A 55,924-nucleotide genomic window follows, 5' to 3' on the forward strand; every position below is an offset into this window, starting at 1 on the left:
GCTGCCATTGCACTGGCATTGGTAGACGCGGGCATGCACGTCACCATTACCGGACGCCGTCTGGATGTCCTGGAACTGCTGGCTGCAAGACATCCCGGAAAGATGCAGGCGGTGGTGATGGATGTTGCAGATGCGACATCGGTTGCAAAGGCGTTTACACAAGCCAAGACACAGTTCGGACCGGTACAAATTCTGGTGAACAACGCAGGCCAGGCCCACAGCGCACCGTTTATCAAGACCGACGCCGCACTGTGGCAGCAAATGCTTTCGGTCAACCTGACAGGCACGTTCCACTGTACCCAGGCGGCTTTGCCCGACATGGTGGTAGCCAAGTGGGGGCGCATCATCAATGTGGCCAGTACGGCGGGGCTGGTGGGCTACGCCTATGTTGCTGCCTATGTCGCTGCCAAGCATGGTGTAGTGGGACTTACACGGTCACTGGCACTGGAATATGCGAAGAAAGGCATCACGGTAAACGCAGTGTGCCCTGGCTACACCGAAACCGACATCCTGCGCGAGAGCATTGCCAATGTGGTCGTCAAGACGGGGCGCACAGAAGAAGAAGCGCGCGCCGAGTTTTCCTCCGGTAACCCACAAGGACGCATCGTGCAGCCCGAGGAAGTGGCCGATGCCGTGCGCTGGTTGTGCGGTAAAGCGGCAGCCTCGGTGACGGGGCAGTCCATCGCCGTGAGCGGCGGTGAAGTCATGAATTGAGGCAGTGATGAAAAAAGATCCCAGCCTGGACTTGCTCAACGCCGCCGATGAATTGGGCTATGAGGCACGCAGTGCCACGGGTGACCATGCGGCCCTCAAACTGTGGTTGCGCATGCTTTCGTGTACCAACCAGATCGAGGCGGAAATCCGACGCCGTTTGCGCGTGCAGTTTGACACCAGCTTGCCGCGCTTTGACTACATGGCCCAGCTTTACCGCGAACCCGAGGGGCTGCGCATGAAGGACCTCTCCAGTCACCTCATGGTGACGGGCGCGAACGTGACAGGAATTACTGACGAACTGGAGCGGGATGGTCTGGTAACACGGTCCAGCAGCCCGACCGACCGCCGCTCCTGGATCGTCCGTCTGACTCCCAAGGGACGCAAGCTTTTCGAAACCATGGCCCAAGAGCATGAACAGTGGATTCTTGAACTCTTTTCCTGCCTCAATGGGGCTTCGTTGGCGCAAGTGCACCAGCAACTGGGTGCCTTGCGCGTGCACGTTGTGGACAAACAATCGGCCGCACTTCAGTAACTCCATCTCTTTGAATTGAAAGCCCCCCAAGCATGACAACCCATACATCTACCGTGATTGATCCTGCATTGTTGGCAGGCAACCGCAAGACCTTGGCAGGTTACCAAGCGCAGCATTTTCAGTGGGAATGCCGTGATGGCGTGGCAACCATCACGCTGAACCGGCCTGAGCGCAAAAATCCGCTGACATTTGCGTCTTACTCTGAGCTGCGTGACCTGTTTTCTCAGCTCCGGTTTGCTAAAGATGTGCACGTTGTTGTATTGCATGGCGCGGGTAACAATTTCTGCTCTGGTGGCGATGTGCATGAAATCATCGGGCCACTGATGCAGTTGGCAATGCCCGAACTGCTGATGTTCACACGCATGACAGGTGATCTGGTGAAAACCATGCGTGCGTGCCCTCAACCCATCATCGCTGCCATCGACGGCATTTGCGCGGGTGCGGGTGCCATCATGGCGATGGCCTCTGACCTGCGCATGGGAACGGTACGCAGCAAGACTGCATTTCTGTTCAACCGCGTGGGCTTGGCAGGGTGCGACATGGGCGCTTGCGCCATGCTGCCGCGCATCATTGGACAAGGCCGTGCCAGTGACTGGTTGTACAGCGGCCGCTCCATCGGTGGTGAAGAGGCTGAACGCAGCGGCTTCCTGAATCGATTGGTCGACCCAGAGAAATTACTCGCAGAAGCACAGGCGTGGGCACATGACCTCGCATCAGGCCCGACTTTTGCTAACGGTATTACCAAGACCATGTTGCACCAAGAGTGGAACATGTCCATAGATCAAGCGATGGAGTCCGAAGCGCAAGCCCAGGCGATTTGCATGATGACCGAAGATTTCAACCGTGCTTACCAGGCCTTCGTGGCCAAGCAAAAGCCCGTGTTTCAAGGCAATTAAGGAATTCTCAATGAGCGACACCCACTACCTGCAATGGCCATTCTTTGAGGCGCCCCATGCGCAACTGGCGCATGCGCTGGATACCTGGGCTGCTGAGCACATTGCACAAAGTCACAGCGCAGATGTGGATGCAGAATGCCGCGCACTGGTGCGCTTGCTGGGGCAGGGCGGCTGGCTGAAACATGCAGTCGGTGGTGTGGCCTACGGTGGTGCGCACGACGCCATTGATACACGCTCTATTTGTTTGATCCGTGAAACACTGGCACGCCATTCGGGCTTGGCCGACTTTGCGTTTGCCATGCAGGGCCTGGGCTCAGGCGCGATCAGTCTGGCGGGCACCGATGCACAGAAGAACGCTTACCTGCCGCGCGTGGCGGCCGGCGAAGCGATTGCCGCCTTTGCGCTGTCTGAACCAGACGCCGGCTCTGACGTGGCGGCTATGCAGTGCAGTGCACGCATTGAGGGCGATTTCGCCGTCCTTAACGGCACCAAGACCTGGATATCCAACGGCGGCATTGCAGATTTCTATGTGGTGTTTGCACGCAGTGGTGAAGCCGAAGGTGCGCGCGGCATCAGCGCATTTATTGTGGACGCGACCACACCTGGCTTTAGCGTGCCAGAACGTATTGATGTGATCGCACCCCATCCATTGGGCACTCTGCGTTTTGACAATTGCCGCATTCCGTTGACACAACGCATTGGTGCAGCCGGTGAAGGCTTCAAGGTTGCCATGCGTACGCTGGATGTATTCCGCACCTCGGTGGCCGCCGCCGCACTGGGCTTTTCTCGCCGTGCACTGGATGAGGCGTTGCAGCGTGCCACGACACGCAAGATGTTCAAACAAACCCTGGCCGATTTTCAATTAACCCAAGCAAAGCTGGCACAGATGGCCATCACCATCGACAGCTCTGCGCTGCTGGTCTACCGCGCCGCTTGGCAGCGCGACCAGGGACAGAACGTCACCAAAGAAGCCGCGATGGCCAAGATGGTCAGCACCGAAGGCGCGCAGCAGGTCATCGACGCTGCAGTACAGATGTGGGGCGGCATGGGTGTGGTCAGTGAAGTACCCGTGGAGCGTCTCTACCGCGAGATTCGGGCCCTGCGCATCTACGAGGGCGCGACTGAAGTGCAGCAATTGATCATTGCGCGCGAGCTGCTCAAGGACGTAGGTCACACCGCGCCGAAATAGACCGGACGCACACAGAGACACCGGAGACGCACCATGCCTACTGCCCACATCGACACATTCGCCCGTGACAACCTGCCGCAGCAGGAACAACAACCGGACTTCCTGTTTACGCTGCCCGAGTTGCAGTTCCCTGAACAACTGAATTGCGCTACCGAACTGCTGGACAAGCACGTTCAGGAAGGCAGCGGAGATCGCCTGTGTGTACGCGGCCCCAAAGACAACTGGACCTATCGCGATCTGTTGGAGCGCGCCAATCGCATTGCAAATGTGCTGGTGCACGACATGGGACTGGTGCCAGGCAACCGCGTGCTGTTGCATGCACCCAATACTCCCATGATGGTGGCGTGCTGGTTCGGCATTGTCAAAGCTGGCGGCATCGTGGTGGCCACCATGCCTTTACTGCGCGCCAAGGAACTCAAGCCGATTCTGGAAATTGGCGCCATCAGCCACGCGTTGTGCGACGCCGGCCTTGCTGAAGAGTTGCGGGGCGCTGCGCAGGCGGTGCCGGGGCTGCACCACATCCGCCACTTCAACAGCACAGAGGCTGACGCGCTGGATGCCATCATGCAAGACCAGTCGGCAACGTTCGACAACGTCAACACAGCGCTCGACGACACCTGTTTGATCGGTTTTACCAGTGGAACCACGGGTGTTCCCAAAGCCACCATGCACTTCCATCGTGATGTCATGGCGATCTGCGCCTGTTGGCCCCGCTCCGTGCTCAAGGCCAATGCAGATGACGTGTTCATCGGCAGCCCTCCGCTGGGGTTCACCTTTGGCCTGGGTGGCCTGGTGCTGTTTCCCATGTCCATCGGCGCGTCCACGGTGCTGTTGGACAAGGCGGGCCCTTCGCAATTGCTGGACGGAATCCGGGACTACGGGGCCACCGTGGTGTTTACGGCTCCCACGTCTTACCGAACCCTGGCTGCGCGTGGTGATGAAATACGCGCAACCGCACTGCGTAAATGTGTGTCGGCCGGCGAAGCGTTGCCTGCATCGACCCGCGCGCTGTGGCGCGAGGCGACCGGCATCGAGCTGATCGACGGCATTGGTGCCACTGAAATGCTGCACATTTTCATCTCTTCGGACGAACATGAAGCACGACCGAGTGCTACCGGCAAAGTGGTTCCAGGCTATGAGGCGCGCATCATTGACGACAACGGCCAACCCGTGCCTCCTGGCACCGTGGGCAAGCTGGCTGTGCGCGGCCCCACGGGCTGCCGCTACCTGAACGATGAGCGCCAGCAAACCTATGTAAAAAATGGCTGGAACGTTACCGGCGATGCCTACCTGATGGATGCAGATGGCTATTTTTTCTACCAGTCCCGCACTGATGACATGATCATTTCTGCCGGTTACAACATCGCCTCGCCCGAGGTGGAAGAAGGCCTGATGCTGCACCCGGCAGTGGCGGAATGCGCGGTGATTGGTGTGCCCGATGCGGAGCGCGGCCAAATTGTCAAGGCCTATGTAGTGTTGCGCGCTGGTGAGACGAGCAATGCTGACATGGCCAAGGTGCTCCAGGACTTTGTCAAACAAACCATCGCACCCTACAAGTACCCACGTGCTATCGAATTCTTGGACAAATTGCCACGTACCCAGTCTGGCAAATTGCAGCGTTTCAGGCTGCGTGACTCTTGAGTTCAGAATACGAAGCGCTTTGCACCCATTTCCCCCCAACGAAAGGACGATTCCCATGTTTCTCATTTCTCTACGCAAAACCCTGGTCGCGGCCTGCGCAAGCACTGCCTTGCTCGCGATGGCGCAGTCGACCGACCCCGTCAAGGTGGGCTTGTTGAGCACACTTTCCGGTCCAGGTGCCGGTCTCGGTGTGGATATCCGCGACGGTTTCCAGTTGGCGATCAAACTGGGAGGCAACAAGCTGGGGGGACGCCCTGTGGAAGTGGTCGTCGCGGACGACCAAGCCAGCCCGGATGTAGGACGTCAGACAGCAGATCGACTGGTCAAACGCGACAAAGTCGATTTCATGACGGGTATTGTTTTTTCGAACGTCATGCTGGCTGTGGGCGCACCGACTTTCGCGTCACAAACGTTCTATGTGAGCGCCAATGCCGGCCCTTCGCAGTACGCGGGCGAACAATGCAGCCCCTACTTTTTCAGCGCTTCCTACCAAAATGACAACATGCACGAAGCAGCCGGTCAAGTCGTGCAAGAGAAAGGCTTCAAGCGCGTGGCGGTGATTGCCCCCAACTACCCCGCCGGCAAGGATGCCATCGCAGGATTCAAGCGTTTCTACAAGGGTGAGATCGCTTCCGAAGCGCTGCCGGCGCTGAACCAGCTCAACTTCGGTACCGAGCTGTCGCAACTGCGTGCCTCCAAGGCTGATGCGGTCTACATCTTCCTGCCCGGCGGCATGGGCATCAATTTCATCAAGCAGTTTGTGGCTGCCGGTTTGTCCAAGGACATGACACTGTTTGGCCCAGGCTTCTCCGGTGATGAAGACGTGATCAAGGCAGTAGGCGACTCCATGCTGGGCATGTTCAACACCAGCCAATGGGGACACGACATGGCCAACCCGGCCAACAAGAAATTCGTTGCCGAATTCGAAAAGGAATATGGCCGCCTGCCTACGCTGTACGCTGCACAAGGCTATGACGCAGCCCAGTTGATCAACGCCGCCGTGCGCGACACCAAAGGCAAGCTGGAAGACAAGGTCGCCGTGCGCAAGGCTTTGGAAGCTGCCAAGTTCGACTCGGTGCGTGGTGCATTCAAGTTCAATAACAACCACTTCCCGATCCAGGACTACTACCTGCGTGTTGTAACCAAAGATGCCAAGGGCCGCGTAACCAACCGCCTGCTGGGCACGGTGCTCAAGAAGCATGCGGATGCCTACGCCGGCCAGTGCAAGATGCCGGCCTGATAACGCAGTACCCAACGGAACTCCACCATGGATCCCATTTTGTTGCTGGAGCAGGCCTTCAACGGTCTGCAGTTTGGGCTGATGTTGTTCTTGCTGGCGGCGGGGTTGACCCTGGTCTTCGGCATCATGGACATGATCAACCTGGCCCATGGCTCGCTGTACATGGTGGGGGCCTATTTGATCGCCGCCATTACCGCGGCGACGGGCAGCTACTGGTGGGGTCTGTGCTTTGGGGTGTTGGGAGCAGCGGTGTTCGGGGCGCTGCTGGAGGTGAGCATCCTGCGTCACTTCTACCAGCGCGACCATCTCTCGCAGGTACTGGGTACCTTTGCCATTTTGATGATGTGCAATGAGGGTGTGCGCTTGATCTGGGGCGCACAACCCGTGCCATTGAGTACGCCAGACAGTCTGGCAGGTCCGGTGGAGTTGTTCCCAGGATTCTTCTATTCTTCGTTCAGCCTGTTCATCATCGGTGTGGGTCTGCTGGTGGCCTTGCTGATGTACTTGCTGATTACGCGCACGCGTCTGGGCATGCAGATCCGCGCCGGTGCGGCCAACCGTGAAATGGCCATGGCCATGGGGGTCAATGTGCAGCGGCTGTTCACTGCCGTGTTTGCCGTGGGCGCAGCCCTGTGTGGCATTGCGGGCGGCATGCTGGGACCGATATTGGCGGTGCAGGTGGGCATGGGCGAGAGCATTCTGATTGTCGCTTTTGTGGTCATTGTGATTGGCGGCATTGGCTCCATCCGCGGTGCGTTCCTGGGGGCGCTGATTGTGGGCGTGATGGACACCGCTGGTCGCACTTTCATGCCTATGTTGTTTGCGCACCTGATGTCACCGGAGGCAGCTGCCAATGCAGCGCCCGCTGTGGCCTCTATCCTGATTTACCTGTTGATGGCAACGGTCTTGTTCTTCAAGCCGCGCGGCCTGTTCCCTACCCATGGCTGATGCAATGACAAACGCCAAGCATTCTTCTCCCAGCATTCTTGACCACTCACTGCATTGGCGCTGGGCCGTGCCACTGCTGATTGCTCTGGCGGCTTTACCGTTGATCGCAGTAGCGCTTGGCGGAGATTTCTACATTACCCTGGCCAGCCGCATCCTGATCTTTGCACTGGCAGCGACCAGTCTTAACTTCATTCTGGGTTTTGGCGGCATGGTGAGTTTTGGCCACGCAGCCTTTATCGGTCTCGGTGCCTACACTGTAGCGATCGCGATGCAGGAAGGCATGGTCAATGCCTGGATCGCCTGGCCACTGGCCATGGTCGTGAGTGGCGTCTTTGCACTGGTAATCGGTGCCATCAGCCTACGCACGCAAGGTGTGTACTTCATCATGATCACGCTGGCTTTTGCGCAGATGCTGTATTTCCTGGTGGTGTCACTCAAGGCCTACGGCGGAGATGACGGGCTGAGCATGGCGGGGCGATCTTTTGTGGCACCCGGTTTGGACCTCGCCCGGGACCGCGATTTCTATTACGTCACGCTGGCCTTGGTAAGTGCATCGGTATGGGGCGTGGCCCGTCTGCTCAATGCCCGCTTTGGCCATACATTGCAAGCCATTCGCGAGAACGAAGTGCGCATGATTGCCATTGGTTTTCCGGTGTACCGCTTCAAGCTGGTCGCCTTTACGCTGGCCGGCGCGCTGGCCGGTTTGGCCGGGGCTCTGATGGCCAATCTGGGTGGATTCGTGAGCCCCTCGCTGATGCAGTGGAGCCAGTCCGGCATGCTGATGATCATGGTCATCCTGGGCGGCGTGGGTTATCTGTATGGCGGTCTGTTGGGCGCAGTCTTTTTCCTGTTGCTCGAGGAACTGCTGAGCCACTACACGATCCACTGGCAACTGGGTCTGGGCGCGGTTCTGCTGCTGGTCGTGCTGGTAGCGCCCAACGGCTTGGCCAGTCTGGTCGCACGCAAGAAGGGAGCTGCCCATGGCTGAAATCATTCTGCATATCGACCAGTTGGTCAAACGTTTTGGCGGTTTGGTTGCCACCAACCACGCCGATCTGAAAGTGGAGCGCGGTAGCATCCACGCGCTGATCGGCCCCAATGGTGCGGGCAAGACCACGCTGATCCACCAGATTTCTGGTGCGCTGCAGCCCGACGAAGGTGCCGTGCATTTCATGGGCCAGAACATCACGCAGGTGCCCATGCACCAGCGTGCGTTGCGTGGCCTGGTGCGCTCCTACCAGATCACCAGTATTTTCAAGAAGCTTTCGGTGCTGGACAACATTGCCCTGTCGGTACAAGCCCGCAGCGGCAGCAGCATGCGCTTCTGGCAAGCCGCCCGCTCAGAATCGGGCCGCTATGCCGAGGCCGCGGCCGTGGCCGAACGCATCGGTCTGGGCCAAAAGTTGCATACGCTGTCGGGCGCGCTGTCGCATGGCCAGCAGCGCCAACTGGAGCTGGGCCTGGCACTGGCGCTCAAGCCGCAACTGCTATTGCTCGACGAGCCCATGGCTGGCATGGGACCAGACGAATCCGAAAATATGGTTGCGCTGCTGCAAAGCCTGCGCAGCGAAGTCACCATCTTGCTGGTGGAACACGACATGGATGCCGTGTTCCGTTTGGCCGACCGCATTTCCACACTGGTATTTGGCAAGGTCATTGCCAGCGGCACGGCGCAGGAAATCAAGGACAACCCCGAAGTCAAACAGGCCTATCTGGGCGATGAGATGGGCGTGGACGCCGTAGCGCACTAGGAAATAGCGTGGACACATTACTGGAAATCGACGATCTGCAAACTGCCTATGGCACCAGCCAGATCCTGTTTGGTGTGGGCTTTGCCATGCGCGCAGGCGAAGTCGCCACACTGTTGGGCCGCAACGGCATGGGCAAGACCACCACGGTGCGCTCCATCCTGGGTCTGACCAAGGCCACGGGTGGTTCTGTCCGTTTCCTGGGTGAACGCATCGAGGCGGCGAATGCCGATCGCATTGCCCGCATGGGCATGGCCGTGGTGCCTGAGGGGCGCATGATTTTTGCAACGCTATCGGTGCAGGAAAACCTGCTGGCTTTTGCGGGCAACCGCTGTGCCAGCCGGGAACCCTGGACGCTGGAACGGGTGTACCACCTGTTTCCACGGCTCAAGGAGCGTGCGCGCAACATGGGTAACCAGCTCTCGGGCGGTGAACAGCAGATGCTCGCCATTGGCCGTGCGCTCATGACCAATCCGCACCTGTTGATCCTGGACGAGGCCACCGAGGGCTTGGCACCGCTGATCCGGGAAGACATCTGGCACTGCCTGACCACACTGAAACAGGCTGGTCAGAGCATTCTGGTGATCGACAAGTATGTGCAACGGCTGGTTGGTCTGGCAGACCACCACACCATCCTGGAGCGGGGAAGGGTAGTCTGGAAGGGGGACTCTCCCCAACTGGCGGCCCAGCCCGACATCTGGCACCGCTATATCGGGGTCTGACGTGCTGAAGTCGATAGACACTCCCATGGCGGAGCAGACAATGCCAAGCGCCGTTTTTTCCGTGCAACGCGTAGTGCGCTTCTCGGATTGCGACCCGGCGGGCATAGTGTTTTACCCTCAGTACTTCGTCATGCTCAATGGCTTGGTGGAAGACTGGTTTACGCAAGCCCTGCAAGTGAACTACGCAAACCTTCTGGGTGTGCGCAGGGTGGGGCTGCCCACCGTCTCACTGCAATGCGACTTCAAGGCCCCCAGCCGCATGGGTGAAACCATCACGCTGCAATTGCGCTTGTCGCGCCAGGGAAAACGTTCGCTCACCCTGGACATTCAGTGCATTGGCCTGGAGTCCCCGGATGTCGTGCGCTGGCGCGCACAAGTGGTCATCGTGACCACTTCATTGGAGCACGATGGCTCCATCACCATTCCCGCCGATATCGTGCAAGGCATTGCACAGTGGCAAAATTTTTCAGGAGACAAAAAATGACACGCATCCTTCAACCTGCCCACTGGGCCCGTCCACGTGGTTACTCCAATGGTGTGGTCACACGCGGCCAGCTGGTGTTTGTAGCCGGCATGATCGGTTGGGACGCCCAATGCGTTTTCCATACCGATGACATGGCCGGGCAAGTACGCCAGGCATTGACCAACGTGGTGGAAGTGCTGAACGAAGCTGGTGCCAAACCAGAACACATCACCCGCATGACCTGGTACCTGACAAACAAGCGCGAGTACGTGGCGGCCTATCCCGAAATCGGCAAGGCTTTCCGCGAAATCATTGGTAGCTTCAACGCCACCATGACCGCGGTGCAAGTGACAGAGCTTGTAGAAGACCGCGCCAAGGTAGAGATTGAGGTCACGGCAGTGATCCCCGACTGATCCCCAGAACACTGCGGAGAAAGTCCATGCTCAACGCATACCTTTTTGATGGTGCGCGCACCGCTTTTGGTCGCCACGCCGGTGCTTTGGCGTCTGTGCGTCCCGACGATCTGGCCGCGCACCTGTTGCGCAGCCTGGCCGCGCGTTCGCCCATGGCGCGTGCGGTGGAAGACGTCGTCCTGGGTTGCACCTGCCAGGCTGGCGAAGACAGCCGCAATATCGCCCGCCATGCCGCTTTACTCAGTGGCCTGGGCCAGCAAGTCCCCGGTCAGACCGTTAACCGCCTGTGCGGTAGCGGCCTGGCCGCGGTCATGGACTGCGCACGCGCCATCACCACGGGTGAGGGCGATGTGTATCTGGCCGGTGGCGTGGAGAGCATGAGCCGAGCGCCCTTCGTCATGGCCAAGGCCGAGTCTCCCTACAGCCGTGATTTGCGCGTGGCCGATTCCACGATTGGTGCGCGTTTTCCGAACCCGGCGTTGATCCAGGCGTTTGGCAACCACACCATGCCGGAAACGGCCGATGCTGTGGCTGCAGAGCTGGGCCTTACGCGTGATGACTGCGATGCTTACGCGCTGCAATCACAACAGCGCTTTGCGGCGGCGCAGGCAGCTGGCGTTTTTGCGCAGGAAATTGTGGCCACCGAAGTTCCCCAGGGCCGAAAAGCCCCGCCGCTGGCCTTCGCCCTGGATGAACACCCGCGCGCCGACACCACGCTGGCCTCGCTGCAAAAGCTCAAGCCCCTGTTCGAAGGCGGTGTCACCACCGCTGGCAACGCATCGGGCATTAATGACGGTGCAGCTATGGTGCTGCTGGGCAACCAGGCAGCCGGCGAGCGCCATGGACAGAAGCCACTGGCACGCATTCTGTCGTCCGCAGTCGTTGGCGTAGAGCCGCGACTCATGGGCCTGGGGCCCGTGGGCGCCATCCAGAAAGCACTCGTGCGCGCTGGTATCACGCTGGCGGATGTCGACGTCATTGAAATCAATGAAGCCTTTGCCGCCCAGGTTCTGGGTTGCCTGAAAAGCCTGGGTCTGGACGCCCAGGACTCCCGCGTCAACCCCAACGGGGGCGCCATTGCGGTCGGCCACCCCCTGGGTGCCTCGGGTGCAAGACTGGTACTGACCGCAGCCCATGAACTGCAACGGCGCCAAGGTCGCTACGCCGTGGTGAGCCTGTGCATCGGTGTGGGGCAAGGCATCGCCATGGTGCTGGAACGCACCTGAATCTGACCCATCTATTTCTTAAATTACTTTATCCAAGGACATAACCATGGCTACCAAGAACACTTTCCAATGGGATGACGCATTGCTGCTGGACAGCCAGCTCACAGACGATGAGCGCCAGGTGCGTGACGCGGCCCAGAGCTATTGCCAGGAACGCCTGCTGCCCCGCGTGCAAGACAACTTCCGCCACGAAAAGACCGATGCCAGCATCTTCCGTGAAATGGGCGAACTGGGCCTGCTGGGTGCCACCATCCCCGAGCAGTACGGCGGCGCCGGCCTGAACTACGTGTGTTACGGCCTGGTGGCGCGTGAAGTGGAGCGTGTGGACTCGGGTTACCGCTCCATGATGAGCGTGCAGTCTTCGCTGGTCATGGTGCCCATCAACGAATTCGGTACCGAAGCGCAAAAGCAAAAATACCTGCCCAAGCTTGCCACCGGCGAATGGATCGGCTGCTTTGGCCTGACCGAACCCAACCACGGTTCGGACCCCGGCAGCATGATTACCCGCGCCAAAAAAGTGCCCGGCGGCTACAGCCTGTCCGGCGCCAAGATGTGGATCACCAACAGCCCCATCGCCGACGTGTTCGTGGTCTGGGCCAAGGACGACGGCGGCAAGATCCGCGGCTTCATCCTGGACAAGGGCTCCAAAGGCCTCAGCGCCCCGGCCATCCACGGCAAGGTGGGCCTACGGGCGTCCATCACCGGTGAGATCGTCATGGACGAAGTGTTTTGCCCGGAGGAAAACGCTTTCCCCGAAGTGCGTGGTCTCAAAGGCCCGTTCACTTGCCTGAACAGTGCACGCTACGGCATTGCCTGGGGCGCTCTGGGTGCGGCGGAAGACTGCTACACCCGAGCACGCCAGTACACCATGGACCGCAAGCAGTTCGACAAACCCCTGGCAGCCAACCAGCTGATCCAGAAAAAGCTCGCCGACATGCTGACCGAAATCACGCTGGGCCTGCAAGGATGCCTGCAAGTAGGGCGCCTGAAAGACAGTGGGCAGGCATCTGTAGAGATGACGTCCATCATCAAACGCAACTCCTGCGGCAAGGCGCTGGACATTGCGCGGCTGGCGCGCGACATGATGGGCGGCAACGGTATCAGCGACGAATTTGGCGTAGCCCGCCACTTGGTCAACCTGGAAGTGGTCAACACCTATGAAGGCACGCATGACATCCACGCCTTGATTCTGGGACGCGCGATTACCGGGATTGCCGCTTTCTGATCGGTCCTTGTACGTCAAAAGAAAAAGCCTCTGGATAGTCCAGAGGCTTTTTTTGCTTTTCAGGCTATCGTTTACAGTGGACGTGATTTCAATAGTGAAATAGGGCTGTAGCCCTCGATACGTGTGCGCAGGCAGCTATACATTCAATAGCACGTATTAGTTAACATAATATACATCGTATGAAGTCCCGGTAGTTTTGCCAGCGTTGCGTTATTAAAGGTTTTAGAGCAACGGCCGATACGTTTTGGGTAGTTTTAGCTGTTGCATTTGAGCCTATCACGCTGCCCATGCTCATCACTTTGCCTTCGCGAACGGACCTGTTGGTGGATCACGTTGGACTTCCCAGGTTCTGGGCGGCAGTCTGGTGGATCTTTCACGGCGGCGACTTGGCGCCATCGACGCTGCGCCGAAAACTCAGACATATTGAGTCCATCTATGTGCACACCGAAAGTCTTGGCGGCAACCTTGATGACGCTCTAAGCGCACTGGACTTGGATGCATTGGGTTCCGCGTTGGAATCATTTTTTGTGACCCTCCGGAATGTTGCAGAACCGGTAAATTCCAGCGTTGCCCGCTGGAATACGGTATTTCATTTCGTGAAAAACACTTGCGAACGACTTGAGCGCAATCCCGCTGTCGGCAACAAGATGGCTGACATACGTCAGCGCATGGCCCGTCTGGACAATCTCTATTTGGGTCTGCGCCCGTTCAAAAAGCGTAACCATGCGCAGGTTCGTGCAATTCCGAGGGGGGTGTTGGAAGAGTTTCTTGACGCTGCCACACCTGGTTCAGCGACAAATCCGTTCGAATATGAGCAAACTCAGTGGCGGATCTATGCCGCAGTAGTTCTGATGCTCTTTCAAGGACTCCGTGTTGGAGAACTGGCGCTATTGCCAGCCGACTTCACCAAAACAGAAATTGATGCACGTACGGGCATCCGACGTTGGTTTATGTCAGTCAAAACAGATGATTCTGAGGACGACCCTCGTTACTCCCGACCCAGTATCAAGACGGCGGCATCAATCAGAACCATTCCAATGGCAAGCCAGACTGCAAACGTTTTGCAGACATATTCTGCCAATTACCGTGGCAAACCCAACTACACGCAGTTCTTGGTGAGCATGCGCAAAAAACCAATGTCACCCGAAGGTTTACGCCATGCAATGCACGTACTCTCGGCGGCCTTGACACCAAATACACGCGAACAGCTCTTTAACCAGACTGGCACAAGAAATTTGACTCCACATGCGCTACGTCATACATGCGCAGTGCTTCGTATGAAGCAATGGACGGAGGCTGGTAACTCACCAGCCAAGACCATGATGCTTATGCGTAGCTTCTTTGGATGGTCAAGAGAATCCATGATGCCTTTGCTCTACGCAAAAGCCGCCTTGGACGAAAACCTCAATGAATCTTGGAATGCCCAGCTTGATGACCGATTGAACGTCTTGAGAAATATTCCACTGTGACTACACAAATAGCAATTCACGGTGAAGCTAATGACCCATTTCTTCAGGCTGTGGCGGCGCTTCCACCTTTGCCAAGAACGATTCAATATGAAGACGACTACGATGAGAAAGTACGTTCGATCAAGGTTGCAGAGAGTGAAGAGCGCCTCACAATTCACATCTCCGGCGCTGCTCGCAAGTTGGATTTTTTGCGATACGCCCCTCGAGTTCGGCGGCTTTTACGCACGTATTTACTACTCTCTTTGCAGGAGCTTTCGCCGCAGACGATACATTTGAGATATGCCCAATTTACAGAACTAGCGGCAGAGGATGTTGAGCTAGCGGCGACAACCGAGCCGATCAAACTTCGAGCAATTTGGTCGGTGTTCGTGGGGCGGTACTCTCCATATGTCCTGGACGGACTTCGGGCGTTGCTTGCCTTCTTGTGTCTGGTCCGGTTTCTGGGATGGTCGCCGGCGTATAACGGATTTGTTTCTAGAGTCCTGTTCGTACCTCGGTCAAGCCCCTACCCCACTGTGCGCAATGGGGATGCGTTCCTAACGATTGAGGAAGAGTCAAAGCTAGTCCGTTGGTTTGACGACGCCGCTTTACAGCTTCACTCCTTGCGTTTGGTGGATATTGAAGTAGCTTGTCTCTTGATTAGCTCATATCAATTTGGCATGCGTCCAAAGCAGCTGGGAATTATTCGGATGCGCGATTGTGCTGTACGGACTAGCGTCGAAGATGGCAGTGCCATCGTACATCTGACCTTCAAGATCATCAAGCAGCGAGACCCAACTCTCGCCAAATTACCTCTGGTTCGCAAGGTAAAACGCGAGTGGGCTCCTTTGTTCGCAAGACTTGTGCAGCTAAAAAATGGGGAGGATCGCGACGCTTTTCTTTTCGGGTTTCAAAGTCGAGTGAGTCTCAGCAACGCTTTGATTGGGAAGCTTGCAGAGATACTGCCTGATAGTGAGCGTCGAGTTGCATACGACCTGCGCCACTCAATGGCGCAGCGCTTGGTAGACGCCGGTGCCAGCCATGAGGACTTGGCCGCGGCGTTAGGGCACACACTGTTGGTGACGGGCCTTATTTATTTCAGGCAATCGGCAAATCAAGCAGAATTGGTCAACAAGGCCTTGGGCCTGTCGGAGGTCTACCAAACGGTCGCACGTATTGCAAAAAACAAGTCGATCAACCAGCAAGAATTGGCCCGATTAAAGGGAGATCAACAAGTTGGTGGTGCTCCGCACGGCATACCGATTGCCGGGATAGGAGGGTGTGAATCAGGCCAATCTACTTGCCCCTATAACCCCATAACTGCCTGCTATGGATGCCCAAAATTTATGCCCGTGCAGGATGTTGCTTTGCATCAACAGGTTTTGACCGAGTTTCGGGGAGTGGTCTTGCAATTTAAGGGGGCTGACAGAGGCGATGGATCTTCCCCGGCCTTTTTGCAGCTCCAACGGACAATCTCTGAAATTCAGGCGACTATCGATGAGTTGGAAGGTATGAGAGATGAATGAAAATTTCAAAACTCTTATCGAGAATGCTCGAACACTGGCAGCCGATAAAGGACTGAGTTGGCACATCCCTCTCGATGAAAAAGGCATTGCGCTCAAAGGGCATTCTTGGAATCTGCGACATCTGAGTAAGGATGGAAAACCCACGACATACGTCCTGAGGAAATTCAGTGAGTTTGAAGATGCGCAGGCTGAATTGGTAGCGAGAGGGGTTCTGGACCAAAGCGAGCTCGGCCAACGTCCAGTATCGGCTCATTGGCAAGACCTAATTAAGGCGTTCGTTCTGGATCACGTTGTTGTCCGCAGCAAGAGCTTAGCTTTTGCACAGGCCGCTTCAATGGCTTGGCGGTTCTTGGCTTCGATTGCACGCAAAGAGCCTTGGTTGGTCACTGTTGAGGACGTGCGGTTGGCCTGCGAAGTTTCTGATATTTGCCAGAACACTGATGCACGCACGATCAATATCATGGCGCTCATCCGCAACTATGTGGATGCACAACACCTATTTGATGCATGTCCTTTGACCACGTTAGTAGATCGCCCTCAAATTGGGAAGAACGCGAAGGCAAAGTTTGCGAAAACATCCGCTGCGCTCTCTCAGGAACTGGCTCAACGCAAGACACAGGAGAAATTACCTGAAAGGCGAGCTTTTTGGCAGTTGATGAGCATTGTCTACACGGAGCGACCGAAGTCTATCGTCGATTATTTACGGTTTGCGCTTGTGAAGTTGATGGTGTTGACTGGACTCCGCATTGGAGAGGTCGTTTATATCCCCTTCGATTGGAGGCGTACCAGGGGCTATCGTGATCAAAATGGGCGACCGGCCGGCGAGAGTGGTGGAATTTCTGAAACCCTCATGATCCGGCACTTTGCAGAAAAGCAGGAAGAGCCCTATTTTTTTGAAGAAACGCAGTTCGTACCAGATATCTTTCGAGCAGAAGTGGAAAGTATCCTAGAAGGCGTAGCCCGAATCACCGCCCCGCTGAGAACTACTCTACGGGCACAGTATGAGTCAGGGCGGATATTCCCACAGTATGAGACCGACGAACTTGTGGACGCTGTGGTGATGTATGTCCATCTAACAGGCAACCCCATATGGGTTAGCCCGCCCTACTCCCATGAAATAACTCAGTGCATTGAGCGCTATAGAGCGACCTATGACCCGGCAGAGTTAGCCAAGTTCGCTGACCTTCAGCGAACCGCCTCTCATTTAGCTGCTGCGGTCAGCAGGTATTTTTCACCTGAAAATAGAAGCAAAGGGCTGGTATTGCGCGACAAATATGGCCTTGCAAGTACCGATAAGGGCGTTCGTGGGAAATTTCTTCTTGTGTCGGATGTTGAAGATTTTGTGAAGCGGCATGTCCCGACCAAACGCCCTGACTTGTCGCCTTTACGTCTGAATCAGGGGGGAAGCCTGGCACCGTGGGAAATGATGTTTTTAATGCCCAAGCGTGCGGTGGGTGAAGGACGTGGGCAGTCAGTCATTGACATTGTGAGCACCTTCTCCGTAGGCTTGGCCGATCAAGCGCTACTGGTGACCGCGTTGGGTGGAGTACCAAGTGATCAAAAATATTCGCTCTTTAATGCTTACGGGAATAAAGAAGAAGATCGGTTGCTCACCCTAACTACTCACACTTTTAGGCATTTGCAAACAACCGAGTTGTTCCGTCTAGGTGTAGCTGATTCCATCATCAGTAAGCGCTTCAATCGACGCAGCGTGGCGCAAAGCTATGTTTATGACCACCGCAGTCTTGCGGAAGAGCTGGATGCGATTGAATTGCCGGCTGAATGGTCGTCCCTCCTAGGAGATGGCAAAGCGGCCACGGTGGGGAAAATGATTGCAGCCGGCAAAGCGAACGGGCCTATCGTGCGGGAGTTCAAACGCATACAAGTGGAGGAAGGGGATCAGGCTGCGCTGCAGTTTTTGATGGCAGAAGCTGATGGCTTTCACGCGACTCCTTATGGCACTTGCTTGAATGCATTCACCGTCGATCCTTGCCCCACGAGTCTTGAATGCTTCAATGATTGCCGACATTTGAGCGCCACCGGGCTTCCGGAACATCAGAAAAACTTGGTTGTTTTACGTGGACGACTTCAGGCGGTACTGGAGAATGCACAAGCCAAGCCAGAGGGAACCATCGGTAAAGCCAATCAGATCTCCCACGCTATGAAGCGTTTGCAGGGAGTAGAAAAGTTACTAGCGACGCCAGCAGGCGCTTTGGTTTTTCCAGAAGGTGTCGATTTATCTAAACCAAATAGACCAGGGACGGTGTTGGATGGCACGTAGCACAACGGATCCTCAGCATGCAGAGTTGACCAAGGTTCTCGAATCCATGCTGGAGCGCGACGAAGAAATTACTGCGCGAGCAGTTACCAGGCAGCATAGCTCTCTCAAAAATGCGTCGGACATAACACGGCATGAAGGGCGACGCACAATCCTCAATGCATTTCAGAGCAAACAGGCGGAACTTCGAAAATTTGCCGGTAGGGTTAGAAATAAGGGAACGACCATTGTTGCAAAAAGTCTTCAGGCTGCGGATGAACGTATCCAAGAGTTGGAGACCAATGAACAAGCTCGCATTGCCAGTCATTTGGCCATGATCACTGCGGTTGCCGAGCTGGGTGGCACACAGAAGCTGCAGAAATTCTACAAAGACTATGCCCACATTCGGGATCAGTTGGTAAGACAAGGCGCCCTCCCCGCTCAATTTTCCCAAAGCTGAATTCGGCTCATCTAGACGCAACACATACGTTTGCGTTCCCAAAAAAACGGGCCGCACATGCGACTTTAGCCACGCTCCGTGCAAGCGTTTTACCATCCGCGACCTCAGCGGCGCAGTTGGACGCGGTCGCGCAGGTTGATCGGCGTGAGCATTGAAAATTTCTGCCGGACTGCTTGGTAAACAGGCTCACCCATCTCGCTGGCGATGGTCGCCACCAACACATACGGCAGCGACGGGACATTCTTGTTGACGACCTTCTCTCCGTGCTCGCGCGCCCCGTGTTCCACATCAAAACAGGCATCCAGTAGTTCTGCCGCGGAAAAGCTTTCGGACCTATGCAAAACGGTTTCCCACTTGTGTGCATCGCGGCGCAATTCCTGCTCACTGCCGTGCGTCTGAGATGAAAAGAATGGCTGGGAAGAACCTGCTCCTTGAGGCCGAAACTTGATGGTCAGTCCATGACGGGTGTAGTTGACCGGATCGGCGGGGTCTACTGGGGATGCAAAGCAGAAGGTGGCGGTGATGCGCAAGCGCACTCCCAACGGCACAGCTGGGATTGGCAATTCGATACGCATGATGCCGCCTGCAGTGAAGTATCCTTGGTAAAGGACGGTGGCCTCGCCATCACTGCATGTCAGTAGCTCCTCCGCCGAAGCCGGAAAACGCCCCCAGCCCACGTGGCTAAGCTCATGGCCACCACGCTCCGCACGGTGAATTAAGAGCGAACGCAATGCGGTGGCACTTAACTTGGTCTCGGACATCGCGCAGGCCGCCGCAGCCGTCCGCAATACGAGCGGTGAGGCAAAGCTAGTCCCCTGTACACCACATAGCCCCCCAGAGAGTGGGTTCAGCAACACAAGCGGTTCAGATTCCGTGCCACCAAAGGCTAGCCCATCGGGTTTCACCAAGCCAGGCGAGCGGCCAGGTCCGACGCAGCTATATGCAGCGCGCCCCCACATGAAGCCCGACGAATCTGCGGAACCTATCGCCAGCGCATTCACGGCATCCGCGGGCGGCTGGATACGTCCCATGGGGCCCTGAATTTCTCCATCATTTCCTACCGCCACCGACAAAAGAGTTTTGCCCGAAGCCAGATGGCCATCAAGCATAGATGTCCAAGCATGTGGCTGACCGTCATCGATCGCTATGCGTGGCCCAAGCGAGATATTGGCAAAGTCCACCTCCCCCGTCCGCAGCACGGCGTCGATGCGACGCATGCAATCGTATAGATCAGAATCTGACTCATCAGCGTGGCCCAGTACACGGTGGTGCGCAATGTTGAAATAGGGCCGTTCCAGCTCCGTGGCGCCTTCGGAGACAGCGCCGAAGAGCAATGCCGACGTGACCTCCATACCATGCGAGAGATAGTCCGCGTGGGTATCGGTCAGTTCAGGTGGAACATGTTCGGTGCTCCAGCGGGAAAAATCCTTAGCACCCAACCCTCCGTCAAATACGGCGACGCGTAGATTGGTATCAAGCGCGTCTTCATTGGGTAGCGTCGGCGCTTGAACGGTGAGCTTTTCACGGATGGTCGGGCGATTCAGGCGCAACTTGGGCAATCGCCGAACAGCGCGTAGCGCTGTAAAAGTCGCAAACTCATCTAGCTTGGAGCGAGGTACAACGCCAGGCAAAAATACAAGTCCTGGTACAGCCAAATGCTTGGCCACGAAGATCCTGGCTCCGCACGAAGCAGAAAAGTGTTCTAAATCGTTGAGCAGTTGGATATCCGTGCCGTTCCCGTGCAGAATGATCTCAATGGGAATCTCCGGGTCTTCGCCGTCAAGGCGCAGCAATCGCTCTTGCGGCGTGAGAAAGCGGATGGCCTCCAATTTGCAAAATTCTCGCTGAACGCCTTTGCCGGTTCGCTCCGACATTAGCATTTGGTGGAGAGCCGCAAAGGCTTTGTAGTCGCCGCTGACGTACAGTTCCGCTGTAGGTTGTTCGCCCTTGGGCGCATACTTTCTCGCATCGATCTCAGGTTTCACCAATGCTGGCGTACTCCCAACCGTGCGCAGCCCTGCGCGTCGAAACACGTCACCGGGAATCAGCCATTTTGCCTGGAATGCAGGATGCACCGTAAATACACCGGTCCCCTCTCCGCGCGGCTTGGCCGCATCTGGGAGCTGAGTTACGGCGTCTAAGACCGCATCCAATGCAGGCCGCAGGCGCTCACGGGCCTGTGCGATCGTATATGGGGTTTCTTTGTTGCCACCTCCGCCTGACGGCGTCCGCTCAATGGAACGAGTGAGTAGCTGCCCATTGCCCAGCAGAAGATTAGGTCCCGACATTGACGCTCCTGTGGAATCGGTTTAACGATCGAATAACAGTGGTGTGCGAAATATCCATTACCTCAGCGATCTCACGCGCCGACATTTGGCGGCCGTGGTGTACCAAAACTTGCAGGTCACGGCGCTGGCGCTCGTATTGCGACGCTGATTGCGCAGGCTTCGCCGTCACAGATAGTGCCCACGCGGCAAGTGCCTCGTCAAATGGTTTGTCTTCAAGAATTGTCTGTTTGCGGGCCGACTCCACGGCACGAAAGATTACCGAAAAGGTCTGGCCTTCAGTCACGGCACCAATGCCATCAGCAAGCTCCTCGCCTACCCCGTGGGCGCGCAGCAACTGCGCTCGTTGCGCATGTCCTGGAAGTGAAAAATTCAGGGTGACATCAAATCTGCGCCAAACTGCCGGATCAAGCAATTCACCGTGATTGGTGGCGGCCACTAGAAGCGACAGTGGTGACCAATCATCGATAGTTTGCAAAATTACGGTGACCAAACGTTTGAGTTCACCCACATCGCTGTCGTCGTCCCTGCGTTTAGCGATGGAATCGAACTCGTCCAGCAGCAGCACACAAGGGTGCGTCTGGGCATGATTCAATACCGCCCTCACATTCGCACCGGTTTTGCCCAGATAGCTGCTCATGACGCTGGCCAGATCCAGCGTGACTAGAGGCAAGTCGAGCTGCTTGGCCAACCAGCCCGCAGTCATCGTCTTGCCCACACCTGGTGGTCCACTCATCAGCACGGAGCGCACCGGTGTGTAGCCGGCTTCCATCAGCCGATCGGTCGCTTGGCGCTCACGAATGACTCGCTGGATTTCGGTACGTTCAATAGTGCCCAACAAGGGCTCTTGTCGCGGCGTATCCGCGGGCTCTACACGCACAAGTGGCAACTTGGTATCACCATCAACCGGGGGCGTTCGCATCGTGCTGAGCAATGAGCGAGTGGCGCCTGCGCCGACACACGAGGCAGCCGCTTGTGCCAATTCTGGATCCGTCGCCCTTATGAGGCTAGCAAAGCGGCGTACACGCATTTCCAAAGCAGCCCCGCCCACTTTCACTGCATCCTGGAACAAGCTAATGAGTTCTGCTGTTGCTCTTTGTTCCATCTCTTCACTCACCTATGTGTTAACCAATTTTGAACTGGAACAAATTCTATCACCATGAAATACAAAATGTTCCACAAAATGTAACGACTATATATTTCAGTGCTAAGTGATTGATTTATAAAGAATTGATATGCTTGCGCTGAGGCGTTGCCTGGAACAATTTTCGAATATTCATGGGAATTTACGCCAGAACAGGTACGTCAATCTGCCTTCATCGAGCGCACGTCGGCCCAATTTTGAGAGTCAAGTACGAATTCCGATTAGACGGATGCCTTTGGCGGGGCATGTCCGAACGGTGACGGCTGCTCTGTGCCTCGCTGTTTACGCCCTCTTCACAGGCACTACCTGTCGGCGCGCGTCCAATATTCCTCAGCAGTGCGCAGACCACGGACCAGCTCAATCTGGGCCATCTGGTGCTCAATGGATTTGGGGGCGGTGGCGCCACCGTAACCAGGTGCGCAAGCAAAGAACTGCAGGCCTCGCGGGCTGCGTTTCAGGACAGCAGGAACGCGCACATCGCCAGCCTGTACGTGAAATGAACCGACAGGCAACTTCCGCCGCTGTGTCCATTGCTCCACTGGCACGGAGAAAGACTCTACCGGCTCGATCTGGCCGGGCAGGTACGCCAATAGCGTCATTCCTCCCTACACCTTGATCGGTACATGCACATGCATCACCGCGTCGGGCCAGTACAGTGCAGTAAATTTATCTACGGCATCCATACCCGTGAATGTCGCATGTTCAAGAGAGATGCCGCCCGGCGTTTCTAGATGGGCCAGCCCGGTAAGTGCATTCGTAATCTTGAAGCCCCCTGATGAGACCAACTCAACTTCAACAAATCCGTCCGTTACTTCTGAGATAACCAGCGTTCCGCAAATGGGGCAGAAGCCATTTTCTCTTTCTTTGCCGCCTGGTACACCCATTCCGCGAACGCGGGTTTGCAGACGCACAGCACAGGTCGGGCACTCAATTTGATTCCAGTTCATTATAGATTTCTCATTGTTTTCAATGAATTCAGATTGCGCTAGACGTCAATTCTGAGCCAACAGGTGTTCAATGCGCTTGGGCGGCGAGTGTCCCGGATGATCATCTATAGGCACGGCTAAGTTTTCCGCTTGGAGTGAGAATTCCAGCCAACTTGAGAAGCAAAACTGCCTCTTCCCCCGTCAGCGCTTTAGCGACACGCAATCGGGAGCCACCACGCACCAGGGGCCGCCGCCGTTTAACCGGCAACTTCTTCGCCACAGCAGATTCCGGTTTCAACTGTGTAGTCAGAAGCGAGACTTTTTTGGTAGCTGCAGCCATATTGAGAGTATGGCGTAAATCAAGTTTTAGCGGATCCCCACGCGATACAGTCATTCGCAGGCTACAAATCCTACAGTCCTTTGCTCGTTCCTCTGGGAAGACGCGTGCGAGCGTTGTGAGCGTCCCACTGCTTTGTGAGCGCGGCCAGGAACTTAGGAAAATCCACATTCAACGCCTGCAGCCAGGCATGAAGCTCGACCACGTCTAGCCGTCGGATTCCTGTTTCGCATTTGCTGACAAATGTCTGGGGCTGATCCAACTTGGATGCCAATGCAGCTTGGGACACCTGCAGCGCTTCCCTCGTTTCTCGCAGCAAGGTGATGAATATTTTGTACTGCTCTGAGTGGAAAGAGTCGGGCATTCTGCGGGTCTTTAAAACCCGCAGAATCAATGCCAAAATCGAATATGCGAAAATCGGTTAAGACAAAGAACTCTAGTTGTCCAGCAAATTGACCTTGGCGGAAGAATATGAGATTCCCACTACGTGGCCGTGCACTGCAGGTGGCGCTCAATTTCGGCAATGAGCACGTCATCACGAACCTCAAAGACTTGGGATTCACCCCAGATCGGGCTGCGGACGTGGCCGCAGCCGCCAAGAAGTATGCCGATGAAGAAACGGCTCTTCTGGTCAGGCAGTTAATCCCAAAAAGCGCCTGGCCAGGCGTCGTTGTCGTTCGAAGGCACTTTGTCGCACCACGGGAAGAGACCTGGTTGATGCTGAAGTACGAAAGTGGGAAGGGCTGGAATCTTGACTCAGCCCTGTTTGTCTAGGAGCATTGATAAATTAACCGCAGGTCGAGGCGCAGTGGATAACGGAGCGTTGGTGGGTATTCGCACAAAAGCCACCGCCGATTCGCATTGCAAAACCGCCAGTAATTCGCATCCCACTCACATCACCTATCACCATCGCTGGCACTATGGCAATTGAATTGTGGCCAATTTCCGTTCTGGGCGGCGGACTCAAGGCAATGTCCGCTTTTTCCACCGAAACTACCGCGACGACTGGACCTTGCGCGCAAGTGCGCCTGAGCATTGCAACGGAGAACCAATAACATCCTCCTTTCATTGCTCACAGAAACACCATGGACTTCGTAAAAATCACTCTGCTTTTTATAGCCACGGCCATTGCTGAAATCGTGGGATGCTATCTGCCATGGCTGGTTCTCAAACAGGACAAAACAGCATGGTTGCTCATTCCTGCAGCGCTATCGTTGGGACTATTCGCATGGCTGCTAACGCTCCACCCCAGCGCGGCCGGTAGAACATATGCCGCCTACGGCGGTGTCTACATTGCCGTGGCCCTTGGGTGGCTATACCTGGTGGACGGTGTGTCGCTGACCCGATGGGATATGGCAGGTGCAGGCATCGCGTTGGTCGGAATGGCGGTCATTGTTTTGCAACCGGCCAACCCATAGTAGTTGACCCATTGCCGTCGACGTGGCGGTATCTCAGCAGCAACCCTTAGCCGCGACGGGTTGTGTACCGCTTGAGCCAATGTTCTCCAAGATGTTGCATTGGGGCGCGGGGCCACCAATGCAATTCTCCGTGCAAGATTGGATGAAGCTGGTCAGGTTTTTCTCCAACTGGCGGAGTTCTGAGAGCTTGGCTTGTACGGCGTTGAGATGGGTCTGGGCAATCTCGCGAGTCTCATCGCAAGGGAGCTGCGCATTGGTGGAAAGCAGAACCAGCTCTCTGACTTGCTCGATTGAAAACCCAAATTCCCGGCAGCTCCGTATGACTGCTAGTACCTCTTGCGCCTCAGGTCCATACACCCTGTGCCCACTGGGTCGCCGGTGGGCCTTGGGAATCAGGCCGATTTCCTCGTAGTACCGGATGGCGGACACGTTTACCCCGGTGCTCTGGGCTAACGCACCAATCGTTATGTACTCAGCCATCGGAAGGTCTTTCACCGAAACTCCTTGCATCTCAAGTTACTTGAGGTTCTACATTGCAGTTTAAGGGAATCGTCCCGAGACTTCTATGTGAGGATGAACTATGACTGTGAAAAAAGCAGGGTTGGCCACGTTGGGCGTAGTGGGCGCATGCGCGGCCTGCTGTGCAATTCCGCTGGCGATACCCATCATTGGCACCTTGTCGATTTCCGGCTTGTCGCTTTTGGCCATTGACCAGTTTCTTTTGGGGCCCGCTGGAATCGGCATTGCAGTGGCCACCAGCCTGGGGGGGATTGTTTGGGGCGGTGCTTGGTACGCGGGGCAGAGCCGCAAACGCGCTGATATGGCCAAGCGCAGTGGCGCGTGCTCTATCCCAGACAGTAAGGGCGAAGGTGGCTGCGCTTGCTCCAAGGGCTCGGTATGAAGCGCCGAGAGACTTTGCTGTTGGGGGCCGCTGCACTGGCGGGCTTGGGGCTGCCTGGTTTTGCCGGTGCCACCACCACTGGGCATGAGAAGGCCGCACCGTCCTTTGCGGTAGACGACGCCACTGGCAAACGGCGTACTCTGGAAGAGTTCAAGGGGAAAATAGTGGTGCTGGAATGGACAAGCCCCTCCTGCCCCTTTGTTCGGGCCCAGTACGCCAGTGGAAAAATGCAGGAACTACAAGGATGGGCCAAGGCACAAGGTGTTGTGTGGCTTTCCGTGCTATCCACCAATCCTGGCCGGGGGGACTACCTTGCTCCACAGAAAGCATTGGCATTCAATCAAGGGCGCAAGGCTCAACCAACTGCCTTATTGATGGATTCATCAGGACAAATGGGGCAAGCGTATGGAGCGCGGAATACGCCTCACATGTTTGTCATTAACGGTGCTGGACAGCTTGCTTACTCCGGGGCCATTGACACACAGCCAACGGTCGATGAGTCGGTCGTCCCGAATTCGCGGAACTTGGTACGTGCCGCGCTGGAAGACCTATTGGCCGGCAAAAGTGTCGCTACACCTAGGACAACACCGTATGGCTGTCTAGTGGGGTACTCCTCTTAGCGTGCCGGTCCCGAACGTCCGCTATCAGGCAATCGGCCCGGATTTACCTAATTCCGCTATGGGCCGTCTGGGCTTGCGCTAGGATTGCCCGTGTGGGCCAACTGCAGTCTTTGGCAAATGTCGGCTGCCGGGAACTGAATCAATGGCCCTGGGTCAGGCAGAATAAGTCCTGCAAGACCGTTGGCTGGGAGGTAAAGGGAATCTAGAAAGGCGACTCTATTGCGTGTTCACGATCTACGCAAAACTTGAAGCTACTACAATGTTGACCATGCGCAAATGGCTGGCTGTTTTTTTGCTGATAGTGATACCGATGCAGTTTGCTTTGGCTGCAACGGCTGCGTATTGTCAGCATGAAGCAGGTGTAGCTACCAAGCATCTTGGGCACCATGGTCACAAGCACCAAGCGCAGTCTGCGGAACTCGCCCAATCAGACAAGACCAAATCCAATGGTTTTGATTTGGACTGTGGCAATTGCCATGCGGGGTGTTCCTTGGCAGTTGCTACTGCGGAAGGCAACTCAGTACTTCCCGGTCTTAGTTTCATCGAGCCAAGCACTGATCGTGTCTTGGCCTCACTTCCGCTCAAAGTTCCAGATCGCCCTCAGTGGCTCGCCCGGTCTTAACCGGGGGTTAGCTTTCGATTCGATGGTTGGTCAGTTGCCTGCTGGCACTGGCTAGAGTTCCTCGCAAAGCGCATTCAATACCCCGCCGCGGTGCGTTCTGTCACTGCCGGTTGGCGTACTTCAATCTAGGCACGCCGAATGCATTGGACCAGCTCACAAGGCTGGCATACCAACATTCATGGAATCTTTGCTATGCCTTCATTCGGGCTATTCCGATACCCGCGCCTGGCTTGGCTCATATTTGTCGCGCTATTGATAGCGGCGGACCAACTTGCCAAGGCCTACTTTGCGAGCACCATTCCACTGGGATCTGGGGTCGAGGTCACCAACTGGTTCAACCTTGTTCACATCCTCAACACCGGCGCAGCCTTCTCCATCCTGGCGGATGCCGGTGGCTGGCAACGTTACTTCTTCATCGTCATTGCGAGTCTTGTAGTCCTCGGGGTCACTTTTGCCTCGTTGATGCGTAGAGCAGACCCGTTCGAACGCAAAGTGGGCGCGCTGGTCGTCGCCGGCGGAGGTGGCAATCTCATTGATCGCCTCCAGTCCGGTGCGGTGGTGGATTTTCTGGATGTGCACTGGAGAGGGCTGCACTGGCCAGCATTCAATCTTGCGGATGTCTTTGTTGTGGCAGCAGTATTGGCCTGGCTGCTTTTGAGCCTCAAGGTGCAGTATCAATCGAAATCCAAGCGCCTGTTACAGGAGGCCGAACCATGAAGGCGCCGTGGCGTGTGCTGCTCCTAGCATGGATGGTGTCCGCAATTGCGACCCTAGGTGCACTGTTCATTGGCGAGGTCATGCTGATGACGCCATGCACTCTGTGTTGGTACCAGCGGATTCTTATGTTTCCCATGGCCATCATCCTCGGCATGGGGAGCTTCAGTGACGACCGACGCAGTGCGGTATATGCGATGCCATTCGCTGTCGTAGGCAGCGGCTTTGCTGCCTACCACTGCTTGCTGGTTGCGAACTTAGTACCCAAGACCTGGGTTCCCTGTAGTGCCGGCATTTCCTGCGCCAACCAGGAACTGGCAATCCTGGGTGGCGTCCAGATCCCCTGGCTCTCTCTCTCAGCTTTTCTGACCATTCTGGTTTTGCTCATCCACTATCTCAAAAAATCGTCCAAATGAACTCAAAAAAATTCACCGTCTCCATCTTGCTTGCCGTCGTTCTCGTGTTCTTCGCATTCGGCATGTACTCCTACCAGGAGCGCGTTAAAAACTCACAATCGGATAAGGTCAGTCAGGCTGAGAGTCGTTTGGTCCGGGCGCATTCCCCTGTTTTAGGCCCGGCGAACGCTCCTGTCACGATCGTCGAGTTCTTTGATCCGGCGTGCGAGACCTGCCGCGAGTTCTATCCCATCGTTAAAGGTCTGCTGAAAAAGTACCCCAATGACGTACGTTTGGTGCTGCGCTATGCGCCATTTCATAGAAATTCCGACCTCGTCGCCAATATGTTGGAAGCGTCCAAGGTCCAGGGGAAGTATTGGGCAGTTCTTGATGCTGTTTTGGCGGACCAGCCTCTGTGGGCATCGCATGGTGAACCCAATTTGTACGTGGCATACCAGTCGGCTGTTCGGGCTGGCGTAGACCTCAACAAGGCCTTGTTGGATGCCCAGTCTCCCGCCGTGATCGCCGCGCTCAAACAGGATGTGGAGGATTTGACCGCACTGGAGGTGACCAAGACACCCACGTTCTTTGTCAACGGCAGAGGCTTGCCCAGTTTTGGAGCTTCGCAGCTGGAGTCTTTGGTGGCAGAGGAAGTCGCCAAGATCAAGAAATAACCAGAACAAAGCAACATGCATTCACATATTCCGGCTCAGAGCGTCGATCCTGTTCGTCGTAGATTGATGGCCTCTGCGGCGCTCAGCCTAACCCTGAGCGCTTGCTCGCCCAGTCCCCCCAACTTTGTAAGCACAGACATCACCGGTGCCAACTATGCCAAGGAATTTCGCCTCCTGGACCACGGTGGAAACATGAGAAGCCTGGCAGACTTTCGGGGCAAGATCGTGGTGATTTTCTTTGGGTACACCCAATGCCCCGATGTTTGCCCCACCTCCATGAGCACGATGTCTGGCGTCAAAGAGCTACTGGGTGATCTGGGGAACAAGCTGCAGGTGCTGTTCATCACGGTGGACCCTGAGCGGGACACTCCGCGCTTGCTCAGCGAGTACATGCGGAACTTTGACCCGACGTTTCTGGCATTACGGCCTGAACTGGGTCAACTCAAGGGACTGGCTGAATCTTTCAAGGTGTACTACAGCAAGGTTGCGGGCAAAACGCCCACCTCATACACCATGGACCATTCGGCCGGCAAATACATTTTTGACACCACGGGCAAGGTACGCCTCTTTTCCAGCTACGGAACGGAAGCCAAAGTCATTGCCAGTGATATCAAGAAACTTCTCGCTTACAAGTGATGCCGGAGATGTGGATGGATTCGAAAGAACGACCTCTGGCCGGGCCACTGAACCGAAAACGGCTGCCCCGACTGTCTACGGTCCTGTGCTTGGTCCTGGGCATCAGTGGAGTGGCACATGGGGCTCCCAACCAAAGAGATAGCGCCAAACCTAAGGCAACTGCAAGGGCTCAGCAGCCCGGCGATGGCCTGGCGGAAGCCCGGTTGATTGAGGTGTATCGCCAGATCGGGAATGCCAATACGCAGGGGGCGTTGAAACTGGCGTCCTCCCTGGTGGCGGACTATCCCCATTTCCAACTGGCGCAGTTGGTGCTGGGCGATCTGCTCTCTGCAAGGTCACGCCCCATTCAAGGCATAGGGGATGTGCCGGATGATCTTGCCCAAGCTGGCGCGAAAAATCTGCAAGCACTCCGAGCTGAATCTCAGCTGCGTATCGCGGCTATCAAGGAGCCGCCGCCTGCAGACCGGATTCCTTCTCAGTTCGTCGCGTTGGCAAAGCGCAATAAACACGCGATCGCCGTGGACACGGCAAAAGCGCGTCTGTACCTGTTCGAAAACACCGATGCAGGGCCCAAGCTACTGGCCAACTACTACATATCCGTTGGCAAGGCGGGGGTCGGAAAGAACGTGGAAGGCGATCAACGCACGCCCTTGGGAGCGTACTTCATCACCAGTAACCTGGATCCCACAAGCTTGAAGGACTTGTATGGGTCCGGTGCACTGCCGGTGAACTACCCCAACGTACTGGACCTGCGCCGAGGGAAGACCGGAGGTGGCATTTGGCTGCATGGAACTCCATCTACCCAGTTCACACGGGCTCCCCAGGCCACGGACGGTTGTGTCGCGGTGGCCAATCCCGATCTCATACGCATCATCAATACCGTGGAGATTCGAACCACGCCCGTGTTGATCGGCAGCAACTTTCGCTGGGTCCAACCGTCTCACTTGGGCGCAGAGAAAAAAAACTTCACTGAAACGCTCCAGTCTTGGGCGCAGGCGAAAAGACCCGGGCGTGAGACAGACCTCATGCGGTTTTACGCCAATGACTTCAATTCCGATGGAAAGGACTTGATTCGGTTCAGTTCCTCACTGCGCTCGGAGATAGTGCAACGAGGTGATCGTCCCGTTGAACTCAAAGACGTTTCATTGATTCGCTGGACAGACGACGCGGACACCATGATTGCAACCTTTGATGAATTACCAGCCGGTGAAAGGACCGGGCGCACCGTCCGCCAGTACTGGCAATGGCGGAGCAATGCCTGGAAAATCATCTACGAAGGCGTGATCGGATAACAAATAGATTGACTCCGTAGTTACTACAGGTTGAACAATCGCTGTCGATGATCTCATCAAGACATGAAACGCCCTCACCATGCCAACACCAATGCCAGCCAATCGCAATTTCTACAGCCCAGATGTTTACCAGCGTCTGGTGCAGCGTTACCGAGGTGTTGCTCCAGATCAGGAACGCCAACAATGGCTGCTTTTAGAGGCTGCCCATGTCGTGGGACAAACGCGCTTCGGCCCGCATTTGCAAGTTCATTGTTTGATGCTCTCGCTGGCCTGGGAAAAACGCATGCTGAGGGAGGTTCTGGGGCAGCTTTTTAGAATTGCCTTGGTTCCTTTGGGGCACCTATTGAAGCGCCTGCCATCTGGCAACTCTGGCCGCGCGGATATCAGTGCGTTTAGGGCGATGGCGCCCTCAAACGAGGTACGCCAGGTCATTGCCGAAGCCAAGGCGGCAAAATTTCCCCACTGATGGGCCTGGCATGACGTATGTCAAAGTAGGTACTGATCGATGAAACTGCTTCGAAAAATTGCACTGCTGGTTTTGGTCGAAGCGTGCTTTGTGACGGCAAGGGCTCAAGTCATCGCCACCGAGGCCTGGGTTCGTCCCAGTGATCCAAATGAACGATCCGCACCGGTCTATATGCGTCTCTTGTCTCCCAAAGACACCAAACTCATCTCAGCCCGCTCAACGTCTGCGGAAGCCGTAGAAGTCCATGAAATGGATCTGGACACGGGGGGCAAGGCGATGCACTCAGTGGTAGATCTTCAATTGCAAGCCGGTAAAACACTGGAGCTCAAATCAGACGGCTACCACCTGATGCTGACGGACATCAAGAAACCGATCCGAGCCGGGTTTGAGGTGCAGATCACTCTGATCTTTCAGAATGCGGATGGTGCACGTGAAGTCGTGTACGTGCATGCCCCTGTCTCATCCACCAAACCGAAGTAGCCGTATCAACCAGATTACCAAAGCACGATGCGCAGATACACGTCAAAACAGATGTAATCCCGCCATGTCTTTCGTAGCGTCAATTTCTTCCGCGTAGGTCCTGGGGCCTCTTCGATTTTCTGGTCCCCAACACTATGAGTACCAGCAGAAAGCAGACATGAAGCAATGTGTCTGTAGGCGAATCTGATTGAACGATAGCGACCAGTTGCAGTACGCCAATCAACACCACCAAAAGACGACCACCCATTTGGATGGCAACCTCCCGCCTTGTGGGTTTTGTCCCCGGTGGCAGGTTGTCCAAAACCGTCTTACTTCCTCTTAACATGTGCTTCCAGCTCCGCAAACGTTGGTCGTTCGGTGGAGAACAGAATCTGGCGACCAAACTCTACTGCCGTCGATGGGTTGTAGCCTTGCATGCTGGCCAACAGGATGGTCTTGATGCATTGCAGCTCTTTGCCGCCTTCCTCAACCTTCTGCTCCAACAGGCCTGCCAAGGGCTCGGCGAAGGCATAGGCCAGCAAAATCCCGAGGAATGTCCCTACCAGTGCAGAGCCGATCATGCCTCCTAGCACCGCCGGCGGCTGGCCTACCGAGCCCATGGTGTTCACAACTCCCAACACGGCGGCCACAATCCCGAACGCAGGAAGTCCTCCAGCAATGCGCTGAATGGCTGCAACGGCCGCATGCGCCTCCACATGGTGCGCTTCAATGGCGCCATCCATGATGTTTTCAATCTCGTGGGCGTTCAGGTTGCCCGACACCATCATGCGCAAGTAGTCGGTGACGAACTCCACGACGTGATGGTCGGAGCCCACATTGGGGTATTTCTTGAAGATCTCGGATTGCTCGGGTTCTTCGACGTCTTTTTCGATCGCCATCAAACCTTCTTTGCGCGCCTTTTGCAGAAGGTCGAACAAGAGTGCCATCAACTCCATGTACCGGGCCTTGGTGTATTTGCTGCCTTTGAAGCAAGACGCTAGACCTTTGATGGTGGACTTGATGACCTTCATCTGGTTGTTAGCCACAAACGCACCCACCGTAGCTCCACCAATCGTTATCAACTCAAACGGCAATGCCTTGAGCACAACGCTGATGTTCCCCCCGTGAATAATGAAAACACCAAATACACAGGCAATACATATAAGCCATCCGACGATTACAAACATTTCAAAATCCTAGTCTGGAGCTGGGGTAGCAATGTGGCCGGAATGCCAATTCAGTTTGTCGTTGCAGATGACTCACATCACTTGGGAGCCAATCCACGCCAATTGAAAGTGTGCTTCCGCATGAACGGCACTTTCAGTACAGGAAACCACAGCAGCCCCTACGCCGGGCGGTCCATCTGTGTCAGGAGGAGAACGGAGAGACGGTCACCTAGGTGCTGTCTCGATGGATGAATCAAGCTCCTGGGCCGTCAAGCGGCCACAGGGCATTGATTTCAGGTGAGATGTTTCGGAGGACGAAGCGGCCCCGCTAAAACTGGCGTTTGCAGCTCAACAGCAAGTGCACCAGACGCGAGTTGCGGATGGAACACGGACAAACTCATTGATTCACTGCCGATGACGGCAGCTATATCTGTCACAGCGCCAGCATGGGAATGCGCAACTGCATCCGCCTCCCCATTCTTGTGAACCGTTTGATCAACGTGGTGCTGGTAAAACGCATGCAACTCGCCTTGAGTCTGATGGGTTTCTTCGCGCGCATGCTGCACCAAACTTAGCGAGCTAAGTACTGCCAGTGACTGCCAGAATATGACAGCCATTAGGAAAAGAGCGCGGTATTTCCCGGACATTGGGGAAATTCTAGCTTCAATTCCCCATTCACTAGCACTATGAATTGGCCTGCTTTCCACATTGACCACAGAACCGCGTCCCTGCAGTGAGCGTGGCTGTACATTGGGTACACCGCGCTGGTTGTGTTGAATTTCCACATTGGTGACAGAACTTGGCGTCCATGGCATTCATCGCTCTACATGTCGAGCAGGCAATGCTTCCAGGGCTTGGAGGCTGATTTCCATAGGCATTGCCATGACCACCATGATGTGGTGCGCGGTGTTCATCCCGATGGTGACCATGATGGCCGCCACCATGACCACCTCCGTGGCCACCAAATAGCCGGTCAAAAAGACTCATTGCACTATTTCCTTTTCTGTTTTTGGTACTAACTAGGGCGGTCTTCAAACCTCACTTGCGAAGCAAGCGCAGCCCGTTGCCAACCACCAGCAAGCTCGCCCCCACATCCGCAAAAACGGCCATCCACATCGTGCCCGCGCCAGTGAGGGTCAGGACTAGAAACACAGCCTTGATGCCGAGTGCCAGAACGATGTTCTGTACTAAAAGCGCATGAGTACTACGAGAGAGGCGCACAAAACGGGGAAGTTTGCGCAAGTCATCGTCCATCAAGGCCACGTCAGCGGTTTCAATCGCCGTGCCCGTGCCAGCGGCACCCATGGCAAATCCAATGTCCGCACGGGCCAGCGCTGGGGCGTCGTTGATGCCATCGCCCACCATGCCGACCGCACCGCCTTGACCGATCTTGCTTTCGATCACCTTGAGCTTGTCCTCTGGCAGCAGGTCACCACGCGCCTCGTCGATGCCTACCTGTGCCGCGATGGCTTTTGCGGTATGGGCGTTGTCTCCGGTCAGCATGACTGTCTTGATACCCAAGTCATGCAGTTCAGCGATGGCCTGGCGGCTGCTGTCCTTGACCGTGTCGGCCACGGCAAACATGCCATGCACTTCCCGGTCGTCGGCCAGCAGAATGACAGTCTTGCCTTGCTCCTCCAGAACAGACAAACGGGCCTCCAGTTCGTCGGAGCAGCGGCCTTGCTCGTGGATCAGGCGGTGATTGCCCAAATAAAACAGTTTTCCATCAATGACGCCCTTGGTGCCACGTCCAGGCAGAGCCTCAAAGGCATCGACATTGCGCAGTGCAACGTTGTCGCGCTTGGCCGCCTCTGTCAACGCTTTGGACACGGGGTGATCCGAGCGGCCGGCCAAACTGGCAGCCAGACTGCGCAATTCGGCTTCTTTCATGCCACTTAGCACCACAAAATCCGTCTGCGCAGGCTTGCCGTGCGTGATGGTTCCTGTTTTGTCCAGTGCCAACCACTTCAGCTTGCGTCCCTCTTCCAGGTAGACGCCGCCCTTTACCAGGATGCCTTGGCGCGCAGCCGCCGCCAAGCCACTGACGATGGTCACCGGGGTGGAGATGACCAGGGCACAGGGGCAGGCAATCACCAGCAAAACCAGCGCCTTGTAAACCCAGGTGAACCAATCTGCCCCCATCAGCAGTGGCGGAAGGATGGCGACCGCCAAGGCAATGGCGAATACCACTGGTGTGTAGACACGAGCGAACTGGTCGACAAAGCGCTGGGTAGGTGCACGTGCTCCTTGCGCTTCTTCCACTGCGTGGATGATGCGGGCCAGCGTACTGTCATTGGCGGCGGCAGTCACTGTGTACTCAAACGAACCCGATTCGTTGATCGTGCCGGCAAACACCGGGTCACCCTCGGCTTTTTCTACAGGGAGGCTTTCACCGGTAATGGGGGCTTGGTTGACAGCCGAGCGACCGCTGACGATTTTTCCGTCCAGCGCGATACGCTCGCCGGGCTTGATCCGGACCCGTGTGTCGACGGCGACTGATTTGGCCGCCACATCCTGCCAAGTTCCATCCGCCTGCAATACGGTTGCGCGCTCGGGGGCGAGTTGCATAAGCCCTCGAATGGCGTTGCGGGCACGGTCCAGTGATTTGGCTTCGATCAACTCGGCAATCGTGAATAGCACCATCACCATGGCCGCTTCAGGCCATTGCCCCAAAACAAGTGCGCCCGTCACAGCGATGCTCATCAGAGCATTGATGTTGAGGTTGCCATTGCGAATGGCAATCCAGCCTTTCTTGTAGGTGGTGATTCCGCAGGCAAACACAGCCACAAGAGCCAAAGCGGCCGCCATCCAGGTCGGCAGGCCTGCCCATTCCACGGCCTCCGAGGCTATGGCTGCAACCCCGGCAAGTGCCAACGGCCACCAGGGTTTGGCAGGCTCGGGTGTCGACTCCTCTTGGGAGGACGCGCTGTTGGCTATCTCGGGAGTAAAGCCCAGCGAGCGCACGGCGGCCAGAATAGGTTCAATCTCCTTGGGCGCATGGGTCACCGTCAGCACACGTTGCATCAGGTTGAATTCCATATCCGTCACGCCTTGCATCCCACCTAACTTCTTGCGCAGGAGCCCCTCTTCCGTGGGGCAGTCCATTTGCATGATGCGGATGGGAGTCCGAACACCATCCCCGGTCGTGGTTTGTTTGCCAAGTTGCGCTACAGGCTGAACAACAGGAGCCTCACTGGTACCGCAGCAAGCCGTGGCACTGGAGCTTGCCTTAGGGGCGCCGGATTGTGCCGGCGCACAGCAGGAATCGCTCTCGTGCGCGTGGCTATGTGAATGATCGTGGTCGTGGTCGTGACCATGGGAATCGTGTTTGTGAGCGTCTGACATGGGCTTTTCCAATGAAGTTGCCCAATTACACAACCTGAAGTTACTATAGAGTCAAGACATTTCTGGAGTCGGTCATGAAAATCGGTGAATTAGCCTTGGTAGCGCAGTGCACGGTGGAAACGGTGCGCTATTACGAGAAGGCCGGGCTCCTTCCTGAGCCTGCGCGCACGCCGGGAAATTTCCGGGTGTATGGGCCCGAACACGTTGAACGCCTGCGTTTCATACGCAATTGCCGGGCATTGGACATGAGCCAGGAAGAAATCCATACGTTGCTTGACCTGGCGGACCAACCTGCGGATGGTTGTGGCGCCATCAATGCGGTCTTCGACCAACACATTGCCCACGTCGATGAACGTATTCGAGAACTCACTCATCTCAAAAAGCAATTGGGTGGGCTTCGAGAGCGGTGTGTTTCGGAGCAGGCGGTCGATGCATGCGGAATCATGCAAGGCCTGGCCTCGATGGAGGCGGAAGCCAAGATCGAACGCCACACCCATCTCGGTTGAGCAGATACCCGCTACCGCGGCGAGGACCGCAAATTTGAGGGACTGCTGCTATCCAGTGGCTCGAACCCGCATCAATCGGTAAGCCGCGGGGATGATGAACAGCGACAGCAACGGCGCCGTAATCATCCCTCCCAGCATGGGTGCCGCAATCCGACTCATCACCTCCGAGCCAGTACCGCTGCCCCACACGATGGGAATCAGACCCGCCAGGATCACAGCCACCGTCATGGCCTTGGGGCGCACCCGGAGCACGGCACCTTCGCGAATGGCGTCCAGAACCATGGCAACTCCCGACTCCTCGCCTCGACGCTCCCGTTCCGCCAAAGCTTGCTTGAGGTAGATCAGCATGACCACCCCAAACTCGGCCGCCACACCGGCAAGCGCGATAAACCCGACGCCGGTGGCCACCGACAGGTGGTAACCCATCAGGTACAGGAACCAGACACCTCCCGTCAGCGCAAATGGCAGTGTGGCCATGATCAATGCGGCTTCGTCCAACCGGTTAAAGGTGAGGTATAGCAACACGAAGATGATGAGCAAAGTGGCAGGCACCACCACCTTGAGCCGGGCATTGGCACGCTCTAGGAACTCGAACTGCCCCGAATAAGTGATGCTGACGCCAGGCTCCAGCGTTACTTGCTGACTCACCGCCTGGCGCAAATCATTGGCGACGGACGCCAAATCGCGTCCGCGCACGTCCACATAGACCCAGTTTGAGGGACGCGCATTCTCAGTCTTGAGCATGGGCGGACCGTCAGTGATCCGAACCTTGGCGACTGTGCCCAGGGTGATCTGCTGCCCCGAGGGCGTCAGGATCGGGAGTTGGACCAACTTCTCCGGGGTATCCCTCCACTCCCTGGGGTAGCGCAAATTGATGGGGAAGCGAGCCAAGCCTTCGATCGTCTCCGCCACGTTCTCGCCGCCAACGGCCCCTGACACGAGGGCTTGTACGTCATTGATGTTCAGGCCGTAGCGCCCGGCCGCCACTCGGTCGATCTGAACATCCACGTAACGACCTCCCGTCAAGCGTTCGGCCAAGGCACTTGCCACACCTGGCACGCCCTTGGCCACCTGTTCGATCTGGCTGGCTATGCGGTCGATGGTGGCCAGGTCGGTTCCGTTGACTTTGACGCCAATGGGGCTTTTGACACCGGTGGCGAGCATGTCGATGCGGTTGCGGATCGGTGGGATCCAGATGTTGGACAGTCCAGGTACTTTGACGGCCTGGTCCAGTGCCTCGATCAGTTTCTCCGGCGTCATACCGGTACGCCATTGGTCACGTGGTTTGAGCTGCACTGTGGTCTCGAACATCTCCATAGGCGCCGGGTCAGTGGCGGTCTCAGCACGCCCAGCTTTGCCAAAGACACGCTCCACCTCAGGAACGGTCTTGATCATGCGGTTGGTGATTTGCAGCAGCTCCGAAGCTTTCTGCGCCGACAGCCCTGGCAGCGCCGAAGGCATGTAGAGCAGATCCCCTTCGTCTAGAGGCGGCAGGAATTCTCCACCCAACTGGCTCACAGGCCACAGCGTGGTGGCAGAGACTAAAACTGCAATGATCAACGTAGCCTTGGGGCGTTGCAGCACCCACTCCAGCGCGGGGCGGTACACCGTGATCAAGGCCCGTGTGATCGGGTTGCGCTGTTCATCCGGGATACGCCCACGGATCCAGTACCCCATCAGGATGGGGGTCAACGTCACAGAAAGTCCCGCGGCCGCCGCCATGGCATAGGTTTTGGTGAAGGCCAGAGGGCCAAACAGGCGACCTTCCTGGGCTTCCAGGGTGAACACCGGAATGAAAGACAAGGTGATGATCAGCAGGGAAAAAAACAAAGCCGGCCCGACCTCAACGGCTGCATCGGTGATGACGCTCCACCGTTCCTGGCCTTCCAATATCTGCTCGGGATGGGCATGCTGCCAAGCCTCCAGCTTCTTGTGGGCGTTCTCAATCATGACCACGGCTGCATCCACCATGGCACCAATGGCAATAGCAATGCCGCCCAAGGACATGATGTTGGCATTGATGCCCTGGTAGCGCATCACCACAAAGGCCGCCACGATGCCGAGCGGCAAGGAGATGATGGCGACCAGTGCGGAGCGCAGATGGCCCAGAAACAGCACACACACCAGAGCCACGACCACAAACTCTTCCAGCAGCTTGGCGGAGAGGTTGTCGATGGCCCGTTCGATGAGCGCGCTGCGGTCGTAGGTCGTGACAACCTCCACACCTGGCGGTAGGCTTTTTTGCAAGTCGGCCAACTTGGCTTTGACGGCGCGTATGGTTTCTTGGGCATTCTTGCCGGAACGCAGCAAGACGACGCCACCCGCCACTTCTCCCTCTCCATCAAGCTCAGCCACGCCACGGCGCATTTCGGGCCCGACCTGCACTGTCGCCACGTCTCCCAGCCGAACGGCAACGCTGCCGCGGCTGGACAGCGGGATGGCTCGGAAGTCATCCAAGGTGCGTAGGTAGCCATTGACCCGCACCATGTACTCGGCCTCGGCCAGTTCCAGCACTGAGCCACCCGTTTCCTGGTTGCCATTCATCAGCGCCTGGCGCACCTGCTCATAGGTGATGCCATAACCATTGAGTTTGAGCGGGTCCAGTACAACCTGGTACTGCTTGACCATGCCACCCACGCTGGCCACTTCTGCAACATTGGGCAGGGTCTTCAGTTCGAACTTCAGAAACCAGTCCTGCAGTGCCCGCAGTTGTGACAAGTCATGCCCACCGGTGCGGTCCACCAGCGCGTATTGGTAGATCCAACCTACACCAGTGGCATCGGGCCCCAGGGCGGACTTGGCACCAGCAGGCAATCGTCCCTGTACCTGGTTGAGGTACTCCAGGACGCGAGAGCGCGCCCAATAGAGATCGGTGGAGTCATCAAACAGGATGTAGACGAAGGAGTCTCCAAAGAAGGAAAAACCCCGCACTGTTTTGGCACCCGGCACGGACAGCATGGTGGTGGCCAGCGGGTAGGTGACCTGGTTTTCCACAATCTGCGGGGTCTGACCGGGGTAGCTGGTGCGGATGATGACCTGCACGTCGGACAGGTCCGGCAAGGCATCGATGGGCGTGGACCGTACGGCCCACAAGCCAGCGCCCGCCAGAAACACCGTGGCCAGCAGCACCAAAAAGCGATTGGAGACCGACCAGCGGATGATGCTGGCGATCATGGCTTTGCTCCTTTGAGCGTCACCACCTCGTACTCATCACCGCTGGCCTTGAACTGGAACTGCACGGTGTCTCCAACCTTGAAGCCGGATGACTGCAGATCTTTGGCGCGCTTGAAACCCATGGTCATGGCAGGCCATTTGAGGGCTGGTACGGCTTGGTGCCGCAGTTTGATATTGGACGCATCCAGTTCTTCGATCACGCCACTGGTTTCAAAGACAGCGCCTTTTTCCATGGGGGCTACGGGAGCAGCCATGGATTCAGTTGGTGGGCTTGGCTGCGTCACAATCCCTCGCATGCTGGCCTCCGAGTCCAACAGAAACTGACCGGACGCCACCACTTTTTGACCTGCACTGAGGCCTTGGTGTATGACCAACTGCCCATCGCGCTCAGCACCTATCTGCACATCGACCGGTTTGAACTGGCCGCCATCTTCAGCCAGGTAGACCAAGGCGCGCTTGCCGGTTCGGATCACTGCATCGGAGGGTACCAGTAAGACGGATTCCGAGGGACCGTGCAAAGTGGCCGTGGCAAGCATGCCCGCGCGAAGCCTTTGCCCCGGGTTGGGCAGTTCGACCCTGACGCGCAGGGTTCGGGTGTCCGGGTTGGTTTCTACCAAGACCGATGTCACCCTGCCTTTCAGGACCACCTCTGGAGCGGCAGTGAGTCGGGCTTCCACCACTTGCCCGATTGCCAAGTTGGAGGCCTGGGCCTGCGGCAGGGCCAGCTCCAGCCAGACCGTGCCCAGTCCTGTGATGCGGGCTAGGGTCATGCCGGGGCTCAGGCTCATACCTTGTCGAACCATCAGCTCGGATAGCACGCCCGAGGTGGGCGCTGTGATGGTGGTCACCGCCATGGTGCGATTGCTATCGTTAACACGCTGGATCAGGGTGGGAGGCATACCCAGCAGCGTCAGGCGCTGGCGGGCAGCTTGGGTCAGCGCGGCATCGCCCATGCCCTTGACGGCCAGAAACTCTTGCTGCGCACCTGCCCACTCGGGGTTGAGGACATCGGCCAGAGGGCTGCCCGCTGCGATGACATCACCTGGCGCGCGGGCGTAAACCCGCTCGACAAAACCACTGGTGCGGGCCTGGACAATGCTCACATCTCGCTCGCTGAGCTGCAGGGTTCCAGCGACTTCCACCGTGCTGGACATATCTTGTTGCGTAACGGTGGCCAGGCGCATTCCCAGGCTTTGGCTGGCACGCGTGGAAATCGTCAGCGCGCCAGTGTCAGCAGCGCCTTCGTCCGCATAGCGCGCCACGAGCTGCATGTCCATGAACGGGGATGGCCCAGGCTTGTCGAACTTGGCATCTGGTTTCATGGGGTCGTACCAGTACAGCACTTTGCGTTCAGACTTGGCAGATTCGGTGACCGCAGAAGCCATGCTGGAACTGCGTTTGGTCCACCAAACACCTCCGGCAACACCCAGGCCCAAGATCAGCAGGCCAACTGCGGTGAGGGTCAGATTCTTTTGAAGATTTTGGGCGTTCATTGCGAACCTCCGGCCAATGAGGCATCGTTGGTGAAGTGCAGGCGTGCACTGATCGCTTGGCGTTCTCCCTGCAGGGTCAGAAAGCGCAGTTGGGTTTCCAGGGATTCCCGGCGCGCGGCCAAGTGCTCCAGCAAGGTGCCTTTGCCGGATTGGTACGCAGCGAGGGTCAAGGCGACCTTGTCGCGCATCAGGGGTTGCAGGATGGTCTGGTTGCGGTCTAGCGCGAGGTTCAGTCGCTCCAACTCAGCCCATTGGGTATCGAGTTCCTGCAGGTGTTCGCGCCGCAGAAGCTCCAGTTCGGCATCCAGTCCCAGTAGCTCCAGTTGTTTGGCGGCGATTTGCGGATCCTGGCGTTTGGCAGGCGCAGTGGGCAGGTCAAAAGTTACTTTTACTGAGACCATGTCACCAAACTGCTCCCCACGGCGCTGGTAGGCCAGCTCCACGCCCCAGTCGGACTTTTTAGCGGCCTGTGCCTCCTGCAGTTCAGCATCCAGAACGCGACTGGAGCTGCTGAGCAGGTTGACATCGGGGTGGTCTTGAATTTGGTGAGCCAGAGCCTCACGGTCCAGAGGCCAATTGGGTGGCGCTCCTTCAAGTGCCTCACCTGCGGCAGCTCCAATCCAGCGCTGCAGTGCGGCAATCGCCTGTGCGCGCTGAGCCCGCAGCTCATCTTGTCGCTCCGACAACATGGCCGCCTCCTGCCTGGGCATCAACACATCGGCGATAGAGCCACGCCCGCCGGCCAGTTGTGCCTGAACGGCTGATGCCAGAAGCTTGTTTTGTTTGAAGAGACCGTCGAACAGGGATATTTGCTGCTCCAGGGTATAGCGGCGAATCCAGGCCACGGCAGTTTCCCGGCGCAGAGACAGCTTGGATAGCTGCTGCGCGGATTCGGCCTGCTGGACTCTGGCCTGAGCCACAGCAACGCGGGCGTCCCGCTTGCTGCGATTGGGAATGTCCTGCATGTAGGCGATGCGTTGCATCGTCATGAAATCGCCGGTCAGGCTATAGCGGTCTGGCCCGGCAATGGGAAAATTCTCTACACCAACCGCCAGCTTCGGGTCGGGAAGCTCCCCGGCGGGGATAGCAGCTGCGCGTGCTGAATCCACCCTGGCCTGGGATGCCACCAAAGTTGGCGCTTCTTGGGTGGACAGGGACAACGCCTGCTCAAAAGACAGCGGAGAGGCCCACAGTGGCAGAGCCACGGCAAGCGGACAGACACTCGCAATCAGCGTACGGCTGAGGCGGCGCCCAATGGGGTGAACGGAACAAGGCATATCCCAACTCCTGAAATGCTGCGCTTACGCGCGACCACCTCGCCGCACGTAAGCGGCTAGGTACGAATTCACAGGGGTGGGGTCAGGCTGGCGGGCGCCAGATAGGGATGGTGCGGGGCTCTATGACACGGTCATTGAGACGGGCCAAGAAGCTGTCTTTGCCGAAAGATTCCGGGCTGGCGAAAAAATGGACAGAAAGTCCCAGGCTGCCGATCTTGCAGTCTTGGCCTACCTTGCAGGGCTTGCCCGTTTTTAGCAGGGTTTCCATGTCATTGCAGCAGTCGCCCATCTTCGCAGTGAGGACTTGGTCCATGCCGGTGTTCAACTGCTGTTCTGCCATGGCCGCCATTTCCATGGGGCATGGCGCTTTTGGCACACCCAAGCCCGCATATCCCGCCAATGGGATTGCCAAGCTCAGAAGCACCAGAAGAAGAAAACGTATGAAACGCACGGATCAATTAGACATCAAGTCAACTCAAACTTCTATGAGCACCGATTCATCTGCAAGTTCCCGCAGACGATCAGTGGTAGTGGAACGCCGAGACCTGTAAACACTGCCTCAAGCGGATGTCACGAATCTTTAATATAATATTTCTAGAATTATTGAAGTGATTGCCAATTGCCCCTGGTGACACCCCTCAGATCAATCAATTCAAGGAATACGTATGAAACACCGCGCACTGCTGAATCTCACTGTCTCCGCCCTGGTGATGACCGCTGGCTGGGCCCACAGCGCCCAAGCGGAAACTGTGATGGAGACGATTGCCCACAACCCAAATCTGACCACGGCGGCCAAACTGATCCAGGACGCCGGCTTGGCTGACTCTTTGGGCGGTGCCGGTCCTGTGACCGTGTTCGCTCCCAGCAATGCCGCCTTCAGCGCGATTCCCGCAGGCAAGCTGGCCGAGCTGGCAGGTAACAAGGAAATGCTCAAGGCTGTCCTGAACTACCACGTGGTCGCTGCCAACCTGACTTCCGACGCCATCAACAACGGCCCGCAGAAGACCGCTACCGGTGACAGCATCTCCTTGTACAAGGCTGGCACCTTCTTGACCGTCGAAAGCGCCGTGGTGACCCAGGCTGACCTCAAGGCATCCAACGGCGTGGTGCAAGTCATCGACACGGTCCTCATGCCGCCCAAGAAGTAACCGCTGGGCACTGAGGAACAAGATCAAAAGGAGCACGCCATGGACGCAACGCAAACCGTAAAAGCCTTGGGCTCACTGGCCCATGAAACCCGCCTCGCGGTATTCAGGATGCTGGTGCAGGCCGGGCCGGAAGGCCTGACGCCCAGCGTCATTGCAGAGAAGCTGGACATGGCGGCGCCTCCTTTGTCTTTCCACCTCAAAGATCTGACCCAGTCTGGACTCATCGTTGCCCGCCCCGATGGTCGAAAAATCCACTACAGCGCCAACTTCACCGCCATGACCGAATTGGTCGGCTACCTCACCGAGAACTGCTGCGGCGGAGCTGTGTGCGAGGTGGATGCGGCGGGCGCGACTTGCTGCTAAGCCTGGCAAACCAGGCCTCCAACAAACCCTTTTTCGAGAGAACGTCATGTCCGACAAAACCTACAACGTCTTGTTTCTGTGCACCGGCAACTCCGCCCGCAGCATCCTGGCCGAAGTCCAGCTCAATGCCCTGGGCCGCGGCAAGTTCAAAGCCTTCTCTGCAGGTAGCTACCCCAACGGCATCGTGAACCCGTTCGCCATTGAGTTCCTGGAGAGCAACGGTTTTCCCACCGAGGGCTTGCGCAGCAAGTCCTGGAACGAGTTTGCCGTAGAGACTGCCCCGGTCATGGACTATGTGATCACCGTGTGCGACCAAGCGGCCGGTGAACAATGCCCCTACTGGCCTGGTCAACCCATGTCGGCTCACTGGGGTGTTCCTGACCCTGCGGCCGTCGAGGGGACGGATGACCAGAAGCGCCGCGCCTTCCGCGACACAGCCGCCATCATGCGCAAGCGTATCGACCTATTCACGGCGCTGCCAACGTCTTCTCTGGACCGCATGAGCCTCAAATCCAAACTGGACGAAATCGGCAAAACGGAATGAACTGGCGAAGAGAATTTGTAGCCGAGTTCATCGGCACGGCCATGCTGTTGGCCACGGTGGTGGGCTCCGGCATCATGGGGGAGCGACTGGCGGGCGGCAATGTCGCCGTGGCACTACTAGCCAATACCCTAGCCACGGGCGCGGCGCTGATCGCCTTGATCGCCACCTTTGGACCCACGTCAGGGGCGCACTTCAACCCCTTGGTGACATTCACCGAGGTGGCGTTGAAACGTGCGAGCTGGAGCAAGGCGTCGGTCTACCTGGTCGCCCAGGTGTTGGGGGCCATCGCTGGTGTGATGGCGGCCCACTACATGTTTGAGCTGCCGCTGCTGATGGAGTCCGCCCATGTGCGTACCGGCACCCACCAGTGGTGGAGTGAAATCGTGGCCTCGTTTGGCCTGCTGACCGTCATCCTGAATGTTGCCAAAACCCGTCCCGACTTCGTACCAGTTGCGGTGGGGGCGTACATCACCGCAGCCTACTGGTTCACCGCGTCCACCTCGTTTGCCAACCCGGCCGTCACCATTGCGCGGTCGCTGACCGACACCTTCTCCGGCATTCGCCCGACAGATGTGGCGGGCTTCATCCTGAGCCAGGTGGTGGGCGCCGCCTTGGCCCTTGCGCTCTTCAAATGGTCGGAAGGTGCTGAGCCGACAACAACCAATTCTCCTCGATGAACCTTATGTCCACCATCACGATTTATCACAACCCCGCCTGCGGGACCTCCCGCAACACCCTGGCTCTGATCCGCAACTCCGGTGAAGAGCCCGAAGTCATCGAGTACCTGCAAACCCCACCCAGCAAGGCCACGCTGCAGTCCCTGATCGCCGCCATGGGCATCGCCCCTCGCGCACTCCTCCGAGAAAAAGGCACTCCCTTCGACGAGCTGGGCCTGGCAGATCCCAAGTGGACCGATGACCAATTGGTGGACTTCATGTTGGAGCATCCCATCCTGATCAACCGCCCAGTGGTGGTCACACCCCTAGGCACCCGGCTGTGCCGCCCCAGCGAAGCGGTGCTGGACATACTACCCAACGCACAGCAAGCGGCGTTTACCAAGGAAGACGGCGAGAAGGTGATCGACGACAAGGGCCAACGTGTCTGAAATCTCTTCGCCTTCCAGCAACCTGGACGCTGCGTGCTTCCAGATCCCGAACCAAACGCCGCTGCAGCCGGCCAAGGTGTCCACTCACGCGCCACGCATCTTGATGCTCTATGGCTCGCTGCGCGAGCGTTCGTACAGCAAGCTCCTGACCCTGGAAGCCACCAGGCTGTTGGAGTCCATGGGGGCAGAGGTCAGGATCTTCGATCCCGAAGGCCTGCCGCAACCCGATGGTGCTCCAGAGAGCCACCCCAAGGTGCTGGAACTCCGAGAACTGGCGACCTGGTCCGAAGGCATGGTGTGGACTTCGCCCGAACGCCACGGTGCCATGACCGGCATTATGAAAAGCCAGATCGACTGGATTCCGTTGTCGCAAGGGGCAGTGCGCCCCACCCAAGGCAAGACGCTGGCCGTGATGGAGGTCAGCGGTGGTTCGCAGTCCTTCAATGCCGTCAACCAGATGCGTGTCCTGGGGCGCTGGATGCGCATGATCACCATCCCCAACCAAAGCTCGGTGGCCAAAGCCTTCGCAGAGTTTGACGAAGCGGGGCGCATGAAGCCGTCGGCGTTCTATGACCGCGTGGTGGACGTGATGGAAGAGCTGGTCAAGTTCACGCTGTTGACGCGCGATGTTTCGCCCTACCTGGTGGACCGCTACAGCGAGCGCAAAGAAACGGCTGCGGAACTGTCCAAGCGCGTCAACCAGCGCTCCATTTGAACGTCATGCCTCTGAGCGGCCCCACCACCACGGTACTGAAGCTGGGTACAGCGCAGACGCTGGCGTGGGCCTCCACCTACTACCTGCCCGCCATCCTGGCCGCACCCATAGCCCGCGAATTGGGTGTGAGCGTTGCGACAGTGTTCGCCGCGTTCTCCGCCGGGCTGGTGATCACCGGCATTCTGGGGCCACGCGCCGGGCGTGCAATTGACACTCTGGGCGGTCGTCCCGTTCTGGCATTGAGCAATCTGCTGTTTGCGGTGGGCCTCGCGTTGCTGGGTTTAGCCAATGGACCGTTGAGCCTGTTTGCCGCCTGGATAGTGATTGGCATTGGCATGTCGGGCGGCTTGTATGAAGCGGCCTTCGCCACGCTGGTTCGTATGTATGGACGTGACTCACGCAGCGTGATCACCGGCATCACTTTGCTGGCTGGTTTTGCCAGCACGGTAGGTTGGCCGCTGTCCACCGCGCTGGAGGCCTGGATAGGTTGGCGCGGCACCTGCTTTGCGTGGGCCGGGTTGCACCTGTTGATTGCGCTACCGCTGAACCTTTCATTGCCCAAGTTGGCTGCAGTTGATGCGCCTGAAGTAGACCCATCAAACGACACCAGACCAGAGCAGCAAACCGTCGTCCCGATGAAAAGCGCAGTGCTGCTGGCCTTGGTGTTTGCGATTACCTGGTTTATCAGCACGGCGATGGCGGCCCACTTGCCAATGCTACTGACCACCAGCGGCGTCAGCCTGGGCATGGCAGTCACGGCGGGAGCGCTGATCGGGCCTGCGCAAGTGGCTGGCCGACTGCTGGAGTTTGGAGTGCTGCGTCATATGCACCCATTGCTCAGCGCACGGATTGCGTCTGCAATGCATCCGATAGGCGCCGTGGTACTGGCCATCGTCGGCGCACCTTCGGCCATTCTGTTCGCCATATTTCACGGCGCTGGCAACGGAATATTGACGATCGCCAAAGGCACACTGCCCCTGGTGCTGTTTGGGCCGCAGGGCTATGGCGAACGCCAAGGCCTTCTGATGGTTCCCGCGCGGCTGGCGCAGGCCCTGGCACCCTGGCTGTTTGGCCTGTGCGTGGAGCAGTGGGGCGCAGGTGCGCTGTGGGTGTCAGCAGCGATGGGTACTGTGGCCATGTTCGCACTCTGGATGCTCTCGCAATCGGGTACCACGGCATACAAAGACTAAGAAGTGCGAATGTTTGACCTTGCGCAAACATCTGCAACGCAGAGTGCGTTGGGGTACGTACAAAACCCAGCCCTTCTGCGAACATGCCCAGCATGGATACAAGAAAAGAATTGAACGCGACTCCTCTGGGTTTACTGACCCACCCTACGCGATACCTTTTCTTTACCGGCAAAGGCGGCGTTGGCAAAACCTCGCTGTCCACCGCCTGTGCCATCACCCTGGCCGATGCGGGCCAGCGGGTGCTGCTGGTCAGCACCGACGCGGCCAGCAATCTGGACGAGATGCTGGGCATCACGCTGGCAAACACGCCGGTACCAGTACCCGGTGTGCCCGGCTTGTCGGTGCTCAATATCGACCCCGATACCGCCGCCGAGTCATACCGCTTGCGCGTGCTGGCGCAGCTCGATGCCCGTAGTAGCGAAGAAGACCGCACCCAGGTGCGCGAACAACTCTCTGGCTCGTGTACCACCGAGATTGCGTCGTTTGACGAGTTTGCCAGCCTACTCAGTGGTGAAGCAAAGGACTACGACCACGTGGTGTTCGACACCGCGCCTACCGGCCACACGCTGCGGCTTTTGAGCCTGCCCAAAGCCTGGACCGGTTTTCTGGAAGGTAACGGCCGCGGCGCCTCGTGCCTGGGCCCCTACTCTGGCCTGAAGATGCAGGAGGCCCGCTTTGCGATAGCCTTGAAGACACTGAGCGATGCCGCCCAAACCACAGTGGTGCTCGTCACCCGCCCCGAACAAGGCGCGATGGCTGAAGCAGCGCGCACCTCCTGGGAGCTGCAGCAATTGGGCCTGAGCAACCAGCGCCTGGCCATCAATGGCATCTTCCGTGCCACTGGAACGGGCGATACGGTAGCTCTGGCCTTTGAGGCCACCGGGCAACAGGCTTTGCAGAACATGCCCGCCGCGCTACAGGCACTGCCCCAAGACCGCATTGCGCTGCGTGCATTCGACACGGTAGGTCTGTCTGCGCTGCGCGCCCTGCTGGGCAACTCGGACCCTGTAATTCAGTCCACCGCGCAAGTGTTGGCAAAAGCACCCACGCCCGACTACCCGCAGCTGGGTGCGCTGGTTGATGTGTTGTCGCAAGCGGGGCATGGGCTGATCATGGTCATGGGCAAAGGCGGCGTGGGCAAGACCACGATTGCCGCTGCGCTGGCACTGGGCTTGGTGCAGCGCGGGCATACCGTGCACCTGAGCACTACTGACCCCGCAGCCCACCTTGCCAGCACGCTGGAAGGGCAAGTGCCCGGCTTGCAAGTGGACCGCATTGACCCTAAGGCGGAAACACAAAAGTACATCGAGAAGATGCTCACAGCCAAGTCCCCAGGAATGGACACTGCAAGCATTGCATTGCTGAAAGAAGACTTGAAGTCCCCCTGCACCGAAGAGGTAGCGGTGTTCCATGCGTTCTCGCGCATCGTGTCGGAGGCGCGCAGTGCCTATGTGGTGCTGGACACAGCGCCGACTGGCCACTCGCTGCTGCTGATGGACACAACCGGCGCGTACCACCGTCAGATAGAACGCGAATACAGTGGAAAAACTACCGCGCACCTCGTAACTCCACTAATGCGCCTGCAAGACCCCCAACATACGCAAATCGTGCTGGTGACATTGCCCGAAGTCACGCCGGTGTCGCAAGCTGCAGCGCTGCAGGACGACCTGCGCCGCGCAGGTATTGAACCCTACGCCTGGGTGGTCAACCGCAGCATTGCAGCTGCGGGCACGTCCGACCCGTTGCTTGCGGCTCGCCTTGTCGGCGAACATAAGCAGTTGGAGCGCATCGCCAATGGGTTGTCCAAAATGACGTATATCGTTCCTTGGCTGGCCGAGCCGCCTGTAGGCGTAACAGCGCTGGGATCTATGGTTATGCTATGAAACGCTTAGCATGCTGGGCATATTCATCGGGTGCTACAAACTGATTTAGCTGATTCGTACCCGCCTGGCACGCCAGTCCTGAATGTCAGCTATCTGGCCATGAGTCTGAGGTCACCGACTTCCGCTTTGGGTCGAGAGTGAATGGTCAGCTTGCGCCAACGCCCCAAATAGGGGTGGTGGATTTGAATGCGAATACTCAGTTGGGTGAGACGCTTCTACCAAACGCTATTCGGATACGACCATTCAAAAAGCGACACTAAAAGACCAGCGCAGGTCGATTGCGGTTGCCAAATCCGGCTGAACAAGCGTGATAACCGCACCCGCAGCGATCATGCAATCTGAAGGCAGACAGGTCGCCGTCTGAGACTCATGCATCAGCTTGTTTCGCACTCGCTTTCGCAAGTCGTCTAGTTCAGAAAATAGTTCCGCGCTCATCAGACCGCGGGTTTTCAGCCTTCGAAGTACTGAGCTGATGGATGGTTGGTTGCTGTCAATTGTTTCACCTCCTAGTAATAGCATGTCTTTTACAGCTGCTTCAATGACAAACCACAGAAGTATGAAAGAGCTTCGAAAATCGTTCCTCGTAAAAGCAGACTTGGCCTGAGCAATAAAAGACAGTCGTTTGATGAGCGTGGGATTTGAAATCGCGTGTTCAAATTGAGTTAGACCGGCTTCAATTGCATTTTCGGAAACGACAGTGCAGTTATCCCAACCAGTCCACTCAACGGACGGCATGGTTTTCTCATCTCCGCCTACGAGCCATCCGCTAGCCTGTTGCCTTGCCCTCACCCGAGAAATCTCTCCTATGTGCACGCGTCTAACTGGTCGTCCGCCTTGAATACCCACTCGGCATGTTTTATCGATTGATATCGAAGAGAGTTCAATGTTCCCCGATTGAGTGCACTTATTGGATTCCGACTCCATAAAGACTAGCAATGCATTGATGTAGTCGATGTGTTCCTCCCACCATTGCACAGCTCTATGGGTGTCCGACATGTTCGGCATGCTCGCTGAAAGTTCTTTGACTCTGAGCAGGATCAATCCATCGATGCAAATCAGTGCAGTAAATTGCTCAGACTCCATGCAGATCGCAATCTCTGGAACCATACCGGAAAGGCGCCATCCGTTCTCTTTGTCAAATACGTCGATGCGTTCGCCTACCCAAAAGCCTTTGTCGGTACAGAATCCAACAAAGTCTTCGATTTCCTCGTTTCTAAATTCCAGCATTATTCTCTTCGAGTCAGTGGCGTACGGCCCCTGAGAACGCTAATTTCACAAAAGAACAGCAATGGCAGCTGCAGCCCAATAGTGTCTGTGAAAGAAAAAGGCCCCTTAGGGCCTCTTCTTGGCAAGCACGCAGGTGCTCATCTTGCGAGGTTCTGTTTCCCTTGCTAACCGCAAGACCTGGATTGCTCCAGGCAGCACGTTCGTATTCCACCCGCTCTCGAACCATCTTGTCGCGATTCTAGTTCTGATTGGATCCTACGAGATAGTGAGTTATTTGCGGCTAGGAGCAAGAGGCGGTTGCCATCCCGTCACTGGGCCAACATGCACACTGATTCCGTATGCATATTGGTCTTGGTGGTAGGGTGCACCGCGATACAGGATGACATTCGCAGATTTTTCCAGCTCACGATAAAGTTCATTGCCAGTTCCACAACTGTAGAGAAGCATGACGGTCAAGCGTTCGGTGCCACTTGTGGCGACAACCGTCATGTAAAGCGCTCGCTCATCCGGCTCGCCAACTTCGACACTCCATCCGGCCTCTCGCAATGGGCGAACCAGGTCTCGAATGCAGTCCTCCGACAGGACCGCACTGCGCAATGTGATGCCACCGTCAGTAGGCAATTCCGGTACAAGTCGTCCATGCTTCTGAAAATGCTCTTGTTCATTGAGATTCAGGGCCATCTGCATCTGGCCGCGAAACAACGCCTGCTGCCAAAGCAGCGTGCTGTCCTGGGTCATCTCTGGAAAAAAGAGTGACACCTGATTGGACTCGTCGTGCCACGACTCAATCACACCAAGCGTTGCCAGTGCGACAACAAGCCGTTCGAAATTCGCTGATTGCTGCCAATCCGACGAGGTTCCGTGCGCGAATAAGTGACGATTCAGCCAAGTTGCACCATCGTACTTGTCTGTATTTTGGAAGAATGAGCCCTTCATCCATCTTTTGAATGTCTCAAACGCAAAGACACGTTCATCCTGTCCGAAAAGATAGTCGATGCTCAGGTACTCACGAGGCACCCACATCCCATCGAAATGCAATCGAGCGGCAAGAGCACAAGCTCGGTCAAATACTCGATCGATCTGCTCTGGTAGCGGAAGATCCGACGAGTCGATGCTGATTCTCTTCATGGCACCTTCGACGACCGGTATCAAGGCTGCAATGCTGGACGCTCGATACCCGCTGTAAAAAGCCAAATATGCTTCCCTTGCAAGTGGCGCGTATTCAGCAAGACTCCGTGAGCAAGGTAACAGTTGGGCAATGCATACTGCCTGAAAAGCCAGCGTATAGACCGTCGAAAAATGGTATCCAAACAACTCGACGGCCTGGTCACGCGAGCAATGCTCAGTCTCTTTGAGCAGCGCCTGATATTTCCCACGAGGTACCCATAGAGGTGAAAACCACTCCATTTTCTCCCACAAGGACGCGAGGCGCTCCGCCTTGACTTTAGTATCAAGCCACTTCGGGTCGTCGATATGAGAAATTTTTGGAAAGCATGCCGCGCCGCCTTCGACTCTTAGCACGATAGCTCTAGTGGTTTGAAATAGTCCAACATCGCGCTCAACGGCGTCAACAACGTCAAGCCCCATTTGTTGAGCCCAGAGTACAACGGTCTGCGCATCTAGGTCAGAGAGCTTCGGAAGACCGAGTACTTTTTTCCAAAGACCTGGAAATTGGGTTGGGTGCATCGCTTCAGTCATATCGTCATTTGTAGGATGGCCGCCTATTTGGCAAAGTGCTTTCTTCCGACATTGTTTAGCATAGTCATTCTTGTGAAGGCAACCGATGACCAACGATGAATACGATGAGATGCTCGCTCGACACCAGAGACGGACGCAGGAGATGGCGGTGCAGGAATTGCGCAATGCGTCCACCCTGATCGAGGCATTCAAGGAGTACGCCCATGCCAGAGGAGTGCTGCTCACTGATTCGTCTTTTCACTACTCTCCCCCACTCGGCATAACAGCTTCGGCACCAGGCCTATTGCTTGCACTTACGGATATCAAAGCCGATGGTCGAGACGGGCTATTTTCTTGGGCTGATCTCACACAAGTGCTTCAACCCGAAATTTTCGACAGCGGATGCTTTCGAGGGACTAATTTCGTTGCCATGGCGCATCCCTGTTTTAGAAGACAAATGCATCCAGGAAGCAATTGGGCGCCCAGGTTCATTGACCTTTTTTGGGCATTGAATGGTATTGGACTGGAAAAGTCTATCGCTCTTGACGAAAACAGGGTTCGCATTGACGTAGACGGTCCGATGTATGCGGAGGCTGACACTTGGTATGGGCCGCCGTTCAACAAGGAAATCTCACAGATTGCGTCAGGAAACGTCAAGCTGAGGCCCCCCGCGGACTTGTCCATCACTCGTCTACAGATGTTCTTCTCAAGTGCTTATTGCGTCGACATTAAGTGGTCGGGATCAAGCGTCATCAAGACTTTCCAGGCATTGGAGCTGAAGACAGAAGATGTTCAGATCGCTTTGGGGGACGATCAATACCATCCTGCCCGCTACCTTCATGCGGAGTTCGACACCCAAAGTCGCACCTTTCGCCACTTTGATGGGGCGATACAGTACTTAACCTCAGCAGAGTATCAGGCGCGAAGAGACAATGACTTCAGCATGACCTACAAGACTACCCAGCACGTAAAGCCGAAGTCTAAAAAGCTCTTCAAATTGAATGGAGCGATCGAGGTAGATGACTGGGTTGAGCTCTCATCACACTTCTTTGCAGCTAATCCATTGATGTTCGAGTATTTCAATGGCGCCTATCCAGACCACATTCTGAATATTCTGGAAAAGCTTCGTGCGCTACCTGAGGAGCGCCGTTAGCTAGAAGCCCCGACTGCCATCCATCTGCAGCGGGCTAGCGCATTCGCTTCACGATTGGACGTACGATGAAACGCAACAGCTATTGAGCTGGCTGATCCTATTCTGTGCCTGAAGTCAGGCGGCTGTTGTGAATCAAACACAACAAATGGACGGCTAAATTGATTGCAACAGGCGTATCTGATAAATCGTACAAAAGTATCCCGGCACAGCTAGATTTTCAAATGCAACAGTCAGCCAAAACTACCTAGTCTTTCGCGTAATATGTGCGAGCAAGCCCTAAGGCGTGGCCGGCTTACCACGTGCCTTTGGGGACCCGCGCCCGGATGGCTGCGGACAGTATTTCGACAGCGTCGGGCTTCTGCCCGTTGCGCGCAAAGTCAATTGCCGTGAGTCCCAACGCGTTCTTCAGCATGGGATCTGCGCCGCCTGCCAGCAAAGCTTGCACGGCAGCGCTGGTGCCGTAACCCGCGGCCATCATCAGCGGTGTGCTTTTATTGGGTGATGCCGCGTCGATATAGGCGTGGTTGTTCAGCAGCATCTGGATGATGTCGACGTGCCCGCCTGTGGCTGCGTAATGCAGTGGCGTCCAGCCTGTCTTGTTGACATCGGCATCCCGGGCGATCAGCTTGGCACAGACATCCGGCATACCTTTGATCGCCGCCAGCATCAAGGGGCTTTCGTCCTGGGCTGTGCGCACTTCAACCCGGGTAGCAGGATTCGCAATCAACGTATCAATGACTTTGGCCGACTCTTCGCGCAGGGCCAAAATCAGGCCGAATTGCCCATTCGGATCCAGCGTATTGGGGTCAAAGCCACGCTGCAGCAAGTTGCCAATCGTGCCCGCATTGTCCTGCTTGATGGCCATGAAGAAATCTTCGTAAGAGCCTGCATTGGCGAATGAAAATCCAATTAATACATATAGATAGACTACGTATTTAAAGTACTTTCTCATATTGATACACCCTTAAACAGATCCAGGAAATTCTGGCTGGTCGTCTGCGCAATGGTCTCCACGCTGCAATTCTTCAAGCTGGCCAGCTGTTTTGCCACATACGGCACATACGATGGATTGTTGGTCTTGCCGCGATACGGCATGGGGGCCAGATAAGGGCTGTCGGTCTCGATCAGAAGCCGGTCCATGGGCACAAGCGCCGCCACATCGCGTATTTCCTGGGCACTCTTGAACGTCAAAATGCCGGAAAACGAAATGTAGAAACCGAGCTCCAGCGCGGCCTTGGCCACCATTTCGTTCTCGGTAAAGCAGTGGAACACGCCGCCCGCGCTGCCCGCACTGCCGTCTTCCCCCTCTTCCCGCAGAATCGCCAAAGTGTCATCCGACGCGCTACGGGTGTGGATGACCAGCGGTTTTTGCAGGCGCCGCGCGGCACGGATATGGGTGCGAAAGCGTTCGCGCTGCCACTCCATATCGGCCACAGTGCGCTCGCCCAGACGGTAGTAGTCCAGCCCGGTCTCCCCAATCGCCACCACGCGCGGTAGTGCGCCGCGTTGCAGCAGGTCATCCAATGTGGGTTCGGTGACGCCCTCGTTATCGGGGTGCACGCCGACGCTGGCCCAGAAGTTGTCATAGCCCATGGCGAGCTGGTGCACTTCGGGAAACTCTTCCAACGTGGTGCAAATGCACAGGGCACGGTCGACCTGTGCATCGGCCATGGCCAGGCGGATTTGGGGCAGCGAAGCCGCCAGTTCAGGAAAAGTCAGGTGGCAGTGGGAATCGGTAAACATGCGTCAATCAGGCCAGAGGTGGCCGCCAAGCATGCTGCAAAAGCAGCCGCTCAGATGGTTTGGGTGGGGCGGTCGGATGCCATGTGGGCACCCAGAATTTCTTCGATCTTGAGCTTGAGCGCGTGGGACTTTTCGTCTTTGGGGAACGAAATGCCAACGCCTTGTGTGCGGCCACCGGCTGCTTTGGCCGGGGTCACCCAGGCCACTTTGCCAGCTACCGGGTAGCGTTGCAGATCCTCGGGCAAGGACAGCAGCACATACACATCATCACCCAGCGAATACTCGCGCGAAGTGGGAATAAACACACCGCCCTCGGCAAACAACGGAATGTAGGCTGCGTACAAGGCAGCTTTTTCCTTGATGGACAGCTGGATGACGCTGGGCCTGGGGGTGGATGCGGGCGCGGTACTCATATCACTAATGCTTCGAGTTTAGGGCCGATTGGGCCTGTCCGACAAGCGCTTCTTGCATCAAGCCTGCGTTGAATGGGTGGTCCATGGTGCGCATGGCCCGGGCCAGGTCTTTGCCCCAGGCGCTCAGCGGCGCCACGGGCACCGTAATGCCGGCCAGATCTTCCGCCGCAAAAAAGCGCGGCGCAGCACCCGCCTGGTGCGCCATCAGATCGTGGCAAAGCTTGTGTTGCGCATCCACGATGTCCTGCACGCTCCAGTCTTTCAC

The 55,924-nt window shown here is 56.8% G+C and carries 61 protein-coding genes (2 of these 61 running past the window's edge); 40 read left to right on the forward strand and 21 right to left on the reverse strand.

What is annotated here, in order from left to right; all coding sequences use genetic code 11:
* The 18 genes from RS694_RS10255 to RS694_RS10340 form a co-directional block, all read left to right on the forward strand.
* Positions 1-714: the 3' portion of an SDR family NAD(P)-dependent oxidoreductase gene (locus tag RS694_RS10255; RefSeq protein ID WP_029705663.1), read on the forward strand. The gene continues 51 nt to the left of window position 1, outside the view; the window shows 714 of its 765 coding nt (coding positions 52-765); the start codon falls outside the window, past its left edge; the stop codon is at positions 712-714.
* A 7-nt stretch (positions 715-721) separates the two neighbouring features.
* The gene (locus RS694_RS10260) at positions 722-1,246 is read left to right on the forward strand and encodes a MarR family winged helix-turn-helix transcriptional regulator (RefSeq protein WP_029705664.1); all 525 of its coding nucleotides are present in this window, start codon (positions 722-724) and stop codon (positions 1,244-1,246) included.
* Between the two features lie 32 nt (positions 1,247-1,278).
* Positions 1,279-2,142 carry an enoyl-CoA hydratase family protein gene (locus RS694_RS10265; protein ID WP_029705666.1) on the forward strand — a complete coding sequence of 288 codons (864 nt, stop codon included), beginning with the start codon at positions 1,279-1,281 and terminating at the stop codon, positions 2,140-2,142.
* A 10-nt stretch (positions 2,143-2,152) separates the two neighbouring features.
* Positions 2,153-3,331, forward strand: coding sequence for an acyl-CoA dehydrogenase family protein (locus RS694_RS10270; protein WP_029705668.1), 1,179 nt, complete (start codon positions 2,153-2,155; stop codon positions 3,329-3,331).
* A 33-nt stretch (positions 3,332-3,364) separates the two neighbouring features.
* Entirely contained in the window at positions 3,365-4,972 is a 1,608-nt protein-coding gene (locus RS694_RS10275; protein WP_029705669.1) for an AMP-binding protein, read from the forward strand.
* A gap of 55 nt (positions 4,973-5,027) precedes the next feature.
* Complete coding sequence (locus RS694_RS10280) at positions 5,028-6,212, forward strand: ABC transporter substrate-binding protein (protein WP_029705670.1); 1,185 nt, start codon at positions 5,028-5,030, stop codon at positions 6,210-6,212.
* 27 nt (positions 6,213-6,239) lie between these two features.
* Complete coding sequence (locus tag RS694_RS10285) at positions 6,240-7,160, forward strand: branched-chain amino acid ABC transporter permease (RefSeq protein ID WP_029705671.1); 921 nt, start codon at positions 6,240-6,242, stop codon at positions 7,158-7,160.
* Positions 7,161-7,164: 4 nt separating this feature from the next.
* Positions 7,165-8,148: a branched-chain amino acid ABC transporter permease gene (locus tag RS694_RS10290; RefSeq protein WP_241463824.1), complete on the forward strand. Its 984-nt coding sequence runs from the start codon at positions 7,165-7,167 to the stop codon at positions 8,146-8,148.
* Positions 8,141-8,911, forward strand: coding sequence for an ABC transporter ATP-binding protein (locus RS694_RS10295; RefSeq protein WP_029705675.1), 771 nt, complete (start codon positions 8,141-8,143; stop codon positions 8,909-8,911). The genes RS694_RS10290 and RS694_RS10295 overlap by 8 nt, the downstream gene beginning before the upstream one ends.
* An 8-nt stretch (positions 8,912-8,919) precedes the next feature.
* On the forward strand, positions 8,920-9,630 hold the full coding sequence (locus RS694_RS10300) for an ABC transporter ATP-binding protein (protein WP_029705676.1): 711 nt from the start codon (positions 8,920-8,922) through the stop codon (positions 9,628-9,630).
* A 40-nt stretch (positions 9,631-9,670) separates the two neighbouring features.
* Complete coding sequence (locus tag RS694_RS10305) at positions 9,671-10,114, forward strand: acyl-CoA thioesterase (protein WP_174407677.1); 444 nt, start codon at positions 9,671-9,673, stop codon at positions 10,112-10,114.
* Positions 10,111-10,506 (forward strand): RidA family protein, encoded by a 396-nt coding sequence (locus tag RS694_RS10310; RefSeq protein WP_029705679.1) that lies wholly within the window; start codon positions 10,111-10,113, stop codon positions 10,504-10,506. Before RS694_RS10305 ends, RS694_RS10310 begins: the two co-directional genes overlap by 4 nt.
* A gap of 26 nt (positions 10,507-10,532) precedes the next feature.
* On the forward strand, positions 10,533-11,732 hold the full coding sequence (locus tag RS694_RS10315; RefSeq protein ID WP_029705680.1) for a 3-oxoadipyl-CoA thiolase: 1,200 nt from the start codon (positions 10,533-10,535) through the stop codon (positions 11,730-11,732).
* 46 nt (positions 11,733-11,778) lie between these two features.
* On the forward strand, positions 11,779-12,957 hold the full coding sequence (locus RS694_RS10320; protein ID WP_029705682.1) for an acyl-CoA dehydrogenase: 1,179 nt from the start codon (positions 11,779-11,781) through the stop codon (positions 12,955-12,957).
* A 287-nt stretch (positions 12,958-13,244) separates the two neighbouring features.
* Positions 13,245-14,426: a site-specific integrase gene (locus tag RS694_RS10325; protein WP_029705683.1), complete on the forward strand. Its 1,182-nt coding sequence runs from the start codon at positions 13,245-13,247 to the stop codon at positions 14,424-14,426.
* Positions 14,423-15,931, forward strand: coding sequence for a site-specific integrase (locus tag RS694_RS10330; RefSeq protein WP_037246331.1), 1,509 nt, complete (start codon positions 14,423-14,425; stop codon positions 15,929-15,931). Before RS694_RS10325 ends, RS694_RS10330 begins: the two co-directional genes overlap by 4 nt.
* Entirely contained in the window at positions 15,924-18,212 is a 2,289-nt protein-coding gene (locus tag RS694_RS10335) for a hypothetical protein (RefSeq protein ID WP_029705685.1), read from the forward strand. The genes RS694_RS10330 and RS694_RS10335 overlap by 8 nt, the downstream gene beginning before the upstream one ends.
* A gap of 25 nt (positions 18,213-18,237) precedes the next feature.
* A complete protein-coding gene (locus tag RS694_RS10340; protein WP_081708516.1) occupies positions 18,238-18,648 on the forward strand; it encodes a hypothetical protein in 411 nt (136 codons plus the stop codon).
* A gap of 104 nt (positions 18,649-18,752) precedes the next feature.
* Here the strand turns inward: RS694_RS10340 and RS694_RS10345 are convergent, their stop codons facing one another.
* The 5 genes from RS694_RS10345 to RS694_RS10360 form a co-directional block, all read right to left on the reverse strand.
* Positions 18,753-20,936 (reverse strand): S8 family peptidase, encoded by a 2,184-nt coding sequence (locus tag RS694_RS10345; RefSeq protein WP_029705688.1) that lies wholly within the window; start codon positions 20,934-20,936, stop codon positions 18,753-18,755.
* A complete protein-coding gene (locus tag RS694_RS10350; protein ID WP_241463826.1) occupies positions 20,923-22,038 on the reverse strand; it encodes an ATP-binding protein in 1,116 nt (371 codons plus the stop codon). Before RS694_RS10350 ends, RS694_RS10345 begins: the two co-directional genes overlap by 14 nt.
* 341 nt (positions 22,039-22,379) lie before the next feature.
* Complete coding sequence (locus RS694_RS10355) at positions 22,380-22,676, reverse strand: hypothetical protein (RefSeq protein ID WP_029705690.1); 297 nt, start codon at positions 22,674-22,676, stop codon at positions 22,380-22,382.
* A 6-nt stretch (positions 22,677-22,682) separates the two neighbouring features.
* The gene (locus tag RS694_RS20475; protein ID WP_037246335.1) at positions 22,683-23,024 is read right to left on the reverse strand and encodes a hypothetical protein; all 342 of its coding nucleotides are present in this window, start codon (positions 23,022-23,024) and stop codon (positions 22,683-22,685) included.
* 389 nt (positions 23,025-23,413) lie between these two features.
* Complete coding sequence (locus RS694_RS10360; RefSeq protein ID WP_029705691.1) at positions 23,414-23,704, reverse strand: helix-turn-helix domain-containing protein; 291 nt, start codon at positions 23,702-23,704, stop codon at positions 23,414-23,416.
* A 107-nt stretch (positions 23,705-23,811) separates the two neighbouring features.
* On the opposite strand from RS694_RS10360, the gene RS694_RS10365 reads away from it, so the two are divergent.
* The gene (locus tag RS694_RS10365) at positions 23,812-24,114 is read left to right on the forward strand and encodes a hypothetical protein (RefSeq protein ID WP_029705692.1); all 303 of its coding nucleotides are present in this window, start codon (positions 23,812-23,814) and stop codon (positions 24,112-24,114) included.
* 311 nt (positions 24,115-24,425) lie between these two features.
* Positions 24,426-24,758 (forward strand): YnfA family protein, encoded by a 333-nt coding sequence (locus RS694_RS10370; RefSeq protein ID WP_029705693.1) that lies wholly within the window; start codon positions 24,426-24,428, stop codon positions 24,756-24,758.
* A gap of 33 nt (positions 24,759-24,791) precedes the next feature.
* Here RS694_RS10370 and RS694_RS10375 read toward each other — a convergent pair whose 3' ends face one another.
* Complete coding sequence (locus RS694_RS10375) at positions 24,792-25,268, reverse strand: MerR family transcriptional regulator (RefSeq protein WP_051391646.1); 477 nt, start codon at positions 25,266-25,268, stop codon at positions 24,792-24,794.
* A 70-nt stretch (positions 25,269-25,338) separates the two neighbouring features.
* Here RS694_RS10375 and RS694_RS10380 point away from each other — a divergent pair, with 70 nt between their 5' ends.
* The 10 genes from RS694_RS10380 to RS694_RS10425 all read left to right on the forward strand — a co-directional run bounded on the left by RS694_RS10380 (position 25,339) and on the right by RS694_RS10425 (position 31,558).
* The gene (locus RS694_RS10380; protein ID WP_029705696.1) at positions 25,339-25,659 is read left to right on the forward strand and encodes a hypothetical protein; all 321 of its coding nucleotides are present in this window, start codon (positions 25,339-25,341) and stop codon (positions 25,657-25,659) included.
* Positions 25,656-26,279, forward strand: coding sequence for a redoxin domain-containing protein (locus RS694_RS10385; RefSeq protein WP_029705697.1), 624 nt, complete (start codon positions 25,656-25,658; stop codon positions 26,277-26,279). Before RS694_RS10380 ends, RS694_RS10385 begins: the two co-directional genes overlap by 4 nt.
* Positions 26,280-26,502: 223 nt before the next feature.
* Complete coding sequence (gene czcI, locus RS694_RS10390; RefSeq protein ID WP_241463828.1) at positions 26,503-26,901, forward strand: cation efflux protein, CzcI family; 399 nt, start codon at positions 26,503-26,505, stop codon at positions 26,899-26,901.
* Positions 26,902-27,039: 138 nt separating this feature from the next.
* Positions 27,040-27,618 (forward strand): signal peptidase II, encoded by a 579-nt coding sequence (lspA, locus tag RS694_RS10395; RefSeq protein WP_081708517.1) that lies wholly within the window; start codon positions 27,040-27,042, stop codon positions 27,616-27,618.
* Entirely contained in the window at positions 27,615-28,031 is a 417-nt protein-coding gene (locus RS694_RS10400) for a disulfide bond formation protein B (RefSeq protein ID WP_029705701.1), read from the forward strand. Before lspA ends, RS694_RS10400 begins: the two co-directional genes overlap by 4 nt.
* Entirely contained in the window at positions 28,028-28,684 is a 657-nt protein-coding gene (locus RS694_RS10405) for a DsbA family protein (RefSeq protein ID WP_029705703.1), read from the forward strand. Before RS694_RS10400 ends, RS694_RS10405 begins: the two co-directional genes overlap by 4 nt.
* A 66-nt stretch (positions 28,685-28,750) precedes the next feature.
* Complete coding sequence (locus RS694_RS10410; protein ID WP_029705705.1) at positions 28,751-29,320, forward strand: SCO family protein; 570 nt, start codon at positions 28,751-28,753, stop codon at positions 29,318-29,320.
* 14 nt (positions 29,321-29,334) lie between these two features.
* Positions 29,335-30,612 (forward strand): L,D-transpeptidase family protein, encoded by a 1,278-nt coding sequence (locus tag RS694_RS10415; protein ID WP_161631547.1) that lies wholly within the window; start codon positions 29,335-29,337, stop codon positions 30,610-30,612.
* A 79-nt stretch (positions 30,613-30,691) separates the two neighbouring features.
* Positions 30,692-31,078 (forward strand): DUF3703 domain-containing protein, encoded by a 387-nt coding sequence (locus RS694_RS10420; protein WP_029705708.1) that lies wholly within the window; start codon positions 30,692-30,694, stop codon positions 31,076-31,078.
* A gap of 39 nt (positions 31,079-31,117) precedes the next feature.
* The gene (locus RS694_RS10425) at positions 31,118-31,558 is read left to right on the forward strand and encodes a copper chaperone PCu(A)C (RefSeq protein ID WP_029705709.1); all 441 of its coding nucleotides are present in this window, start codon (positions 31,118-31,120) and stop codon (positions 31,556-31,558) included.
* A 308-nt stretch (positions 31,559-31,866) separates the two neighbouring features.
* Here RS694_RS10425 and motA read toward each other — a convergent pair whose 3' ends face one another.
* From motA to RS694_RS10440, 5 genes are all read right to left on the reverse strand, one after another.
* Positions 31,867-32,724, reverse strand: a complete 858-nt coding sequence (gene motA / locus RS694_RS10430; RefSeq protein WP_029705710.1) for a flagellar motor stator protein MotA — start codon at positions 32,722-32,724, stop codon at positions 31,867-31,869.
* A gap of 272 nt (positions 32,725-32,996) precedes the next feature.
* Entirely contained in the window at positions 32,997-33,350 is a 354-nt protein-coding gene (locus RS694_RS20480; RefSeq protein WP_152528748.1) for a hypothetical protein, read from the reverse strand.
* A 37-nt stretch (positions 33,351-33,387) separates the two neighbouring features.
* The gene (locus tag RS694_RS21055; RefSeq protein WP_338050617.1) at positions 33,388-33,522 is read right to left on the reverse strand and encodes a double zinc ribbon domain-containing protein; all 135 of its coding nucleotides are present in this window, start codon (positions 33,520-33,522) and stop codon (positions 33,388-33,390) included.
* Positions 33,519-33,680: a hypothetical protein gene (locus RS694_RS21060; protein WP_338050620.1), complete on the reverse strand. Its 162-nt coding sequence runs from the start codon at positions 33,678-33,680 to the stop codon at positions 33,519-33,521. Before RS694_RS21060 ends, RS694_RS21055 begins: the two co-directional genes overlap by 4 nt.
* Before the next feature lie 61 nt (positions 33,681-33,741).
* Positions 33,742-36,048: a heavy metal translocating P-type ATPase gene (locus tag RS694_RS10440; protein ID WP_076070034.1), complete on the reverse strand. Its 2,307-nt coding sequence runs from the start codon at positions 36,046-36,048 to the stop codon at positions 33,742-33,744.
* Between the two features lie 74 nt (positions 36,049-36,122).
* Here RS694_RS10440 and cadR point away from each other — a divergent pair, with 74 nt between their 5' ends.
* On the forward strand, positions 36,123-36,554 hold the full coding sequence (cadR, locus tag RS694_RS10445) for a Cd(II)/Pb(II)-responsive transcriptional regulator (RefSeq protein ID WP_076069556.1): 432 nt from the start codon (positions 36,123-36,125) through the stop codon (positions 36,552-36,554).
* Positions 36,555-36,602: 48 nt separating this feature from the next.
* Here cadR and RS694_RS10450 read toward each other — a convergent pair whose 3' ends face one another.
* The 4 genes from RS694_RS10450 to RS694_RS10465 form a co-directional block, all read right to left on the reverse strand.
* Positions 36,603-39,728 carry an efflux RND transporter permease subunit gene (locus tag RS694_RS10450; protein WP_029705715.1) on the reverse strand — a complete coding sequence of 1,042 codons (3,126 nt, stop codon included), beginning with the start codon at positions 39,726-39,728 and terminating at the stop codon, positions 36,603-36,605.
* Positions 39,725-41,221, reverse strand: a complete 1,497-nt coding sequence (locus RS694_RS10455; RefSeq protein ID WP_029705717.1) for an efflux RND transporter periplasmic adaptor subunit — start codon at positions 41,219-41,221, stop codon at positions 39,725-39,727. The genes RS694_RS10450 and RS694_RS10455 overlap by 4 nt, the downstream gene beginning before the upstream one ends.
* On the reverse strand, positions 41,218-42,498 hold the full coding sequence (locus tag RS694_RS10460; RefSeq protein WP_051391649.1) for a TolC family protein: 1,281 nt from the start codon (positions 42,496-42,498) through the stop codon (positions 41,218-41,220). Before RS694_RS10460 ends, RS694_RS10455 begins: the two co-directional genes overlap by 4 nt.
* 82 nt (positions 42,499-42,580) lie before the next feature.
* Positions 42,581-42,838, reverse strand: a complete 258-nt coding sequence (locus RS694_RS10465; protein ID WP_152528749.1) for a hypothetical protein — start codon at positions 42,836-42,838, stop codon at positions 42,581-42,583.
* 325 nt (positions 42,839-43,163) lie between these two features.
* Between RS694_RS10465 and RS694_RS10470 the strand changes: the two genes are divergently transcribed.
* The 8 genes from RS694_RS10470 to arsA all read left to right on the forward strand — a co-directional run bounded on the left by RS694_RS10470 (position 43,164) and on the right by arsA (position 49,446).
* Positions 43,164-43,646 (forward strand): fasciclin domain-containing protein, encoded by a 483-nt coding sequence (locus RS694_RS10470; protein ID WP_029705721.1) that lies wholly within the window; start codon positions 43,164-43,166, stop codon positions 43,644-43,646.
* Positions 43,647-43,685: 39 nt separating this feature from the next.
* On the forward strand, positions 43,686-44,009 hold the full coding sequence (locus RS694_RS10475; RefSeq protein WP_029705722.1) for an ArsR/SmtB family transcription factor: 324 nt from the start codon (positions 43,686-43,688) through the stop codon (positions 44,007-44,009).
* A 46-nt stretch (positions 44,010-44,055) separates the two neighbouring features.
* Complete coding sequence (locus tag RS694_RS10480) at positions 44,056-44,553, forward strand: arsenate reductase ArsC (RefSeq protein WP_029705723.1); 498 nt, start codon at positions 44,056-44,058, stop codon at positions 44,551-44,553.
* A complete protein-coding gene (locus RS694_RS10485) occupies positions 44,550-45,230 on the forward strand; it encodes an aquaporin (protein ID WP_029705724.1) in 681 nt (226 codons plus the stop codon). Before RS694_RS10480 ends, RS694_RS10485 begins: the two co-directional genes overlap by 4 nt.
* Positions 45,231-45,235: 5 nt before the next feature.
* On the forward strand, positions 45,236-45,658 hold the full coding sequence (gene arsC / locus RS694_RS10490) for an arsenate reductase (glutaredoxin) (protein WP_029705725.1): 423 nt from the start codon (positions 45,236-45,238) through the stop codon (positions 45,656-45,658).
* Positions 45,651-46,373, forward strand: coding sequence for an arsenical resistance protein ArsH (gene arsH, locus RS694_RS10495; protein WP_029705726.1), 723 nt, complete (start codon positions 45,651-45,653; stop codon positions 46,371-46,373). The genes arsC and arsH overlap by 8 nt, the downstream gene beginning before the upstream one ends.
* Positions 46,374-46,378: 5 nt before the next feature.
* On the forward strand, positions 46,379-47,563 hold the full coding sequence (locus RS694_RS10500) for an MFS transporter (RefSeq protein WP_029705727.1): 1,185 nt from the start codon (positions 46,379-46,381) through the stop codon (positions 47,561-47,563).
* 92 nt (positions 47,564-47,655) lie between these two features.
* Entirely contained in the window at positions 47,656-49,446 is a 1,791-nt protein-coding gene (gene arsA / locus RS694_RS10505) for an arsenical pump-driving ATPase (RefSeq protein ID WP_029705728.1), read from the forward strand.
* A gap of 243 nt (positions 49,447-49,689) precedes the next feature.
* Here arsA and RS694_RS10510 read toward each other — a convergent pair whose 3' ends face one another.
* A complete protein-coding gene (locus RS694_RS10510) occupies positions 49,690-50,673 on the reverse strand; it encodes a hypothetical protein (RefSeq protein ID WP_029705729.1) in 984 nt (327 codons plus the stop codon).
* Between the two features lie 270 nt (positions 50,674-50,943).
* The gene (locus RS694_RS10515; protein ID WP_029705730.1) at positions 50,944-52,371 is read right to left on the reverse strand and encodes a hypothetical protein; all 1,428 of its coding nucleotides are present in this window, start codon (positions 52,369-52,371) and stop codon (positions 50,944-50,946) included.
* A gap of 85 nt (positions 52,372-52,456) precedes the next feature.
* Here RS694_RS10515 and RS694_RS10520 point away from each other — a divergent pair, with 85 nt between their 5' ends.
* Positions 52,457-53,503: a hypothetical protein gene (locus RS694_RS10520; protein ID WP_029705731.1), complete on the forward strand. Its 1,047-nt coding sequence runs from the start codon at positions 52,457-52,459 to the stop codon at positions 53,501-53,503.
* Between the two features lie 292 nt (positions 53,504-53,795).
* On the opposite strand, the gene RS694_RS10525 is transcribed toward RS694_RS10520, so the two are convergent.
* The 4 genes in view from RS694_RS10525 to RS694_RS10540 are tightly spaced (at most 50 nt apart) and all read right to left on the reverse strand, a layout consistent with a single transcriptional unit that may run on beyond the window.
* Entirely contained in the window at positions 53,796-54,455 is a 660-nt protein-coding gene (locus tag RS694_RS10525) for an ankyrin repeat domain-containing protein (protein WP_029705732.1), read from the reverse strand.
* Entirely contained in the window at positions 54,452-55,246 is a 795-nt protein-coding gene (locus RS694_RS10530; protein ID WP_029705733.1) for a TatD family hydrolase, read from the reverse strand. Before RS694_RS10530 ends, RS694_RS10525 begins: the two co-directional genes overlap by 4 nt.
* Positions 55,247-55,296: 50 nt before the next feature.
* Positions 55,297-55,659: a PilZ domain-containing protein gene (locus RS694_RS10535; protein WP_029705734.1), complete on the reverse strand. Its 363-nt coding sequence runs from the start codon at positions 55,657-55,659 to the stop codon at positions 55,297-55,299.
* Positions 55,660-55,663: 4 nt separating this feature from the next.
* Positions 55,664-55,924: the 3' portion of a DNA polymerase gene (locus RS694_RS10540; protein WP_029705735.1), read on the reverse strand. Its footprint extends 756 nt past the window's final position; 261 of the gene's 1,017 nt are visible here — the last part of the coding sequence; its start codon lies off the right edge, out of view; its stop codon occupies positions 55,664-55,666.

The organism is Rhodoferax saidenbachensis (assembly GCF_001955715.1).
In the GTDB taxonomy this organism is placed as follows: Bacteria; Pseudomonadota; Gammaproteobacteria; order Burkholderiales; family Burkholderiaceae_C; genus Allorhodoferax; species Allorhodoferax saidenbachensis.

What these genes read in the sequence shown, in the direction of transcription:
- RS694_RS10260 (WP_029705664.1), top strand. Translation starts at nt 722, where the DNA reads ATGAAAAAAGATCCCAGCCTGGACTTGCTCAACGCCGCCGATGAATTG.
- RS694_RS10265 (WP_029705666.1), top strand. Translation starts at nt 1,279, where the DNA reads ATGACAACCCATACATCTACCGTGATTGATCCTGCATTGTTGGCAGGC.
- RS694_RS10270 (WP_029705668.1), top strand. Translation starts at nt 2,153, where the DNA reads ATGAGCGACACCCACTACCTGCAATGGCCATTCTTTGAGGCGCCCCAT.
- RS694_RS10275 (WP_029705669.1), top strand. Translation starts at nt 3,365, where the DNA reads ATGCCTACTGCCCACATCGACACATTCGCCCGTGACAACCTGCCGCAG.
- RS694_RS10280 (WP_029705670.1), top strand. Translation starts at nt 5,028, where the DNA reads ATGTTTCTCATTTCTCTACGCAAAACCCTGGTCGCGGCCTGCGCAAGC.
- RS694_RS10285 (WP_029705671.1), top strand. Translation starts at nt 6,240, where the DNA reads ATGGATCCCATTTTGTTGCTGGAGCAGGCCTTCAACGGTCTGCAGTTT.
- RS694_RS10290 (WP_241463824.1), top strand. Translation starts at nt 7,165, where the DNA reads ATGACAAACGCCAAGCATTCTTCTCCCAGCATTCTTGACCACTCACTG.
- RS694_RS10295 (WP_029705675.1), top strand. Translation starts at nt 8,141, where the DNA reads ATGGCTGAAATCATTCTGCATATCGACCAGTTGGTCAAACGTTTTGGC.
- RS694_RS10305 (WP_174407677.1), top strand. Translation starts at nt 9,671, where the DNA reads ATGCCAAGCGCCGTTTTTTCCGTGCAACGCGTAGTGCGCTTCTCGGAT.
- RS694_RS10310 (WP_029705679.1), top strand. Translation starts at nt 10,111, where the DNA reads ATGACACGCATCCTTCAACCTGCCCACTGGGCCCGTCCACGTGGTTAC.
- RS694_RS10315 (WP_029705680.1), top strand. Translation starts at nt 10,533, where the DNA reads ATGCTCAACGCATACCTTTTTGATGGTGCGCGCACCGCTTTTGGTCGC.
- RS694_RS10320 (WP_029705682.1), top strand. Translation starts at nt 11,779, where the DNA reads ATGGCTACCAAGAACACTTTCCAATGGGATGACGCATTGCTGCTGGAC.
- RS694_RS10325 (WP_029705683.1), top strand. Translation starts at nt 13,245, where the DNA reads ATGCTCATCACTTTGCCTTCGCGAACGGACCTGTTGGTGGATCACGTT.
- RS694_RS10335 (WP_029705685.1), top strand. Translation starts at nt 15,924, where the DNA reads ATGAATGAAAATTTCAAAACTCTTATCGAGAATGCTCGAACACTGGCA.
- RS694_RS10345 (WP_029705688.1), bottom strand. Translation starts at nt 20,936, where the DNA reads ATGTCGGGACCTAATCTTCTGCTGGGCAATGGGCAGCTACTCACTCGT.
- RS694_RS10350 (WP_241463826.1), bottom strand. Translation starts at nt 22,038, where the DNA reads ATGGAACAAAGAGCAACAGCAGAACTCATTAGCTTGTTCCAGGATGCA.
- RS694_RS10355 (WP_029705690.1), bottom strand. Translation starts at nt 22,676, where the DNA reads ATGACGCTATTGGCGTACCTGCCCGGCCAGATCGAGCCGGTAGAGTCT.
- RS694_RS20475 (WP_037246335.1), bottom strand. Translation starts at nt 23,024, where the DNA reads ATGAACTGGAATCAAATTGAGTGCCCGACCTGTGCTGTGCGTCTGCAA.
- RS694_RS10360 (WP_029705691.1), bottom strand. Translation starts at nt 23,704, where the DNA reads ATGCCCGACTCTTTCCACTCAGAGCAGTACAAAATATTCATCACCTTG.
- RS694_RS10365 (WP_029705692.1), top strand. Translation starts at nt 23,812, where the DNA reads ATGAGATTCCCACTACGTGGCCGTGCACTGCAGGTGGCGCTCAATTTC.
- RS694_RS10370 (WP_029705693.1), top strand. Translation starts at nt 24,426, where the DNA reads ATGGACTTCGTAAAAATCACTCTGCTTTTTATAGCCACGGCCATTGCT.
- RS694_RS10375 (WP_051391646.1), bottom strand. Translation starts at nt 25,268, where the DNA reads ATGCAAGGAGTTTCGGTGAAAGACCTTCCGATGGCTGAGTACATAACG.
- RS694_RS10380 (WP_029705696.1), top strand. Translation starts at nt 25,339, where the DNA reads ATGACTGTGAAAAAAGCAGGGTTGGCCACGTTGGGCGTAGTGGGCGCA.
- RS694_RS10385 (WP_029705697.1), top strand. Translation starts at nt 25,656, where the DNA reads ATGAAGCGCCGAGAGACTTTGCTGTTGGGGGCCGCTGCACTGGCGGGC.
- lspA (WP_081708517.1), top strand. Translation starts at nt 27,040, where the DNA reads ATGCATTGGACCAGCTCACAAGGCTGGCATACCAACATTCATGGAATC.
- RS694_RS10400 (WP_029705701.1), top strand. Translation starts at nt 27,615, where the DNA reads ATGAAGGCGCCGTGGCGTGTGCTGCTCCTAGCATGGATGGTGTCCGCA.
- RS694_RS10405 (WP_029705703.1), top strand. Translation starts at nt 28,028, where the DNA reads ATGAACTCAAAAAAATTCACCGTCTCCATCTTGCTTGCCGTCGTTCTC.
- RS694_RS10410 (WP_029705705.1), top strand. Translation starts at nt 28,751, where the DNA reads ATGGCCTCTGCGGCGCTCAGCCTAACCCTGAGCGCTTGCTCGCCCAGT.
- RS694_RS10415 (WP_161631547.1), top strand. Translation starts at nt 29,335, where the DNA reads ATGGATTCGAAAGAACGACCTCTGGCCGGGCCACTGAACCGAAAACGG.
- RS694_RS10420 (WP_029705708.1), top strand. Translation starts at nt 30,692, where the DNA reads ATGCCAACACCAATGCCAGCCAATCGCAATTTCTACAGCCCAGATGTT.
- RS694_RS10425 (WP_029705709.1), top strand. Translation starts at nt 31,118, where the DNA reads ATGAAACTGCTTCGAAAAATTGCACTGCTGGTTTTGGTCGAAGCGTGC.
- motA (WP_029705710.1), bottom strand. Translation starts at nt 32,724, where the DNA reads ATGTTTGTAATCGTCGGATGGCTTATATGTATTGCCTGTGTATTTGGT.
- RS694_RS20480 (WP_152528748.1), bottom strand. Translation starts at nt 33,350, where the DNA reads ATGTCCGGGAAATACCGCGCTCTTTTCCTAATGGCTGTCATATTCTGG.
- RS694_RS21055 (WP_338050617.1), bottom strand. Translation starts at nt 33,522, where the DNA reads ATGAATGCCATGGACGCCAAGTTCTGTCACCAATGTGGAAATTCAACA.
- RS694_RS10440 (WP_076070034.1), bottom strand. Translation starts at nt 36,048, where the DNA reads ATGTCAGACGCTCACAAACACGATTCCCATGGTCACGACCACGACCAC.
- cadR (WP_076069556.1), top strand. Translation starts at nt 36,123, where the DNA reads ATGAAAATCGGTGAATTAGCCTTGGTAGCGCAGTGCACGGTGGAAACG.
- RS694_RS10450 (WP_029705715.1), bottom strand. Translation starts at nt 39,728, where the DNA reads ATGATCGCCAGCATCATCCGCTGGTCGGTCTCCAATCGCTTTTTGGTG.
- RS694_RS10455 (WP_029705717.1), bottom strand. Translation starts at nt 41,221, where the DNA reads ATGAACGCCCAAAATCTTCAAAAGAATCTGACCCTCACCGCAGTTGGC.
- RS694_RS10460 (WP_051391649.1), bottom strand. Translation starts at nt 42,498, where the DNA reads ATGCCTTGTTCCGTTCACCCCATTGGGCGCCGCCTCAGCCGTACGCTG.
- RS694_RS10465 (WP_152528749.1), bottom strand. Translation starts at nt 42,838, where the DNA reads ATGGCAGAACAGCAGTTGAACACCGGCATGGACCAAGTCCTCACTGCG.
- RS694_RS10470 (WP_029705721.1), top strand. Translation starts at nt 43,164, where the DNA reads ATGAAACACCGCGCACTGCTGAATCTCACTGTCTCCGCCCTGGTGATG.
- RS694_RS10475 (WP_029705722.1), top strand. Translation starts at nt 43,686, where the DNA reads ATGGACGCAACGCAAACCGTAAAAGCCTTGGGCTCACTGGCCCATGAA.
- RS694_RS10480 (WP_029705723.1), top strand. Translation starts at nt 44,056, where the DNA reads ATGTCCGACAAAACCTACAACGTCTTGTTTCTGTGCACCGGCAACTCC.
- RS694_RS10485 (WP_029705724.1), top strand. Translation starts at nt 44,550, where the DNA reads ATGAACTGGCGAAGAGAATTTGTAGCCGAGTTCATCGGCACGGCCATG.
- arsC (WP_029705725.1), top strand. Translation starts at nt 45,236, where the DNA reads ATGTCCACCATCACGATTTATCACAACCCCGCCTGCGGGACCTCCCGC.
- RS694_RS10500 (WP_029705727.1), top strand. Translation starts at nt 46,379, where the DNA reads ATGCCTCTGAGCGGCCCCACCACCACGGTACTGAAGCTGGGTACAGCG.
- arsA (WP_029705728.1), top strand. Translation starts at nt 47,656, where the DNA reads ATGGATACAAGAAAAGAATTGAACGCGACTCCTCTGGGTTTACTGACC.
- RS694_RS10510 (WP_029705729.1), bottom strand. Translation starts at nt 50,673, where the DNA reads ATGCTGGAATTTAGAAACGAGGAAATCGAAGACTTTGTTGGATTCTGT.
- RS694_RS10515 (WP_029705730.1), bottom strand. Translation starts at nt 52,371, where the DNA reads ATGACTGAAGCGATGCACCCAACCCAATTTCCAGGTCTTTGGAAAAAA.
- RS694_RS10520 (WP_029705731.1), top strand. Translation starts at nt 52,457, where the DNA reads ATGACCAACGATGAATACGATGAGATGCTCGCTCGACACCAGAGACGG.
- RS694_RS10525 (WP_029705732.1), bottom strand. Translation starts at nt 54,455, where the DNA reads ATGAGAAAGTACTTTAAATACGTAGTCTATCTATATGTATTAATTGGA.
- RS694_RS10530 (WP_029705733.1), bottom strand. Translation starts at nt 55,246, where the DNA reads ATGTTTACCGATTCCCACTGCCACCTGACTTTTCCTGAACTGGCGGCT.
- RS694_RS10535 (WP_029705734.1), bottom strand. Translation starts at nt 55,659, where the DNA reads ATGAGTACCGCGCCCGCATCCACCCCCAGGCCCAGCGTCATCCAGCTG.